At 37.7% G+C, this 57,183-nt stretch carries 51 protein-coding genes, 2 tRNA genes and 1 other annotated feature; of the genes, 38 read left to right on the top strand and 15 right to left on the bottom strand.

Annotation, left to right across the window (positions count from 1 at the left end):
• Window positions 1–209 precede the first annotated feature (209 nt).
• A tRNA-Gly gene (locus A3H37_07055) sits at window positions 210–281 on the bottom strand.
• Window positions 282–414: 133 nt separating this feature from the next.
• Between A3H37_07055 and A3H37_07050 the strand changes: the two genes are divergently transcribed.
• The 4 genes from A3H37_07050 (at window position 415) to A3H37_07035 (ending at window position 6,283) form a co-directional block, all read left to right on the top strand.
• Window positions 415–1,125 (top strand): hypothetical protein, encoded by a 711-nt coding sequence (locus A3H37_07050; protein OGL49427.1) that lies wholly within the window; start codon window positions 415–417, stop codon window positions 1,123–1,125.
• A 210-nt stretch (window positions 1,126–1,335) separates the two neighbouring features.
• On the top strand, window positions 1,336–2,901 hold the full coding sequence (locus A3H37_07045; protein ID OGL49426.1) for a hypothetical protein: 1,566 nt from the start codon (window positions 1,336–1,338) through the stop codon (window positions 2,899–2,901).
• 81 nt (window positions 2,902–2,982) lie between these two features.
• Window positions 2,983–3,939: a hypothetical protein gene (locus A3H37_07040; GenBank protein OGL49425.1), complete on the top strand. Its 957-nt coding sequence runs from the start codon at window positions 2,983–2,985 to the stop codon at window positions 3,937–3,939.
• A 22-nt stretch (window positions 3,940–3,961) separates the two neighbouring features.
• A complete protein-coding gene (locus A3H37_07035; protein OGL49424.1) occupies window positions 3,962–6,283 on the top strand; it encodes a hypothetical protein in 2,322 nt (773 codons plus the stop codon).
• A 29-nt stretch (window positions 6,284–6,312) separates the two neighbouring features.
• On the opposite strand, the gene A3H37_07030 is transcribed toward A3H37_07035, so the two are convergent.
• Window positions 6,313–6,909 carry a non-canonical purine NTP pyrophosphatase, RdgB/HAM1 family gene (locus A3H37_07030; protein OGL49423.1) on the bottom strand — a complete coding sequence of 199 codons (597 nt, stop codon included), beginning with the start codon at window positions 6,907–6,909 and terminating at the stop codon, window positions 6,313–6,315.
• A gap of 370 nt (window positions 6,910–7,279) precedes the next feature.
• Here A3H37_07030 and A3H37_07025 point away from each other — a divergent pair, with 370 nt between their 5' ends.
• The 9 genes from A3H37_07025 to A3H37_06985 all read left to right on the top strand — a co-directional run bounded on the left by A3H37_07025 (window position 7,280) and on the right by A3H37_06985 (window position 14,348).
• Window positions 7,280–8,011: a hypothetical protein gene (locus tag A3H37_07025; protein ID OGL49422.1), complete on the top strand. Its 732-nt coding sequence runs from the start codon at window positions 7,280–7,282 to the stop codon at window positions 8,009–8,011.
• A gap of 276 nt (window positions 8,012–8,287) precedes the next feature.
• Window positions 8,288–8,596, top strand: coding sequence for a hypothetical protein (locus A3H37_07020; protein ID OGL49421.1), 309 nt, complete (start codon window positions 8,288–8,290; stop codon window positions 8,594–8,596).
• 17 nt (window positions 8,597–8,613) lie between these two features.
• Entirely contained in the window at window positions 8,614–9,417 is an 804-nt protein-coding gene (locus tag A3H37_07015) for an adenylyltransferase (protein ID OGL49420.1), read from the top strand.
• On the top strand, window positions 9,414–10,145 hold the full coding sequence (locus A3H37_07010) for an ABC transporter (GenBank protein OGL49419.1): 732 nt from the start codon (window positions 9,414–9,416) through the stop codon (window positions 10,143–10,145). The genes A3H37_07015 and A3H37_07010 overlap by 4 nt, the downstream gene beginning before the upstream one ends.
• Before the next feature lie 5 nt (window positions 10,146–10,150).
• Entirely contained in the window at window positions 10,151–11,839 is a 1,689-nt protein-coding gene (locus A3H37_07005) for a hypothetical protein (protein ID OGL49418.1), read from the top strand.
• 74 nt (window positions 11,840–11,913) lie between these two features.
• Window positions 11,914–12,029: a binding site (SAM riboswitch class I), on the top strand.
• 67 nt (window positions 12,030–12,096) lie between these two features.
• Window positions 12,097–13,332, top strand: a complete 1,236-nt coding sequence (locus tag A3H37_07000) for a threonine synthase (protein ID OGL49429.1) — start codon at window positions 12,097–12,099, stop codon at window positions 13,330–13,332.
• A gap of 48 nt (window positions 13,333–13,380) precedes the next feature.
• Window positions 13,381–13,680, top strand: a complete 300-nt coding sequence (locus A3H37_06995; GenBank protein ID OGL49417.1) for a molybdopterin synthase sulfur carrier subunit — start codon at window positions 13,381–13,383, stop codon at window positions 13,678–13,680.
• The gene (locus tag A3H37_06990; protein ID OGL49416.1) at window positions 13,668–13,907 is read left to right on the top strand and encodes a FeS-binding protein; all 240 of its coding nucleotides are present in this window, start codon (window positions 13,668–13,670) and stop codon (window positions 13,905–13,907) included. Before A3H37_06995 ends, A3H37_06990 begins: the two co-directional genes overlap by 13 nt.
• 42 nt (window positions 13,908–13,949) lie before the next feature.
• Window positions 13,950–14,348, top strand: a complete 399-nt coding sequence (locus A3H37_06985; protein OGL49415.1) for a hypothetical protein — start codon at window positions 13,950–13,952, stop codon at window positions 14,346–14,348.
• A 28-nt stretch (window positions 14,349–14,376) separates the two neighbouring features.
• On the opposite strand, the gene A3H37_06980 is transcribed toward A3H37_06985, so the two are convergent.
• The gene (locus tag A3H37_06980) at window positions 14,377–14,751 is read right to left on the bottom strand and encodes a hypothetical protein (GenBank protein OGL49414.1); all 375 of its coding nucleotides are present in this window, start codon (window positions 14,749–14,751) and stop codon (window positions 14,377–14,379) included.
• Between the two features lie 250 nt (window positions 14,752–15,001).
• Here A3H37_06980 and A3H37_06975 point away from each other — a divergent pair, with 250 nt between their 5' ends.
• From A3H37_06975 to A3H37_06965, 3 genes are all read left to right on the top strand, one after another.
• Window positions 15,002–15,280, top strand: coding sequence for a toxin (locus A3H37_06975; protein ID OGL49413.1), 279 nt, complete (start codon window positions 15,002–15,004; stop codon window positions 15,278–15,280).
• The gene (locus tag A3H37_06970; protein OGL49412.1) at window positions 15,277–15,561 is read left to right on the top strand and encodes an antitoxin; all 285 of its coding nucleotides are present in this window, start codon (window positions 15,277–15,279) and stop codon (window positions 15,559–15,561) included. The genes A3H37_06975 and A3H37_06970 overlap by 4 nt, the downstream gene beginning before the upstream one ends.
• Before the next feature lie 76 nt (window positions 15,562–15,637).
• A complete protein-coding gene (locus A3H37_06965; protein ID OGL49411.1) occupies window positions 15,638–16,420 on the top strand; it encodes a hypothetical protein in 783 nt (260 codons plus the stop codon).
• Window positions 16,421–16,683: 263 nt separating this feature from the next.
• On the opposite strand, the gene A3H37_06960 is transcribed toward A3H37_06965, so the two are convergent.
• On the bottom strand, window positions 16,684–18,597 hold the full coding sequence (locus A3H37_06960) for a hypothetical protein (protein ID OGL49410.1): 1,914 nt from the start codon (window positions 18,595–18,597) through the stop codon (window positions 16,684–16,686).
• 356 nt (window positions 18,598–18,953) lie between these two features.
• On the opposite strand from A3H37_06960, the gene A3H37_06955 reads away from it, so the two are divergent.
• The 13 genes from A3H37_06955 (at window position 18,954) to A3H37_06895 (ending at window position 29,771) form a co-directional block, all read left to right on the top strand.
• Window positions 18,954–19,400, top strand: a complete 447-nt coding sequence (locus A3H37_06955; GenBank protein OGL49409.1) for a hypothetical protein — start codon at window positions 18,954–18,956, stop codon at window positions 19,398–19,400.
• A 5-nt stretch (window positions 19,401–19,405) separates the two neighbouring features.
• A complete protein-coding gene (locus tag A3H37_06950) occupies window positions 19,406–19,636 on the top strand; it encodes a hypothetical protein (GenBank protein ID OGL49408.1) in 231 nt (76 codons plus the stop codon).
• Between the two features lie 23 nt (window positions 19,637–19,659).
• Entirely contained in the window at window positions 19,660–19,854 is a 195-nt protein-coding gene (locus A3H37_06945; GenBank protein ID OGL49407.1) for a hypothetical protein, read from the top strand.
• 389 nt (window positions 19,855–20,243) lie between these two features.
• Window positions 20,244–20,723 (top strand): NADH dehydrogenase, encoded by a 480-nt coding sequence (locus A3H37_06940; GenBank protein ID OGL49406.1) that lies wholly within the window; start codon window positions 20,244–20,246, stop codon window positions 20,721–20,723.
• Window positions 20,713–22,392, top strand: a complete 1,680-nt coding sequence (locus tag A3H37_06935; GenBank protein ID OGL49405.1) for an NADH dehydrogenase (quinone) subunit D — start codon at window positions 20,713–20,715, stop codon at window positions 22,390–22,392. The genes A3H37_06940 and A3H37_06935 overlap by 11 nt, the downstream gene beginning before the upstream one ends.
• Window position 22,393: 1 nt before the next feature.
• Window positions 22,394–23,659, top strand: coding sequence for an NADH oxidoreductase (quinone) subunit F (locus A3H37_06930; GenBank protein OGL49428.1), 1,266 nt, complete (start codon window positions 22,394–22,396; stop codon window positions 23,657–23,659).
• A gap of 122 nt (window positions 23,660–23,781) precedes the next feature.
• Window positions 23,782–25,425 (top strand): hypothetical protein, encoded by a 1,644-nt coding sequence (locus A3H37_06925; protein ID OGL49404.1) that lies wholly within the window; start codon window positions 23,782–23,784, stop codon window positions 25,423–25,425.
• A 12-nt stretch (window positions 25,426–25,437) separates the two neighbouring features.
• Window positions 25,438–25,995 carry a hypothetical protein gene (locus tag A3H37_06920; GenBank protein OGL49403.1) on the top strand — a complete coding sequence of 186 codons (558 nt, stop codon included), beginning with the start codon at window positions 25,438–25,440 and terminating at the stop codon, window positions 25,993–25,995.
• Between the two features lie 131 nt (window positions 25,996–26,126).
• Window positions 26,127–26,675 (top strand): hypothetical protein, encoded by a 549-nt coding sequence (locus tag A3H37_06915; GenBank protein OGL49402.1) that lies wholly within the window; start codon window positions 26,127–26,129, stop codon window positions 26,673–26,675.
• Between the two features lie 285 nt (window positions 26,676–26,960).
• Window positions 26,961–27,251, top strand: a complete 291-nt coding sequence (locus A3H37_06910; protein OGL49401.1) for a hypothetical protein — start codon at window positions 26,961–26,963, stop codon at window positions 27,249–27,251.
• 355 nt (window positions 27,252–27,606) lie between these two features.
• A complete protein-coding gene (locus tag A3H37_06905) occupies window positions 27,607–27,936 on the top strand; it encodes a hypothetical protein (protein ID OGL49400.1) in 330 nt (109 codons plus the stop codon).
• A gap of 497 nt (window positions 27,937–28,433) precedes the next feature.
• The gene (locus A3H37_06900; GenBank protein ID OGL49399.1) at window positions 28,434–29,195 is read left to right on the top strand and encodes a hypothetical protein; all 762 of its coding nucleotides are present in this window, start codon (window positions 28,434–28,436) and stop codon (window positions 29,193–29,195) included.
• 15 nt (window positions 29,196–29,210) lie between these two features.
• The gene (locus A3H37_06895; protein OGL49398.1) at window positions 29,211–29,771 is read left to right on the top strand and encodes a hypothetical protein; all 561 of its coding nucleotides are present in this window, start codon (window positions 29,211–29,213) and stop codon (window positions 29,769–29,771) included.
• Between the two features lie 148 nt (window positions 29,772–29,919).
• Here A3H37_06895 and A3H37_06890 read toward each other — a convergent pair whose 3' ends face one another.
• Window positions 29,920–31,482 carry a hypothetical protein gene (locus tag A3H37_06890; GenBank protein ID OGL49397.1) on the bottom strand — a complete coding sequence of 521 codons (1,563 nt, stop codon included), beginning with the start codon at window positions 31,480–31,482 and terminating at the stop codon, window positions 29,920–29,922.
• Window positions 31,483–31,794: 312 nt separating this feature from the next.
• On the opposite strand from A3H37_06890, the gene A3H37_06885 reads away from it, so the two are divergent.
• Together A3H37_06885 and A3H37_06880 are read left to right on the top strand one after the other, a co-directional pair.
• Window positions 31,795–31,879: transfer RNA gene (locus A3H37_06885), tRNA-Leu, on the top strand.
• Window positions 31,880–32,113: 234 nt separating this feature from the next.
• Window positions 32,114–34,270: a hypothetical protein gene (locus A3H37_06880; GenBank protein ID OGL49396.1), complete on the top strand. Its 2,157-nt coding sequence runs from the start codon at window positions 32,114–32,116 to the stop codon at window positions 34,268–34,270.
• Window positions 34,271–34,372: 102 nt separating this feature from the next.
• Here A3H37_06880 and A3H37_06875 read toward each other — a convergent pair whose 3' ends face one another.
• Window positions 34,373–34,624 carry a hypothetical protein gene (locus A3H37_06875; protein ID OGL49395.1) on the bottom strand — a complete coding sequence of 84 codons (252 nt, stop codon included), beginning with the start codon at window positions 34,622–34,624 and terminating at the stop codon, window positions 34,373–34,375.
• A gap of 86 nt (window positions 34,625–34,710) precedes the next feature.
• On the opposite strand from A3H37_06875, the gene A3H37_06870 reads away from it, so the two are divergent.
• Window positions 34,711–37,089 (top strand): hypothetical protein, encoded by a 2,379-nt coding sequence (locus A3H37_06870; GenBank protein OGL49394.1) that lies wholly within the window; start codon window positions 34,711–34,713, stop codon window positions 37,087–37,089.
• Here the strand turns inward: A3H37_06870 and A3H37_06865 are convergent.
• The 8 genes from A3H37_06865 to A3H37_06830 form a co-directional block, all read right to left on the bottom strand.
• The gene (locus A3H37_06865; GenBank protein OGL49393.1) at window positions 37,054–40,713 is read right to left on the bottom strand and encodes a hypothetical protein; all 3,660 of its coding nucleotides are present in this window, start codon (window positions 40,711–40,713) and stop codon (window positions 37,054–37,056) included. The two genes, A3H37_06870 and A3H37_06865, sit on opposite strands and share 36 nt — an antisense overlap.
• A gap of 115 nt (window positions 40,714–40,828) precedes the next feature.
• Window positions 40,829–42,253 (bottom strand): hypothetical protein, encoded by a 1,425-nt coding sequence (locus tag A3H37_06860; GenBank protein ID OGL49392.1) that lies wholly within the window; start codon window positions 42,251–42,253, stop codon window positions 40,829–40,831.
• Between the two features lie 9 nt (window positions 42,254–42,262).
• On the bottom strand, window positions 42,263–42,976 hold the full coding sequence (locus A3H37_06855; GenBank protein ID OGL49391.1) for a hypothetical protein: 714 nt from the start codon (window positions 42,974–42,976) through the stop codon (window positions 42,263–42,265).
• A 96-nt stretch (window positions 42,977–43,072) separates the two neighbouring features.
• Window positions 43,073–45,127 (bottom strand): hypothetical protein, encoded by a 2,055-nt coding sequence (locus tag A3H37_06850; GenBank protein ID OGL49390.1) that lies wholly within the window; start codon window positions 45,125–45,127, stop codon window positions 43,073–43,075.
• Entirely contained in the window at window positions 45,115–46,155 is a 1,041-nt protein-coding gene (locus tag A3H37_06845) for a hypothetical protein (protein ID OGL49389.1), read from the bottom strand. The genes A3H37_06850 and A3H37_06845 overlap by 13 nt, the downstream gene beginning before the upstream one ends.
• Window positions 46,156–46,161: 6 nt before the next feature.
• Window positions 46,162–47,067 carry a hypothetical protein gene (locus tag A3H37_06840; GenBank protein OGL49388.1) on the bottom strand — a complete coding sequence of 302 codons (906 nt, stop codon included), beginning with the start codon at window positions 47,065–47,067 and terminating at the stop codon, window positions 46,162–46,164.
• On the bottom strand, window positions 47,064–47,909 hold the full coding sequence (locus A3H37_06835) for a pantoate--beta-alanine ligase (protein ID OGL49387.1): 846 nt from the start codon (window positions 47,907–47,909) through the stop codon (window positions 47,064–47,066). Before A3H37_06835 ends, A3H37_06840 begins: the two co-directional genes overlap by 4 nt.
• A gap of 92 nt (window positions 47,910–48,001) precedes the next feature.
• A complete protein-coding gene (locus tag A3H37_06830) occupies window positions 48,002–48,565 on the bottom strand; it encodes a CDP-diacylglycerol--glycerol-3-phosphate 3-phosphatidyltransferase (GenBank protein OGL49386.1) in 564 nt (187 codons plus the stop codon).
• Between the two features lie 162 nt (window positions 48,566–48,727).
• Here A3H37_06830 and A3H37_06825 point away from each other — a divergent pair, with 162 nt between their 5' ends.
• The 5 genes from A3H37_06825 to A3H37_06805 all read left to right on the top strand — a co-directional run bounded on the left by A3H37_06825 (window position 48,728) and on the right by A3H37_06805 (window position 53,866).
• Window positions 48,728–48,943, top strand: coding sequence for a hypothetical protein (locus A3H37_06825; GenBank protein OGL49385.1), 216 nt, complete (start codon window positions 48,728–48,730; stop codon window positions 48,941–48,943).
• A 77-nt stretch (window positions 48,944–49,020) separates the two neighbouring features.
• Window positions 49,021–50,169, top strand: a complete 1,149-nt coding sequence (locus A3H37_06820) for a sulfate adenylyltransferase (protein OGL49384.1) — start codon at window positions 49,021–49,023, stop codon at window positions 50,167–50,169.
• A 26-nt stretch (window positions 50,170–50,195) separates the two neighbouring features.
• Window positions 50,196–51,575: a phosphodiesterase gene (locus tag A3H37_06815; GenBank protein ID OGL49383.1), complete on the top strand. Its 1,380-nt coding sequence runs from the start codon at window positions 50,196–50,198 to the stop codon at window positions 51,573–51,575.
• A gap of 174 nt (window positions 51,576–51,749) precedes the next feature.
• On the top strand, window positions 51,750–52,349 hold the full coding sequence (locus A3H37_06810) for an adenylyl-sulfate kinase (GenBank protein OGL49382.1): 600 nt from the start codon (window positions 51,750–51,752) through the stop codon (window positions 52,347–52,349).
• 209 nt (window positions 52,350–52,558) lie between these two features.
• Window positions 52,559–53,866 (top strand): hypothetical protein, encoded by a 1,308-nt coding sequence (locus tag A3H37_06805; protein ID OGL49381.1) that lies wholly within the window; start codon window positions 52,559–52,561, stop codon window positions 53,864–53,866.
• 103 nt (window positions 53,867–53,969) lie between these two features.
• Here the strand turns inward: A3H37_06805 and A3H37_06800 are convergent, their stop codons facing one another.
• Complete coding sequence (locus A3H37_06800) at window positions 53,970–54,224, bottom strand: AbrB family transcriptional regulator (GenBank protein OGL49380.1); 255 nt, start codon at window positions 54,222–54,224, stop codon at window positions 53,970–53,972.
• Between the two features lie 609 nt (window positions 54,225–54,833).
• On the opposite strand from A3H37_06800, the gene A3H37_06795 reads away from it, so the two are divergent.
• A partial coding sequence (locus A3H37_06795; protein ID OGL49379.1) for a hypothetical protein occupies window positions 54,834–57,183 on the top strand: 2,350 nt, incomplete at its 3' end.

The raw sequence follows: 57,183 nt of genomic DNA, 5'->3' as shown, positions 1-57,183 counted from the left end.
TACTGTGATAGTAGTAACGGAGATAAAATCAAAATAGTTTTTTGGGAAAAAAATTTAGAAGAAGGGAAAATGGAGATATCTGTTAAACCGCTTGAAAGAGAAGAAGTAGAATCCTATCTCATTTGAAAATGCTCAGCGAGCGGATATATAAAAGCTTCAAATTAATTCTTGGCTAACGACTGTTCACTGACTACTATTCACTAATCAGAAGCGGGCGATGGGGATCGAACCCACGACGTCAAGCTTGGGAAGCTTGCATTCTACCGCTGAATTACGCCCGCATTTTGAATGAATTTTTCCTTCAATTGCGGGCAAAAGTCAAGAGTATTTTTTTTTACAGTTTATTTACAAAATTAAACTTTACTTTAAGCCAGATATGTTAATATGTATATAATTTAAAAGAGAGGTAATATCATGCCATTAGAAGCAAAATTAAGACTTAATGAAATAACAAAATCATATCTTGAAAAAAATTTTAATCTCATAGAAGACCCGCTTCCTGATGACCTGAAATACAAGAAAGTTGAAAAAGAGGGTAAAGTTACTGAGGCAAAACATTGCGAATATCACACTGATAAACTTTTCAAGGTGAAGTTCTCTGAGATAAACGCTGAAGACCGCATCTATATCCGCACATGTGTGATAGCCCCCAATGATGACTATGAATTTCCGATTTTTAGCTATGACAACAGCGAAGCCAGAAAATATATTTTCTTTATTTTTGATATGCATCCTCTGGCAAGAAATCCTGATTATATGAGGAAGTACATTGAGCCTCTTAAAAGTTTCCATGAGGAGTCTTTGAAAATTCCTTTTGTTGAAGGCGCAAAACAAACAATGGTTGACTGGGCAAAGGAATATGAATCAGGGGCAGGAGTATATTTAAGGTATTCAAAGGAATATGAGGAAAAAATTGAATCAATTTTCAAAAACTATCTAGAATTTTTTGTTAATACAGTTAAAGAGGCGAAGAAGATTTTATCTCCTGCTGTGAAAGAAGATATGATTAAATTTAAAAACACTTTTAGAAAGACTTATAAAGAAAAAGACCCGGGATTTGGTCCCATGAAGGCATTGTTTGGAGAGGAATGGGCGAAGAAATCCTTTGAGAATTTTCCCTTCTGATTAAACAGATTTTAGGAATATTACCTGAGTTAGCAATACTAATTCACTGTAATTTAGTTTTAAGCTCTGCAATCAAATAAGCCTGAAACCCTCAACAAAAAGCTTGACACTATCTCTTGCCTGAGGATAATAAAAGATAATAAGTTCAGCGCTTTAATTCAAAAATCTTTAATTCCAATTTGGTATAAATATTTTAGCTGGAGGTCAATGATGAAATTAAGAGGGAAAATAGAGAATTTAAAGGTTACATTAATTGTTTTGCTCTCATTTTCTTTCCTGGTTATTTTTTTATCAAATGCAAACAGCGCTAATGATTCTGAACTTTATTTTTCAAAAGGACTGCTTGCCTTTGATGAAGGCAGGTTTGACGAGGCGGCAATAGAATTTGAAAAAGCATTACAGATAGATTCTGAAAACCCAAACATTCTTTTCCAGCTTGGGAAAACATATAACAGATTAAAAAGTTTTGATGAGTCAGTAGAGCCTCTTGAAAAGGCATTGAAAATCAACCCGCAGATTAAAGGTATTAATTATGAATCAGGGGTTGCTTATTTTAATACAGGAGAGTTTGAGAAGGCTTTGAATGAGTTTGATATTACAATTGAAAAAGAACCTGAAAGAGGTGAGGGTTATTACTATAAGGCATTATCTCTTTTCCGTTTGGACAAATGGAACGATGCAATAACCTATCTACAAAAAGCCCTTGAATTGGTTCCTGAATACAAACTTTCCATCCATTATTATCTTGGAGTTTCATATTCAAGGGTTGAAGAAAATGAGAAAGCCCTGAAGGAGTTTGCAGAAGCCGAAAAACTGGGTGCAGGCTCAGATATTGGAGAATCAGCTAAAAAATTTGTTGATGCCATTACAAAACGGATTAATGCGAAAAAACGATGGAGTGTGAATGCATCTATAAGTTGGCAGTATGATGATAATGTGACCTTAAAGCCGTCTTCATTAGACAAGGCAAGAGATGAAGCAAAAAAAGGAATAACCCTTGGTAAAATTAAAGATAAAGGTGATTGGCGTGCAACCTTTAATCTTAGCGGGGAATATAAACTTGTTGATACAAAAGATTTCACATTTTCCGGAAGGTATAGTCTTTATCAGTCAGTGCACAGAAGGCTCAGGGCTTATAACATTACCGGAAACCAGATTGCTCCTACTGTTTCTTACAGAATAGCAGGGCCATTAAGAATAAACTTTTCTTATATTTTTGATTATTTTGAGCTTGACGAAGCAAGGTATTTGGAGTCTCACACCTTTTTCCCAAGCATTAATTTGGTCCTGTCAAAGTCAGCTTTATTGCAGGCGTTTTATCGTATTCAGGATAAGGATTATCTTCAGGACCCACATCACACACCTTCTGACAGAAGAGGTAGAAATTATGCCTTTGGGCTAAACCAGTATTACTTTTTTATGAGCAATAAGGGATATATTAAATTAAACTATGTAACAGAAAGAGAAGAAACAAGAGGCAGGGACTGGGACTATGTTGGCAACAGTCTCGGTACAGATATACAGATTCCGATGATTTTTGACACAAAAGTTCTTCTTGGTTTTAACTGGGATAAAAAAGATTATAACCATTTTAATTCAATTTTTGGTGACAGAAGGAAGGATCAGGAGTATGACTGGTCTGTTGAGGTTGCAAAAGACTTGGGAAAATATTATACTCTTTCAATAAGATTTAACAGAATTGTAAATGATTCAACGCTTGCTTTCTACAATTATGATAGAGAAGTTACCTCTTTTAATTTTACTGCAAGGTTTTAGGCAAAAATCTTTGCCTATGATTACAGCGATTTAAAAGAGATTACACAGATTACTGTAATTAGATTTGATAGGAGAATAAGAATGAGAACTAAAACAAAAATTGCGATAATGCTGGTTTTATTCTTGGTGGCAGTGTCACCGCTTTCTTACGCTGCAAAGGTTGCCGGGACTGTTATCTCAAAACAGGGGAAGGTGTTTGTTCTGCATGAAGGAGAGAATGAGTGGAAGGAGATTCTTCTAAGGGGCAAGGTATATGAAAAAGATACCATAGAGACAAAGGATAAATCAAAGGCAAAGATACTCTTTCTTGATGAAAGCCTTATGAACATTGGTGAAAACTCAAAGATGGAGATTACAGAGCAGAATTATGAGCCCGGGAAGAAAAGGGTTTCGCTGTACAATGTTTTTAGCGGTAAAGTCAGGGTCCTTGTTGGAAAAGTAAGCGGTGAGGAATCGAGGTTTGAGGTCAAAACTCCTACGGCTTTGGCTGCTGTCAGAGGCACAGAGTTTTTCGTCTGGGTTAAATCTGAAACATCAACGCAGGTTTTTGTTGTTGATGTTGAACCCGGCAAAGAGGTTGTGGTTGAAAACCTTCAGATACCCGGAGTGACAGTAACAGTATCAGAAAATTTTTCCACTTTAGTTGAGGCAGGTGCTCCTCCAAGCCAGCCAACACCTGCAACTGTAGAAGATATTAAACAACTTTTTCAGGATACTAATATTTCAGGTGGTACAGGTGGTGGAGGAACAGGCGGTGACACAGGTGGCGGTGGCACAGGTGGCGGTGACACAGGTGGCGGTGGCACAGGTGGTGATACAGGTGGCGGAACAGACGAGTTTACTGGAACTATCGATACTGGTACTGTTGGAGGGGATACAGGAGGAGGAACTCCTGGAGATATAGGAGGTATAACAGGTGATACCGGAGATACCAAGGGACAGGAAATTATAAGTACTCCTGCTGAAGGAGAAAACAAAGGGGAATCAACACCACCTGAAGTTCAAAAGCCAAAAGGGAAAATTATAATAAAGTTTTAACCAGAAATTTTAAGGAATAAAAATGAAAAAAACTTTCTCTTCTTTTCTGTCTTTTATAGCTGTTGCAGGAATACTGCTGAGTATTTTTAGCACAAAGATATATGCTGATGCGGACAAATCTCTTAGAGACAGTTCAAAAAACATTTCATTCCGGATAAACCCTGATAAGACTTCAATTAAGGTTGGGAAAAAGAAAAAGTTTTATGTGAAAGAGAAAAAAGATGGAAAGTTTGTCAGGGCTATAAATGGGTTGACATGGAGCGTGAATGGGATTCAAGGCGGGAATGATACATATGGGAATATTGATAAAAATGGTGTTTATTATGCTCCAAAAAGAGTTCCCTCTGTTAATCCTGTAAAAGTTTCTGTTAAAGGAGAAAATGGGAGCGCTGATTTTGCTTCAGTATTTGTCTATAAAAAGCTTAAGAAAGGGAAACTTGCTCTTAAAGCAAAATGGGTCAATAGAAATAAGATTGGGGTTTTTCAGAGCGAAAGCGGGATTCCTGAAGAAGTGAGAAACGTTAGAGGGACGGCAGTAAACAATTTAACAGATGAGAGTTATGGTCCTGTAACGGTTGATGTTAATGACAGGGTCTTGGAGTTTGGAAATGTCACGCTTGAAGGAAGTTATACTGTAACCCTTGAGGGGTTGGATTCATCGGGTAATGTGGTGTATCGTGGAGTACAAGAAGATGTAAAAGCAACAGCTCCCGGGGATAATTCTGAACCAGCGGTAATCTATATGACGGTTGTCGGAGGGGATGTTGAGGTTTCTGTTACTCCTGATTCAGCAGAAATGAACGCAGGGGAGTCAAAGGATTTTACAGCAACAGTTACAGGGGCTTTTATCACATCTGTAACATGGTCAATTGTTGGAGATGATGATTCTAAAGGAATAATTAACAGCAGCAGTGGGAAATATAAGGCACCAAACACCTTAGAAACAAAAACTGTTACCATTAAGGCAACAAGCGATGCAGACCCGACTAAATCTGCAACTGCCTCAATAATTATAATTCCCATTCCGACTACCACAACGACCACGACTACTACCACAACAACTTCGACTACTACAACTACAACGACAAGCACAACGACTACAACAGTTGCAACCTTTTTGATTTATGGAAAAGTAACTGACGTTCAGACACAGCAGTCAATATCTGACGCCACAGTAGGTGTAGAAGGAGTCGGAGATACATTGACAGATACAGATGGTGGATATAGCATTGCAGTCCCTGCAGGAAATTATAATGTCATTATCCAGAAACTGCAATATGACCCCTTTGCCTCAGATAATGTAGTTGTTTCTAATGACTCAGTTCTGCTTAATGCAGCCATTTCTCCAACAACACTGACAATCTCTGTTGGCAGTATCTCAGGCAGAGTTACTGATAGTGGCGGAAATCCAATTGAGGGAGCAACAGTTCAGATAAGTGGAGGGTTACAGACAAACGGAGTTTTTGCATCAACAATTACAAACAGTGACGGATCTTACACAATCGACTCAATTCCATTGAAAGATACAAATGGCGCTCAGATAACAAGCTATACTGCGAAGGCAGTAAAAAAAGGATATGGAATTTCTGAAATTTTACCTGTTGTTGCGGAAAATAAAAATACAGCTAATGTAGATTTTATTTTAAGTTCAGCTTCAACTTTCACCACGTACTTTGAAGATGATTTTGAAGAAGACACAGGATGGGTTGCTTATCCTGATTTAGGAGTTTTTTGGCATAGGGTGCAAAATGGCTCAGGAATAGTAAATACCCTTATTCCGGAGTTCGTAACATTGTCTCCTAATGATACTTCTAATGGAGCGATTCCTAATGCTTTTAGCGGACAATATTTATACTGGTTTGGAAGGGATATTGTTGGGAGTTATTTAGGTGTACAGGATGACACTGATTCAATAAAATCAGGAGGAACATCAACTATACCACATTCAGGTACTTTGACATCGCCTGAAATAGACCTTGCAAGTGCAATAAATCCTGTTTTGAGGTTCTGGTCGTGGTGGGAAATAGAGGGGGCTAATCCCAATGATACAGGATTTGATTTGATGACAGTTGAAATTTTAACAGATGGAGGGGAAACATTTGCTGAATTAATTAAATTGAATCCCTATTCTGACCCTGTGGTTGAAAACAGAAATGATAAACCCTATACTTCTGCAGGATTTTTTAAAGCCCCTGTATGGACTTTTTATGAAGCAAATCTTTCAGAATACGTTGGCCAGTATGTTATGCTGCGTTTTAGATTTGATACTGTTGATAGTATGTATAACGGATTCAGGGGATGGTTTATTGATAAGTTGAGTGTTGAAGAGATACCATTAGATTAGGTTGATTTTAATTCTTGCGTAAGTTTCTGTCATCTTTCAGACAGCATTCTTAAAATCTTTTCAGCCTTCTTTAATGCCTTTCCCCTGTGGCTGATTTTGTTTTTTAGGTTAACATCCATTTCTGCAAAGGTTTTGTTATATTTTGGGATAAGAAATATCGGGTCATAGCCAAAGCCGGATTTTCCTTTTAACTCTTTTGTTATAACTCCTCTGCAAATACTTTTTACAATATAAAATTTTCTGTCGGGCATTGCTACTGCAATAACACAGATAAATTTTGCTTTTCTTGAACTTACAGGAATATTTTTTAAAAGCTTAAGGATTTTCTGATTTCTTTCTTTATCTGAAATTTTTTTGCCACCAAATCTTGCAGAATGAACCCCTGGTTTTCCATCAAGAGCATCTATCTCAATTCCTGAATCATCAGCCAAAGCAATTGTTTCTGTCAATTCAGAAATTGTTCTGGCTTTCTTGAGTGCATTTTCTTTATATGTTTTAAATTGTTCTGGAATTTTTTTTATTTCCGGAAAGTCTTTCAGGGAGAGAAAATTTATTCCAAGATTTTTATAAAACTTTTTTATTTCTTTTGCTTTCCCTTGATTATTAGTAGCTATTATAATATACATATTTTCATATAATAGTAAGATTTTTATAAGCTGTTTCTTGAAATCAGATAAAACAATTTTATTTCTGAGTCAAGAGAAGAGAACAAGATGTCGGTTTTTTGAACAGAAGCAATATGGTATAACTTATTGAAAAAAAGATAGAAATGAGCTTTAAAAAAAGAATAGTAATCTTTTGTTCATTTTTTGGACATTTTTTTATGCAAATTGGAACAAATTGTGTTGACAAGCAGGCTATCAGATTTTATTTTAATTTAATATGAAGTAATTATTTGCCGAAAAAACAGATAGTTTTAAGGGAACTCCGGATTATGGATAGCTTTATAAATAAAATGGCACAAATTTTGCATAATATACTGGTGGGATGGTGTATATGAATAAAGTGTATAAAAATGTATTTAATTATTTAATATTGGCAATAATAGTATATTTGCTTGCCGGAAGTGTGGCTTCTGCTACCCCAACTGTATCTTTGGAGATAGAAGGCGGGTATTATGATAATGTAACAGAGACGTGGGTAACCAGTAGTTCAGAATTTACTTTGAAATTAATATTAACTGCCGGACCAAATGAAAATGCGCTTTATGGCCTTAATCTGGTTATTGCTGTACCTGGAAGCGAATCATCAATGAATAATGGTACTGTTTCTGTTGATGGTGGCGCTACTACAATTTCTTCATCAGCTTATAGCTGGGGCACTCCCCTATTCGATGAAGCCGATGTAGGAACATCACAATATCCATCTCATGATATTTTTCCTACATGGTTTGCTTTAGAAGAGATTAACAATGGAGGTTTAGTTTCTCTTCCACAAACTTTAACATTTGATATAGTTGTAGCAGGTTTTGATTGGGTCCATTTTGATGCCTACGGATTTTATGATGTAGCGACAGGGAAAAAGACTTCTACCACTATTAAAACCCATTCAGATTTTGTTCCTCCATCTCACGATGCTGAATATGTTGCTGAGGCAATGGCTGTTCCTGAACCATCAACTCTGTATCTTATGGCGTTGGGGATTTTAGCTCTAATTATTTACAGAAAAGAAACTTTTAAGAAAAAGCTTCAAGCAGTAAAAGCGCTTGTTTCCATCCGAAAAAAATAGTTCTTGCCAATTTTCTTTTTTAAAAATCCCTGAATTCAGATAAAAGAAATTTTAGCAACCTGTGAAAAGGTTAGATTGCTTCGCTTTGCTCGCAATGACAATGGATTAAGTTAATGACAATCTTTTAGATTTGCAGAAATAAAATCACCAGATTATTTCAAAAATATTCTGCAGCTTTTAAATTGACTTTTGCTTTGAGAGAGTTGATAATTTATTTCAAATGCACGGTTTAACCACTTCTTAAGAAAATAATTATACTGAAAAGGAGTCTGATAAATGGGGAATTCAAAAACTAAGGATGGAGGACCCGTCCAGATAAATATTCGCTGTGATGAGCATATTTCTCAGGGGGTTTATTCAAACTTTGCGAAGATAGCTCATACAGAAGATGAATTTACAATAGACTTCATTTATATTAACCCTGACCCTCCGTTTGGAAAATTACAATCCCGGATTATAACAAGCCCTGGTCATGCAAAGAGGTTTCTGATGGCTTTACAAGAGAATATCACAAAGTATGAAAATAATTTTGGAGAGATTAAAGTTCCCACGAAACCCCCCGGAGATATAGGGTATTTACAGTAAAGAAAAAATGAAATTTTATGGATTTTAGTGAAGAACAGATAGAGCGTTACAGCAGACAAATTATCCTTCCTGAAATCGGAGGCAAAGGACAGAAAAAGCTCCTTAATTCGAAGGTGCTTATAATAGGTGCCGGAGGGCTCGGTTCGCCATCTTCAATGTATCTTGCAGCAGCAGGCGTTGGAAAGATTGGAATTGCAGACAGTGATGTTGTTGACCTCAGCAATCTTCAGAGGCAGATTTTACATAAAACTGAAAATATTAACAGAAAGAAAGTTGATTCGGCGTTGGATACTTTAAAAGGGATTAATCCTGATATTGAAGTAGTTCCTTTAAATATCAGAATAGATTCAAAAAATATTATTGATATTATTGATGAGTATGATATCGTAGTTGATGGGAGCGACAATTTCCCTACTAAATTTTTGATAAATGATGCCTGTGTTATGAAAAAAAAACCTTTGAGCATTGCAGGCATATTGCGTTTTATGGGACAGATTCTCACCGTTGTCCCCGGAAAATCTGCCTGCTACCGCTGTGTATTTGAGAAACCGCCTGAACCCGGTTCTATACCTTCATGCCGTGAAGCCGGCGTAATCGGCGCTGTTGGAGGATTAGTGGGTATGATTCAGGCTACTGAGGTTATAAAGATGTTGCTTGGAATAGGAAAGTTAATTGACGGAATAATGATAGTTGAAACTATTGGAATGACATTGAGAAAGATTAAAATCCATCCCAATAAATCCTGCCCTGTATGCGGTGAAAACCCAACAATCACCGCACTTGAGGACTATGAATTGGTTTGTGAAAGGCGAGAGGATTGATTAGCCTTGACTGTCTCACAAAGTATTATGGAAATTTTCAAGCCTTAAAGAAAATCACCCTTAATATTTCAAAAGGGGAGTTTTTAGGGTTTTTAGGTCCTAACGGTGCAGGCAAAACAACAACAATTAAGATATTAACAGGGCTTGCAAAGCCATCAGATGGCAGAGTTACAATAGGTGGTTTTGATGTCGTCAGAGAACCATTAAAGACAAAAAGCATTGTTGGATATATTCCTGATAATCCATATCTGTATGAAAAATTAACAGGAAGGGAAATGCTGCGGCTTGTCGGAGTTATATATAAGATGAATAATGTTAATATTGAAAAAAAATCTGAGGGGTTTTTTGAGATGTTTGGGTTGTCTCAGTACGGAAATGAGCTTATTGAGAGTTATTCCCATGGAATGAAACAGAAACTGGCAATAAGCATGGCATTAATCCACGAACCAAGGGTCCTTGTTGTTGATGAACCGATGGTTGGTCTTGACCCTCAGGGGGCAAAAATAGTCAGGGAATTGTTCAGAGGGCTTAGCAGAAATGGAACAACCATATTCATGTCAACTCATATAATGGAGGAAGCAGAGAAGCTGTGCGACAGAATAGGAATCATAGCTAAAGGAGAATTGGTAGCTGGCGGAACAATTAAAGAGCTGTGGGAAAAATCAAACCAGAAAGATGGCAGGCTTGAAGAGATTTTTCTGGAGCTTACAGACACTGTCACAAGTTAAATTGTATGACTCGTTTAAATTTAATCCCTCTCTTATATATTAAGATATTATCAATAAAAAATAACCTTAAAACCCTTTCAAAAGAAGGGGTTTTTAAATTTTCTTTTCTGCTCATTGTTGCATTTCTGTTTCTTGTACTTGATTATTTCTTTTTTTACAGAGTTATAAAATATATTTTTTCTCTTGAAGATACAATAGGAAGTATTCTTATCTTACAACTGCTGAGAGTAATTTTCATTACTTTTCTCTCAATGCTTTTCTTCTCCAATATTATCGCTTCACTGTCTACATTATATATTTCATCAGATCTGGAACTTCTTATGAACTTGCCGGTTCCAAGCTATTCAGCTTTCATTTTTAAGTTCATTCAGACTCTTTTTAACAGTTCTTGGATGATAGCAATGTTCGGCTTCCCGATATTTCTTGCGCTTGGAAGAATATATGGAATGGAATTAAAATTTTATTTTATCCTTCTTTTTCTTTTTATCCCGTTTGCAATGCTTTCAGCAAACGCAGGAATTCTGATTACAATGTTTCTCGTCCGTCTTTTCCCTGTCAGGAAGACTTACCAGATTATGACATTTCTTGGGGGGATATTTGCCATAGGGCTTATATTTTTAATAAGATTTTCTGAGCCTGAAAAACTTTTGGGGAGGAAAGTTACAGATGACATGATAGTTTCGTTTTTAAAAAGCCTTGAGGTTCCGGACTACTGGTTTCTTCCAAGCACATGGGCAACTGAGGCAATCAGGTACTCTCTTGATGGAAGGTATATAGGAACATATAAAATGCTATGGCTTTTTTACGCCACCAGTATCATTACATTTGCTGTTGTGGTTTTCATAGCATCAAAAATCTATTTTCATGGAGTGATAAGATCCAGGGAATCAAACAGCTTCAGGCTGTTGCCTGATGGGTTAAAACAGAATGGAATAAAAGAAAAAGTTCTCAGAAAAAATAATTCAATACGGGGGAACTTTCTTGAAAAAGATATTAAATTGTTTTTAAGGGACCCAACCAAATGGTCTCAGATTTTCATGCTTCTTGGACTGGTAGTAATTTATTTTTTTAATATTTACAACCTGCCTCTTGATACATTTTTTTTGAAAAACCTTGTTTCCTTCATGAATCTCGGGCTTGCAGGGTTTGTGCTTTCTGCCCTTGCTGTTCGCTTTGTATATCCTGCAATAAGCCTTGAGGGACAATCAATGTGGATACTTATTTCAGGTCCTGTTGATTACAAAAGCTACATATGGGGGAAATTTTTTATATTTTTTGTCCCTTTATTGCTCATATCAGAGAGTCTTATTGTGATATCCAACCTTATCCTTGAGGTTGACAGTTACATGATGCTTCTTTCAGTAGTTACGATGTTTTTCATAACTCTGGCAATTGTTGGATTGGGTGTTGGTTTTAGCGCAATATATCCAAAGTTCAGGTTTGAAGACCCTGCACAGGTTTCAGCAAGTACAGGCGGAATCCTGTTTATGATAATAAGCCTGGTATATGTTGGTTTGACAATTGTTCTTGAGGCAGGTCCTGTATATTCATACTTTAATTACAAGGTTTTTTACAGAAATGTAGGAGGTATGTGGGTTTATTTTTCGTACCTTGGTATTGTTATTCTGAGCATAATAACTGCGTATTTTCCACTCAGGGCTGGGATGAAGCGTTTGGAGAAAATTGAAATATAGAAGAATTTACAATATTTTTGTATTGACAATTATTTGTTTTTTAATAGAATATAGAGACTAAGATTTTAGCATAGATCTTATCAAGAGTGGCTGAGGGAGCGGCCCGCTGAAGCCACAGCAACCGGTCCTGAAAAAAACAGGATGCTGGTGCTAATTCCGATCCCGAGAAGAATTCGGGAGAAGATAAGAGGAGTTTTTATTTAAAAATCCTCTTCATACCCTGAAGAGGTTTTTTTTTGGTTTATGAAGGAGTAAAAATGGATAAGGTAAAGGGATTGATATGCAGGGAATGCGGCAGTGAATATCCTGCAGACCCAATCCACGTGTGCGAATTCTGTTTCGGACCATTAGAGGTAAATTATAATTATGAGAATATAAAGAAGAAATTAACGAGAAAAGAAATTGAAAAGGGTCCAAAGAGCCTGTGGAGATACATAGACCTATTGCCAGTCAAGGGAGATGCTCTGGTTGGTTCCAACGCCGGATTTACCCCGATGGTAAAGGCAAAAAACCTTGGGAATAAACTCGGGCTTGATGAACTCTATTTAAAGAATGATACAGTAAACCATCCGACCCTTTCATTCAAGGACAGAGTGGTTGCAATAGCTCTGACAAAAGCTAAGGAGTTTGGTTTTGATACAGTTGCCTGCGCTTCAACCGGAAATCTTGCGAATTCTGTCGCTGCGCATGCTGCTGAGGCAGGGCTTAAATGCTATGTTTTTATCCCGGGAGATTTGGAAGCAGGAAAAGTACTTGGAAGCTTGGTCTACAATCCAACTCTTGTTGCGGTTAACGGGAACTATGATGATGTAAACCGGTTATGCAGTGAGATAGCAGGAGAGTACAGGTGGGCATTTGTAAATATAAATATAAGACCATATTATGCTGAAGGCTCAAAAACACTTGCCTATGAAACAGCAGAGCAGCTTGGCTGGAGAGCCCCTGACCAGGTTGTTGTTCCTGTTGCTTCTGGTTCTCTTCTTACAAAGATATGGAAGGGATTCAAGGAATTTCAGATGCTCGGGATAATAAAAGAACTTCATACAGTAGTCAATGGAGCGCAGGCATATGGATGCTCTCCTGTTGCTGCAGCATTTAAGGCAGGGACTGAATTCATAAAACCTGTCAAACCAAATACAATTGCAAAATCCATTGCAATCGGCAACCCTGCGGATGGGTACTATTCGCTTAAGGCGGTAAAGGAGAGCAAGGGAGTTTTTGAGACAGTAACTGATGATGAGGCGGTTGAGGGAATTAAGCTTCTTGCTGCAACAGAGGGAATATTTGCAGAAACAGCAGGAGGTGTAACTGTTGCAACCCTTAAAAAACTTGCAGAGGCGGGGAAGATAAAAAAGAGAGATATGACAGTTGCGTACATAACAGGTAATGGTCTTAAGACACAGGAAGCGGTTGTAAACTCTTTATCATCGCCTTTAAAAATAGAGCCGCATCTGAGTGATTTTCAGGAGAAGTTGAATAAGCTGGAAAGTTAGGTCATAGGTCATAGGTTATAAGTTATAAGTTAATTTTTAGGAGGATTTATGAGTGTTAAGGTTAGGATTCCAACTCCTTTAAGAAAACTTACAGGAGATAAATCTCTGGTTGAATGTGATGGGAAAAACATAGGTGAGTTGATTGAGGAGCTTGAAAAAAACTTCAAGGGAATAAAGCAGAGGCTGTGTGAGGAGGATGGAAACATCAGAAGATTTATTAACATATATCTTAATGATGAAGATATCCGTTTTATGGAAGGGAAGGATACCCAGCTTAAAGACGGTGATGAGGTATCCATTGTTCCGGCAATTGCAGGAGGCAGCAGGGGAATAAGATGTCTAACTTAAAAGTCAAATTAAGGTTTTCAGGGGATATAATAAAAGAGCCTGTCATATACCGCCTCTGTCACGAATTTAAAGTAATAACAAATATCCGCAGGGCTTTGATTGAGGAGAGGAGCGGATGGATTGACTTTGAGCTGACAGGTGAGATGGATGAGATAGAAAGAGCAATTGAATGGCTGGAAAAACTTGACATCAGAGTTGACCCGATTGAAGGGGACGTTGTTGAATAAAATCAAAAGTCAAAACCCTGAACCCTGAGCCCTTCCTGAAAAATGCTTGAAATTCCAAAAAAGATTTTTGAAGAAATGATTGAACATCTAAGGTCAGAATTTCCCTTTGAGGGATGCGGGGTTTTGGCAGGGAAGAGGAATAAGGTTGAAAAATTAATCAGGTTGACAAATACAAAAAAGAGCCCTACCGCTTATTTGGCTGACCCTTTTGAACAATTGAATATGCTCAAAGAGATTGAAAGGGAACAGATTGAAATGCTTGCTATTTATCATTCACACCCCAATAATGAAGCCTATCCATCAATGGAAGATATAGAAAAGGCATTTTACAATGAGCAACTTTATCTGATAGTTTCTTTTCTTGATAAAAAGAATCCTGTTGCCAGAATTTTTAGCATAGTAAACAGAGAAATTTCTGAAGAGAAATTTAAAGTTTTTTAAATCCAGATTTGATTATTGTAATTTCTTTTTACATTCCCGGCGGTCTAATAAGTTTTTCCTTTGGAGGTGTAACTGCTATGTAGTCCACAAGGCTCCCGTCCACAAACCAGAAAAACTTTTCCTCTTTTTCATACACCCACTCATAAACAGGCTTCTTATTTTCATTATCTGACCTTGCCTCAGGGAATATCAGTATGTAGGAAGGATTTCCGTTTTCAGAGAAAATTTTTTTCTGGTCAGGGCTTAGCTTTGACTCCTTTATTATAACCTTTTCCCATATATTAGGTTTTTTAAATGTTCCGGACTTTAGGTATCTGACACTATTAAAACAACCGGAAAAAAGAAAAAGGGAGAAACTTATAAGAATTAGAAAAGAAAATTTAATTGCTTTTGTTAAATTCATAAGAAATTTTTATTACATCAATGTCTGAAAAATAGCAATATTTTTTAAGTTTTGGAATAAGAGGGATAAACAGGCTGGTAATTAAAGGGGACAACCGTCCCATTTAATTCTTATTGTTAAGGCTATCCAAAACGCGCGGAAACCAAAATTGATAAGTGATAGTATTCATCAACCTTCCCCTTTCTTCATGTTAACAAACTCTGCCATGAAAAGCATTGACAAAAGGCAGACAATGTCGTAAATTTATAATGTGAAGGTTTTTCGATGGGATAATGAGAAGAATGAATGGTTAAAGGAAAACCGAGGAATTAGTTTTGAGCAAGTCGTTATTCTGATGGAACGTGAGGATGTTCTTGAAACAATTGAACACCCAAATCAAAATAAGTATTTGGGTCAAAAGATCGCAACAGTCAAGGTTGATGATTATGCCTACCTCGTTCCTTATGTTCAAGAAAGTGATGAAATATTCTTAAAAACCATTATCCCCAGCAGAAAAGCCACAAACAAATATGCGAGGGAACAAAAATGAAAAAAACGGTTTTAGGCGCTGAAGAAAAAGATATTTTAGAGTCTTACGAGCGCGGAGAATGGAGACCCATCAAAAATCCAAAGGCTGAGATTAAGAAGCTGCGGGAATATGCAAGGAATACACTGCAAAAAGACAAGAGAATAAATATTAGAATGTCGTCAAAGGATTTGAATCAAGTACAGGTTATCGCTGCTCAGGAGGGCATTCCTTACCAGACGCTGATATCCAGCATCATTCATAAATATGTATCAGGATATTTATTAGAGAAAAAGAGAGCTTAACAAAACACTCCGCAGGATGTGGAGAAACTACCGCCGCACCTGAGAGTTCAATCGTTAGGTTTACTCAATTAAGAAAATGAAGAAAACAGATATTGAACAAGTTAAGGAGATAATAGCCAACAGTGGCAATAACTTTCACTGTACGGTTTTAGACCGCCTGAAAGAAAAAGGATGGACTGTCTTAATAAGTCCTTATTATAATGATAACGTTTCTGACAAACCAAGAGAAATAGATTTAATTGCAGAAAAAGCGTTTGATATAAAAAGATCGGATGGGAAGTTAATTGGTACTGACACTGTAAATGTTAAATTATTTATTGAGTGTAAATATATCCCTCAAAAGATTGTATTATGGTTTCACGATAAAGATCGAGTAAAAGCCGAGCATTTAGTTTTAAAAATCACTCCGCTTCAAAAAAACAATATATACACAAAGGATCATCATTACCTAAGAGATGATAGCGTTGCAAAACTATTTGCTGATGAAAAAAAGCAAAAAACAGAAAATGAGATATTTTATAAAGCTCTAAATCAAAGTCTCAATTCAATGGTTTACTACAGAGGAAGCGAATCAATTATTCCTAAAAATAGAGAATCTATTAAATTCAAACTTGATTACCCAGTCATTATATGTAACGACTTTAATAACTTGTACAGAGTTGATATAGGCTCTAGTGATGAACCGGTTATTATTAATGATAATTTTCAATTAGAAGTAAACTATGCATATTTAGATTTATCCAAGAAGCACAGTAATGAATATTTTCTAATTGATATCGTATCCTACGGTAAAATAGATGCATTCTTGGAAGACTTACAGAAGGATGTAAATATTGTAATTTTTATCAAGGATTTTTAAAATTACACTTATCACTCACCGATTCACTGTGCCCTTAATACTTTAAACTTTTTAATATTGCTTCTTCCGTACCTTGTCATCACCCTGACTGAAACAGTTCTCCCTTTTTTACCTACAAACATATCAGGAACATCAACTGTTATGCTATCATTGTTCCATTCATAATAATCAGCTTCTGTATCGCCAAACATTACCACATTGGCATAATCCTCTTTCCCAAAGTTCTCTCCGCTGATTACAACCTCTGAACCAATTGCACCTGTCTAAATAGATAAACCTGTAATATGGGGAATAGGTTTTAAGAATTTGAAAGGTATCTGATTGCTCTCATTCCCCAAAGCTGTGGCAACTTTAACCTTGTAAATTCCCTGCTTTAATTCCCACGGCACAGAAACAACAATCTCATCATCATTCCAGCTTTCAACATCTGCCATTTTCTTTGTTCCAAGTCTTGCAAAATACACAATCCCTTCCTCACCACAGAAATCAATCCCGCTTATTGTTATCTCATCAGCATAAGTTCCTTTTGTCGGGCTGATTCCTGAAATCTCAGGACTTTTGTTAGAACAGGGGATTGTGGTGGTGGTGGTAGAGGATGTTGTCGTAGTTGTTGATGTTGACGTTGTTGTACCTGCATCTGTTGATGTCGTCGTAGTTGAAGTTGTTGTAGTTGTCGTAGTGGTGGTTGGTATTGAGCCGTATTCATAAGCTCCTAAATCAATAGCAATGCCTGCAATTCTTTGGTTCCCATCTTTATCGCTTTGCAATGAATTCAGAACTTTTGCAAGTAAGTTGCTATCCGTAGTAAATAGTCCTTTAAATATATCAGAGTTAGGGTCAAGTCCTTTATCAATAGCAACCGAACCAGCTCCTAACCTGAAATCAGAGTCTGTAAAGTTCAGGTTCCCTGCACTGGGCTGAATGTTGTCCTTTTTGATAATAACATAAGACGATTCATTTAAAAGATTCGTGTAATCAATATAGTTGTTATAGACATTACTATTTCCTCCAAAATAAATATCTGATGAATTATCCGCAAAAATATTATTTATAAAATTACCTTTACCATAAATACCACCACCGTGACCATTGTAGCTATAGTAGCCATTATCAGTATTTCCTGAGATGATTGAGTTTGTTACTGTTACACCACCATCGCCACCGCTGTAAATACCACCACCATAACCGTAATCGAAGGGATAGCTGCTATAAGCTCTATTTTCTGAGATGATTGAGTTTGTTACTGTTACGCCGCCACCGCTGTAAATACCACCACCATCATTGACGTTATAGCCACCGCCGAAACTTGCATCATTTCCTGAGATGATTGAGTTTGTTACTGTTACACCACCATCGCCACCGCCGTAAATACCACCACCGTCATCATAAGCTCTATTTTCTGAAATGATTGAGTTTGTTACTGTTACGCTGCCACCGCTGTAAATACCACCACCGTTACCATTGTCGATATAGTAGTCTTGAACAGTATTTCCTGAGATGATTGAGTTTGTTACTGTTACGCCGCCACCGCTGTAAATACCACCACCTTTACCATTGTAGCTTTTGTCGCCATTATTAGTATTTCCTGAGATGGTGGAGTTTGTTATTGTTACGCTGTTGCCGCCGTAAATACCGCTGCCGCCACTATTTTCTGAGATGATTGAGTTTGTTACTGTTACACTACCATCGCCACCGCTGTAAATACCGCTGCCGCCACTATTCCCTGAGATGGTGGAGTTTGTTACTGTTATGCTACTACTATAGCCACCGCTGTAAATACCACCACTACGGTAGCCAGAAGCCTTTCCATTTTTAACAGTAATGCTGTCGATTGTAAAAGTAGCAGCTTTTGTATTTATATAGTTAAGCACCTGATGTATATTCCCTCCATCAAGAATAACGTCATTATAGGTTAATCCATCTTTTGCCTTGATAGTAAGATTGTACGCTTCAGTGTCTGAAAACTTGAAAGTTCCTATGCCGTCATCTGTGGTTTTATAAGTTCCGGCATCTAAAATAATTGTGTCATCTTCTCCATTTACTGCAGCATTTTCAAGAGCCTGTCTGAATTCAGAAATGTTTTTTACATTAAATGTAGCCGCAAAACTATTACTAATAAAAAGTAAAACTAATATGATACCAACATACAGAACCAGAACGGATTTTACTTTACGCATGAAATGTCTCCTGCGCGAGATTAGAAAATAGAATACGCAAATTTAAAATATACCTATAAGCAAACAAGTCAAGATAAAAACACATAATAATTGTTGATAAATTAGATGAAATTAAAGGGGTTGTCGTACTATCTCAATAATTCGGTAACTTTTTGGAGCTTATCAAAAGGTGTTTCAGAGATTTCTGAAAAAGCTAGAATATTTAGAAATCTCTGGAATCAGAGTTCACCCTCTTCCACTTCCTTAAAACGACTTCCTTCTAACCCATCATCTTTTCTCCTTTACATTAAAAGATTTTTATTTATACTTACTGAACATTTATAATTGACATATATGATAGTTTATAAGCAAGGAGTATGAGGATTAGGAATTTGGTTTATCTTGATTACAATTGTTTTCAGCGCGGGTTTGATGACCCTCGTCAAATCAAGATTCAACTAGAAGCTTTAGCATGCGAAGAGATTTTTTCAAAAGCCGAAAAGAAAGAAATCGAGTTGGTGTGGTCTTTCATGCATGAAGATGAAAATATCCTATGTCCTTTTCTTGAACGAAAGATTGAAGTTTATCGCCTTTCGGCACTCTGTAAAATCAGAATATGCCCGGAAAAAGAAATATACAATCTTGCTAAAGATTTTCAGCATAAAGGAAAATTATCTGCAAAAGATGCTATACACTTGGCATGTGCCTATAATACAAAATGCAGTTTTTTTCTAACATGCGATGACGAACTGATAAGAAAAGCTAAAAGATTGAATCTTGATATAAAGGTTTTGAATCCAGTAGATTACATAAGGGAGGTTTAAAAAGAATGAAGACAAAAACAATGGATGACGCGGAAATTAAATTTAAGGGCATAGAAGCATTAAATAAAACACTTGGGACTACTGCTGCTTTCAGATTTCTTACCCTTCTTCATCGCGAACCTACTGATTATGTAGAAATATCCAGACGTCTTTATGAAGGACAGACAATAGAGGATATATTTAAAAGGGCTAAAAAGCTTTGGAAACAACAATACCCTGCCCACAACAGCAGATAACAAAGAGAAGAAGAGGGACGTTGTTGAAAAATCAAATGAGCAAAATTATGAAAGATAAAATGCTAAGCTCAATAAGAAAAATTAGAACAAAAGATTATTACCATGCCAAAAACTTATCTACTAATGAGTTGATCAAATATTATCATCAAAAAGCCAAAGAGTTTGACAAATTAATCGAAGAGCAAAAACCAAAACACAGGGTTAGAAAAGTTAGCTGACTCCAAAAGAGATGAAAAAAGATAACCGTTGTACTATCTCAATAATTTGGTAACTTTTGGAAGCTTATAAAAAGGCGTTTCACATTTTTTCTGCAGAATAGTTTCAATCAAAAAATTTCTCGAAGCTTTGCCTGCCATAGTAGGCAGGCGGAAGCAGGAATCCAGCCCTTCGACCTTTCGACTGGCTCAAGACTCAGGATGCGGGGTTAGAAAACCCCGCCTATCGACCTGTCTGCCGACAGGCAGGTAGGCGGGACATTCTTGTCCCGCTCTAATCTGTTTTCACACAAAACCATGGATTTTCCCGTATCAAGTATTGTTAAAGAAATATTAAAATTGATGATTTTTTTCTTGCAAAATTATTTCCAATAATCTAAGAGTGCGCCATCATGGGAATAGAAAGTAAAATTCCGGGGCAGTGGCTGACAACGAAACTCGACCTGCTTGTCAATTGGGCGAGAAAGAGTTCTTTATGGCCTTTTCCGTTTGCGACAGCATGCTGTGGAATTGAATTCATGGCTGTTGTTTCCTCTCATTACGACCTTGCCCGTTTTGGCGCTGAGGTTGTGAGATTTTCTCCAAGACAGGCAGATGTTTTAATAGTTGCCGGAACAATTAATGATAAAATAGCACCGGTCCTTAAGAAAATCTATGACCAGATGCCAGAGCCTAAATGGGTAATTGCCATGGGTGCATGCGCTACTTCAGGGGGTTTTTACAGGTCTTATCATGTTGTTCAGGGTATAGATGAGATAATTCCTGTAGATATATATGTTGCCGGATGCCCTCCTACACCTGAAAATCTGATTCACGGCATAATGATGCTTCAGAAAAAGATTGAGAAGGAATCTGTGAAAGATGTTAGATGATAAGATTACAGTAAGGATTTTAAAGGAAAATAATCCTGATTCAATAATAAAAGTTGATGACTATTTAGGTAACCTGTCAGTAACAGTAAAAAAAGGTTCTCTTATTCCTGTTTGTCAGACCCTCAGAGACAACAGCGAACTTGCCTATAATCTCCTTCTTGATGTCTGCGGTGTTGATTATTTAGGAAAAAGGGAAAAACGTTTTGAGGTTGTCTATCATTTATATTCAATTGATAAAAAACAGAGGGTAAGGCTCAAGGTTCCCCTTAGTGAAAAGGAGGCTGAGGTAGAGACAGTCAGCCGTCTGTGGAATAGCGCAAACTGGTTTGAAAGGGAAACCTATGAGATGTTTGGAATAAGGTTTAAAGGTCATCCTAATCTGACAAGGCTTTTAACACATGACCAGTTTCAGGGTTATCCGTTGAGAAAAGACTACGACCCTGCAAAAAGGCACAAGTGTACTGGTGTCAGGGAGTATCTTAGAGAAGAATTCAGGGAATTGAGCAAAGAGAGAACTGTTCTCAACATTGGTCCCTCCCATCCAACAATGCACGGAGTTTTAAGGCTACAGGTTCTTCTTGAGGGGGAGACAATTGTAGATGCAGAGGCAGAGATAGGATACCTTCACAGATGTTTTGAGAAGATGTGCGAGACCCATACCTATACAGGTGTTATTCCCTATACTGACCGTCTCAATTACTGCTCGTCTTTTTTAAACAATGTTGGATATGTAATGGCTGTTGAAAGATTCATGGGGATAGAAGTGCCAAAAAGGGCTCAGTACATAAGGGTAATTTTAAGTGAGTTTTCAAGGATAATTGACCACATGGTTTGCATTGGCGCAAACCTTGTTGATATCGGAGCACTTACAAATTTCTGGTATTTATTCAGACCAAGAGAAGAGGTTTACAGCCTGATAGAATCCTGCTGCGGCTCAAGGCTTACCACAAATTATACAAGAATCGGAGGGCTTTCAAATGATGTTCCTTCTGATTTCAGGGAGAGGGTTGAAAAACTTCTCAATGAACTGCCAAGGTTTATAGATGATGTTGACAGGCTCAACACAAAGAATCCAATATTCCAGAACAGGACAAGGGGTATTGGAGCAATATCAAGAGGGGATGCAATCTCCTGGGGTTTTACAGGACCGTGCCTGCGTGCAGCAGGGGTTCCCTATGATGTGCGTAAAGCCTATCCCTATTATGATTATGACAAGTTTGAATTTGATATCCCGACAGGGGCAAATGGAGATACTTTTGACAGGTATATGGTGAGGATGGAGGAAATGCGCCAGAGCTTGAGGATAATAAGACAGGCTATTGATAATCTTCCTGAAGGCTCTGTTCAGAGTGATGATAAGAGGGTTTCACTTCCAGCAAAAGAGCAGGTTTATACAAACATTGAAGCCCTGATGAACCATTTCAAGCTGGTAATGGAGGGAATCCTTCCTCAGGAAGGAGAAATATATTCCTATACAGAGGCTGCCAATGGCGAGCTTGGATATTATATAGTAAGCGATGGGAGTAAAAACCCTTACAGATTAAAGCTCAGGCCTCCCTGTTTTCCTCTTTACCAGGCTTTTCCTCATATGCTCAAGGGAGGAATGGTTTCAGATGCAATAGCAATCCTCGGGAGCTTGAATATAATTGCAGGAGAACTGGAAAGGTAAAATAATGGAAAAGATACTTTTAAAAAACACAGAAGTTCCTGAACAGTACCAACTTGAGACATACATGAAGAGTGGCGGATACCAGGCTATTCATAAGGCATTTAAGATGTCTCCGCTTGAACTTGTTGAGGAGGTTAAGAAATCAGGGCTTCGCGGAAGGGGGGGCGCAGGGTTCCCGACAGGGCTCAAATGGAGTTTCCTGCCAAAGGATACAAAAAGCCCAATCTATCTTGTCTGCAATGCTGATGAGGGTGAGCCGGGAACATTTAAAGACAGATATCTTATGGAGAAAGACCCTCATCTTTTTATTGAAGGGATAATAATCTCCAGTTTCGCAATCAAGGCTAAACAGGCTTTCATATATATCAGAGGTGAATTTGTTTTAAGCACAACAAGGCTTGAAAAGGCTATAGAAGAGGCTATAAAGGCTGGCTACCTTGGCAAAAATATTCTTGGAAGCGGTTATGACCTTGAGATTACAGTACACAGAGGAGCAGGCGCTTATGTCTGCGGAGAAGAAACATCTCTTCTTGAATCACTTGAAGGGAAAAGGGGTTATCCAAGACTGAAGCCCCCCTTTCCTGCGCTGGTTGGAGCATTTCAGTCGCCCACAATAATCAACAATGTTGAAACGATTTCAGCAGTTCCATGGATAGTTCTCAATGGTGGTGAGGCTTATGCAAAGATTGGCACTGAGAAGAGCAAGGGAACAAAGCTTTTCAGCATAAGCGGAAAGGTGAACAGACCCGGTGTTTACGAGGTTGACCTTGGTTTCCCGCTGGAAAAATTTATAGATGAATATGCAGGAGGGATTAAGGAAGGAAGAAAATTAAAAGCAGTAATACCCGGAGGTTCTTCGACTCCTGTTTTAAAAGCTTCTGATATTGAAGGATTGAATCTTGATTATGAGGCTGTTGCAAAGGCAGGGTCAATGCTGGGTTCAGGCGCTATAATTGTTTTTGACGAGACAGACTGCATGGTAAAAAGCATTTCTGTTCTTGCAGATTTTTATGCCCATGAGTCCTGCGGACAGTGCAGTCCCTGCAGGGAAGGTACTGCATGGATGGCAAGGATAATACATAGGATTCTTGATGGGAAAGGGAAAAAATCTGATGTGGATATGCTTCTTGATATCTGTGACAATATTATGGGCAAGACAGTCTGTCCTCTTGGTGATGCTGCCGCAATGCCTGTTGAAAGTTTTGTAAAAAGATTCAGGAATGAGTTTGAATACCATATAAGAGAGAAAAGGTGTAATTTAAGCTAATGGCAAATGTCAAAGCCCAAAGGTCAAATGAAATCCAAAACTCAAATCACTAAAACTTTTGGTATTTAGATTTTGACATTCATTTGACATTTGGAATTTGGATTTTTGTAAAGATTATAACTATGCCAAAACTAACAATAGACGGAAGAGAGATAGAAGTAGAGCAGGGGACAAGTATTCTTCAGGTTGCTGAGAGGCTGGGAATATTTATTCCTCATTTCTGTTACCATAAGGATTTAAGCTGGGCTGGAAACTGCAGGATGTGTCAGGTAGAGGTTGAGAAGGCTCCAAAGCTTGTAATCTCCTGTGCGACCGTTGCTGCTGAAGGGATGGTAGTCCACACAAAGAGTGAAAAGGTGAAGAAGGCTATCAGGGGTGTTATGGAGTTTCTTCTTCTTAACCATCCGATTGACTGCCCTATATGCGACCAGGCAGGTGAATGTTTCCTTCAGGATTATTACATGAGCTTTGCGCTCCACGACAGCAGGATTGAAATAAATGACAAGCTAAAAAAAAGAAAGAAGATTGACCTTGGCAATAATATTGTTCTTGATACAGAGAGATGTGTTCTTTGTTCAAGGTGCATCCGTTTTTGCGAGGAGGTAACCGGGACAAGGGAACTGCAGTTTGTAAAAAGAGGAAGCAAAACAGAAATTACCACTTTTTTTGACAAACCTATAGATAATCCATATTCAGGAAATCTTTTTGAAATATGCCCTGTTGGTGCTCTAACAAGCAGGAATTTCAGGTTCAAATGCAGGGTATGGTTTTTAAAAAAGATAGAATCGGTCTGTCCTGTATGCAGTACAGGCTGCAATATTTTTATATGCAGTACTAACAAGAGTATGGGTTCCTATCCTGCAGGAGGAGTTGATGACCAGATTGTTCACAGGTTTTTATCGCGCTACAATCCTTCAGTAAACAGAAGCTGGCTATGCGATGAAGGGAGATTTTCATATAAATCCATAAATGCCTCTAACAGGTTGGGGAATGCCTTGAGGAAGGCAGGGGATGATTTGCAAACACTTGAATATGGCGAATCACTCACGATGCTCCACGGGAATCTGAAGAGCATCAAAGAGAAATATGGTCCTGAAAGCATAGTTGCTGTTGCCTCTCCGCAGAGGACAAATGAAGACATATTCTTATTCAGAAAGTATTTCAAGGAAGTGATAAAGACCCCAAACATTCTGCTTGGCGAGACATCTGGCAGGGAAAGCGCTTTACAGATGGAGGATAGTCTTTTAAGGAGAAAAGACAAGAATCCAAATACAAGGGGTGCAATCGAAATCGGGGTCCGGGAGATTGCAGATTCAGAAAAGTTGCTGGATATTATAAATCAGGGGAAAATAAAAGCCCTGTATCTTATGAATTCAGGAATAATAGCAGGAAGGAACGGGAATGAAAGAATAAAGGAGGCTTTGAAAAAAGTTGAGTTTGCAGTAACCCATGCAACCCACATGGAAGAGGGATTGAAATATTTTAACCTCATCCTTCCGGTATCAACATTTGCCGAGAGGGAAGGGACATTTACAAATTATTCAGGAACAGTTCAGAAGCTCAACAAAGCCTTAAACCCTTCCGCTGATTCAAAAGGTGACTGGGAGATAATAGCAGAGCTTATGAAAAGAATGGATTATCCTTTAAAAACTTTAAAATCAGAGGATGTTTTTTGTATGTTATCAGAGGAAGTTTTTTCGTTTAAAGGCATGACTTACGGCAACATAGGTGATTCAGGGATGGTATTAAAAAGTCAGGAGTTTTAAGGATAGAATTTTATGGAAAAAAGAATTTCAGAAGAAAAAGCCCATGTGACAGCAATTCTTAAAGGGTTGATTCTGACCATCACATCGCTTCTCAGAAATATTTTTCTCGGTGATAAACCGACCATTCAGTATCCTGAAGAAAAAAGACAATATTCAGAACGCCTCAGGGGTGTGCATATATTAAACAAAAGGGAGGATGGAAGTCCAAAATGTGTTGCCTGTTATATGTGCGCCACTGTTTGTCCTGCAGAGTGTATTACTATTGAGGCAGGTGAGTCTTCTGACAAGTCAATTGAGAAATACCCTGTAAGGTTTGAAATCGATATGCTCAGATGTGTGTTTTGCGGGTTGTGTGTTGATGCCTGCCCTGAAGAGGCAATAATAATGAGCAAGGAATATGAATGTTCATTCTATTCAATATCTGATTCAGTTTATAAAAAAGAATTTTTGATGAACCGTCCCTCTCTTGAGAAAGGAGAGCTTGGCTACCGTCCAGAAATTAACCCAAACCTCAGGGGAAAGGGTGGGAAATTCCTGCCCTTTTCATTTTTCTCTAAAAATAAAAGTTAAATAAGAAACAGAGGACAGACTCCAGGATTGCCTGCCTGTCCGGTAGGCAGGCTTCAGTCGCTTTGCTCCCCGCAATGACATCACGATACAGCTTCTTTCTGCTGTCCTATTATGCATAAGAGGATTAGTAATTGAAAAATTCATCTCTCAAAGACCTTATAATTAAAAAAATAGAGACAGAGGGAGCCATTACATTTGCTGACTTTATGGAGATGGCTCTCTATTATCCCGAACTTGGATACTACACGAAAAAAAGAGAACCTGCCGCAATACCTGATTATTACACAAGCTGTGAGCTTCACCCGGTTTTCGGGCAGGCGATGGCGAACCAGATTAGCAGGACTGCTGATTTTATTAAAAACAGAAAATTTACAGTTTTAGAAATAGGCTCTGGGAAAGGCATACTTGCGAAGGATATATTGAAGCATTTAAAAATGGAGAATGAAGATTTATACAGCAGACTTGAATTTATTGTGATTGAGAGAAATGAAAGGTTGCTTATTGATGTTGGGAATGCTTTGGCTGAGCATGGCGAAAAGGTTATGCTTGCTTCAGGTTTAAAGAAGCTTGAGGGTAATGGGATTGAAGGGTGCGTAATTTCAAATGAACTGATTGACAGCTTTCCTGTCCACAGGATAAGAAAAGAAAAAGGAGAATTGAAGGAAATATATGTTTCATGAGACGGAACTAAATTTATAGAGGGGTCCGGAGAAATCTCAAAAGAGGAGATTAAAGAATATATCAAACGCTACGGGATAGAGCTCAGGGAAGGTTGTCAGGCAGAAATTAATTTAAAGATATCTGACTGGTTAAAGGAAGTTTCAAATATTCTAAAAAGAGGATTTCTTATAACCATTGACTATGGAGATTTAGCTGATAAACTCTACTCAGGGATTTTTCCTGACGGGACACTGCGCTGTTACAGGAAGCATAAGGTTGACAACAATCCCTATGAGGATATTGGTATGAAGGACATAACTTCGCATGTGAATTTTTCTGATCTTGATTATCATGGTTCCATCAACGGATTTCGGCCTGCAGATTTTATTACACAGAGGGATTTTCTCCTAAGAGGCGGGATTCTTGATTACGTTTCAAAGTTTGCAGTGGGGAAAGAGGCTTTTACTGCCGGATATTTTTCTGAGCTTGAAGCAATCAAGAATTTGCTTTTACCAGACGGGATGGGTGAGATATTTAAGGTTTTAATCCAGCACAAAGGAGTAATTGTTTCTAAAAAGGTTTTGGGATTGAAATAAGATTGAAATTAGAAAAGAGTTCAAAGATATTCTTTGAACTTATCCAACATAACAAAATTTGCCAGTTGTCATAAATTTCGGCACTCATTTGCAACCCATTTGTTAGAAGATGGTTACGATATCAGAACTGTCCAGGGGCTTCTTGGGCACAGTGATGTAAAGACAACGATGTTATACACCCACGTGTTGAACCGAGGGGGTAAAGGTGTCATTAGTCCAGTTGATAGGTTCTGAACGATTTGTACCAGTAAGTCTGTTTCGTAAAAATAGGCTTAGATTGCAGAAATTGCAGTGTTTGTAAAAATATTTAGGCAGTCTAATATATGTTTGGCGCATTAACCTATTGGGAAATCAAATGAATGCATTGACTAGAAAACATTGGCCACTGTTTAGCATCATGGGTGTGTACTGGGTAACGGTGATAGTGCTGGTAATCCTTTCAACCAATTTGAATGAAGGTCACCTGATTTACCCTCTTGATGATACATATATCCATATGTCTATAGCAAAGAACGTCGTCCTTCACCATGTTTTTGGGGTGACAAGATATGAGTTTACATCTTCTACTTCATCACCACTTTGGACGTTCCTACTTGCCATCACATATCTGGCGTTTGGAGTAAACGAGAGATCGCCACTAATCCTTAACTTGTTATTCGGTACACTTGCAATTCTAATAATGTAGTTGCTAGTGGTGTTACCGTTTCGCTGTATGCTGTTGATCCGTCAGTAAGCGATGAGTTGATACAAAACCTTAGGCAATTCGCAATAGAATTGCCTGTAGATGTCAAGCAGTATGGGAAGTATACGGAAAAATGACATTAGTGGCGCGCCTAACATCGTGTTGCAGTTGACGTTGCTGCGCTGCACAACGCGGCTGAACACGAACGTTAGTCCTATTCTGAAAACTTAAAAAAACTGCCACTCTTTTTTTAAAGTATCAACATAGTTATCCACTGAAATGCCTTGCTTCTATAAAAAAGGTTAAGATTTTTTTCATTGCTTCTTGGACTAAGCTCAGCTATTTAATTTTTTAAATCTTTAGGAAGGAATTAAATTGTTCAATTTCCACAAAGAGCCGTGGCATACACCCCGGGGCGCCTTAATAAGAGAAGTGGTTTTCGGGGATGCCTGGATTTTAATAGAGTTTTAAGTTTTTATCAAACTTTAACAGGATAGAGTTTGGATATGAAGCTCACCATCTTTTTCTATAGCCTGCTTGCAGGGATTGGCGGGATAATTGGAATGTCCATTCTCATAATCAGCGAGAAATGGGCAAGAAAGAATTCAATCAAACTAATCTCTCTGTCAGTAGGCATTTTCCTTGGCTTGATTTTCCTGCATTTTCTTCCGGAGGCAATTGCTCTGAATCATAATGCCCTGTGGTTTACGCTAGGAGGATTTTTGCTTTTTTATCTCCTTGAGTCAGTTATGCTGGTCCATTCACATACTGATGAGGAGGAAACAGGGAAGAGACACCATAGCTTCGGCACTTTGGCTGTTATTGGCCTTTCTCTCCATTCAGCCTTTGACGGGCTTTCAATCGGAGTTGGTTTTGAAGTGAGCGATGGATTGGGTTATCTTGCTACTTTTGGTGTTCTTGCCCATAAAATACCTGACGGGATTGCAATTGCAAGCATTCTTTTCTTTGCAAAGGAGCTTAGAAAAACAGTGATTAACTATAGCATTCTTATCTCTTTAATAACACCCATTGCAACATTGTTTACGATTCTTTGGGTAAAGAACGTATCCATTGAAACTGTTGGAGCGCTTCTGGCATTTTCATCAGGATTTTTTACCTACATTGCAGCTTCAGACCTCATCCCTCAGACTCACAGGGAAAGAAGTTTTCAGAATTTTTTATATATTATCATAGGAATTGGTATTATGTTTTTAGCAAAGGGGTTGTTTGACGGAAAGATTATCCAAAAATTTCTTGGTTAAGGAGTTTGGCAGACTATGAAACGCAGCAGTCGGATTATAAACAAAAATGATACCGCTCTTGTTATTGTAGATGTACAGGAGAAGTTTTATCCGTATGTGGAAAATAAGGATGAGATTAAAAATAAAATTATTAAACTCTTAAAGACAGCAAAACTATTCTCTATCCCTGTGGTTATAACAGAACATTATCCTAAAGGGCTCGGGAAAACTATAGATGAGATTGCAAATGTTATTAAGGAAATCCCAATAATTGAAAAGGTAACATTCAGTTGCTGCGGTTCAGGTGATTTTGGATTTTCCATGAAATCAATAGGGAAAAAAGAGATAATTGTCTGCGGTATTGAAACTCATATATGTGTAGCCCAAACAGTTTTTGATTTGCTTGAGAACGGGTTCAAGATTTTTGTGATGGCAGATGGTGTAAGCTCAAGAAACAGTGTTGACCACGATATCGCAATAGAAAGAATGAAAACAGAAGGCGCTGTTATATCCACAACTGAAGCAATAATGTATGAGTTGATGGAAAATGCAGGCACTCCATTATTTAAAAAATTCCTAAAGTTAGTAAAGGATTAAGTTGAGGGAAGAAGCTCAAATGTCAAAGCTCAAAGTTCAAATGAAATTCAAAACCCAAATGCCTGAAACCTTTGATATTTGGATTTTGACATTCAATTGACATTTGGATTTTGTCATTTGAACTTGTAACTTATCTGTCTGTGACAACCTATACCAGCTTCGACTCTCTTCCTTCCCAGTATTGCTCTCTCAAAGCGCGTTTCAGGATCTTTCCGGTTGAAGTCCTTGGTAGCGCAGCAACAAAGTCCACAGAAGTCGGCTTTTTATATGAGGCAAGATTCTGTTTGCAGAACTCGATTATTTCTTCATGGGTTGCTGTCTTGCCTTCTTTTAAAACAATAACAGCTTTTACGGTTTCACCCCATTTATCATCAGGGATTCCTATGACACAGGCATCAAGAATTGACGGATGGGTATAGAGGACCTCCTCAATTTCTCTTGGATAGACATTTTTGCCTCCGCTTATAATCATATCCTTTTGTCTGTCAGTGATATATATGTTTCCTTCATCATCAACCCTTGCAAGGTCTCCTGTGTGAAACCATCCGCCTCGAAAGGATTCCTTTGTTGTATCAGGGTCTTTCCAGTAACCCTTCATCACAGTGTTTCCCCTTAGAACGATTTCACCTACATCATCGCTTCCGGGTTTGACATCATTCATGTTTTCATCAACCACTCTTGCGCTTGACCCTGTCATTGCCTTTCCGATTGATGCGAGTCTTCTCTGCTGTTTTTCATCTCCGTCAACATGGACTTCTTCAGGCTGGAGAACTGTTATGGTAGCGCATACCTCAGTCAACCCATAGATAGACTGAAATACATTACCAAAAATTTTGGCAGCCTTTCTCCATAATTGCACCGGAAGAGGAGAACCAGCAAAAGGTATTACTTTAAGACTTGAATAGTCATATTTGCCGGCATCAGGGTGATTGGATATCAGGTTAATCATTGTTGGGACAAGAAGGGTATAATTAACTTTTTCACTTTGAATGGTTTTAAGCAACAGCTCAGGATCAAAATTTATAAAGATATGTGTGCATCCCCTTATCAGAGCCGGAATGGCAGAGCCTCCCCAGCCTCCTATGAAGTAAAGCGGAAGGGCTGTGAGGGCAACATAATCCGGCTGAAGCCTGAACTCCCATCCTGCGCACAGGGCTTCTGCGATATTATTTGCGTGGGTGAGCATTGCGCCTTTTGATTGTCCTGTTGTTCCGCTTGTGTACGGAAGAAGAAATATATCATCCGGGCTTACCGGAACTTCAGGGTCTTTTGAGGAATTTGATTTTACCATCTCCTCATGGTCAAGGAAAAATCCGTGCTTCTCTCCTATGCCTATTATGTGCTCAACTTCCTTTAATTCAAAGCGTATGTCATTTATCAAAGTCGCCTTGCTGGCATCTACAAAGAGCGTTTTGATTTTTGCATTATTTATGATATAGGCAAGTTCTCTTCCAACAAAAGCCATGTTAAGAGGTACAAGACGAAGTCCTGCTTTTGCAACTCCAAAAGCAGTTTCAAGCCATTGAGAACAGTTAGGGGCTAAAAGACCAACACCTTCCTGCTTTTTCATTCCAAGTTTCAGCAATGCATTTGCGAGACTATTTGTCCTTCTGTCTGTCTCGCTCCAGGTAAATTTCTTTCCGCCTGATATGATACCGGTTTTATTTGGGTAATTTCTCGCGTTGTTTCTTACAATGTCTCCTACTACCATTTCTTCTCCTAAAAAAATTAAATTTTAATTTCCTTCATGTATTTTGCTATGATTTACTACTCTCATTGACCCGAGAATATCCTCGGACAGGCGGGACGCCTGATTATTTTCATTCCTCTTTGTGAGCCTTTGGCTCATGATGATTCCAGCCACTATTTCTGTGAGGGTAAACTCCAGATGGAATCTATTTTTCTATAGAAAGGTCTTCTTAATCATATTAGATATTTTTTGTAAAGGGGATATTTAGAGTAATTTAAAATAGTTTGACTTGAACTCTGTTTTAATATAATTAATTCCCTGAAAAAACTTTATGCCGGAGTGGTGAAATTGGTAGACGCACGGGACTCAAAATCCCGCGGGGCTTAGCTCCATGGGGGTTCGATTCCCCCCTCCGGCAATTAAGAATAGAAATAGAGCGAGGAATGTAATGATAATCTTTTCTGCTGCGTTATTGTTTTGACGAATTCTGTTATAAAACAAACAAATCTTTATCCCTTTTATTTAAACTATCTGAAAGAATTATAATAAGTATTTGAAATATTGGATTGTTATTTTTTTTATTTAAAAACCTTTTATTATGGCATGACAATTGCTTAAAATATTAGGCGAAAGAATAATATAAGGAAAAAAGATGACTCTAATATTATTTATCTCTATAATTTTGCATGTTTTTCTTGGAACCTTTGTCTATTTTAAGGATAGGAAGGCTCTTCCGAATAAGATTTTTGGCCTCTGGATGTTAGCTACTGTGCTTGTAGGCATAAGCACCTTTTGTCAGGGAACTGCAAAAACCGCTGAAACTGCTGCAATGGCTAACCCTGCAATACTTGGATTTGCTTTTATTTTTACATCTGTTTTAATACTGCTGGTAAGTTCTATCTATTATCCGCGTTTTATCAGCACACCAAAATATGTTGTTCCTTTCATGGTATTTGCCATTGTTTTTCCCCTTTTACCTTTAATAGATTATTGTGCAGGAACTAACCTTATAACAAAAGGCGTTGCTGTAGAGGATTCTGCTTATGTTATAATAATAGGTGAATATCGTTTTGTAATCCTTACCTTTCATGCTGTCAGCATGATTTTAATGATATTCTTGCTTTCAATGGGGTTTAAAAATGGCAGTGCATCAAAAAGGAAGCAGATTGTAATGATTTCCATTGCATATCTTATTACTTTTATGACACTTAGTGTTACACATAGTATTTCAAACCAATTGATGAGAAGAATTTTTGTGGATTCTGCAACCTTGACTTTGACATTATGCTTCACCTATTTCATAATAAAACACAGGATGTTCTCTCCAATTGAAGCCGGGCTTGGACAGGCAATAAGGAATATGAGAGACGGCTTGATTGTTCTTGATAAGTCTGGGAGAATACTGAAATTTAATCAGGCTTCACAAAATATTTTTGGCTTCACGAAAGATGTCTTAAATAAAGATATATTTGATTTTTTTAGTTGTTACCAGGGATTAAGCGAGGGGATTAAAGCAGAAGAGACAGAGTTTGATTATATAATTACCAATCCTTCTTCTGTGTCAGGGAGTTCAGGTTCGGAAAATACAAAGGCTGTTAATGTTTCAAAAACAAGGGTGCTGAATGATAACAATGAATACTGCGGTTCATTAATTATTGCAAAGGATATTACAAAAAGAAAACGTATGGAAAAAGAGATAGTAGAAAAGAAGGAATTTTTGGAAAAGGTTATAGAAACTTCAGCAGATGGAATAGTAATAACTCATAAAGGCGGAATAATTATAAATGTAAATAAAGCCATTAAAAAACTTGTAGAACGCGAGGATGGAGAATTAATAGGGGAACATATTGGCATATTAAATCCTGAAGGAAACCAAGAAAGTCTTATTGAGCAATTATATAAGACTGGATATATATCAAATTACGAGTGTAAGCTTAAAACTAAAAGCGGGAACTATATTCCTGTAGAAGGAAGTTACAGCCTTTTATATGATAAAAACGGAGAGGTAATTGGTTCTGTATGTATGATGAGGGATATCAGGCAGAGAAAAGAGCTTGAATCACAAATTCTTCAGACAAACAAGCTCGCAGCAATCGGTGAGCTTGCAGCAGGAGTTGCACATGAGCTTAATAACCCTCTTGCAGGAATACTCGGGTATTCACAGCTTATAAACCAGAAAATAGAAAAAAAGGGTATAGAAAATATAGCAAAAGAGGATATTATGAAAATAGTAGATTACCATAAATGTATTGAGAAGGAATCAATCCGCTGCAAAACAATAGTGCAAAACCTTTTAAAATTTTCAAGAAAATCAAAAGTGGAGTTTGGGTTTGTTGACATCAATACAGTGCTGGATGAAGCAGTTACTTTTACAGAGCATCAGCTTCAACTTTGCAATGTTAAGCTGATTAAAAACCTTGATGAAGGTGTGCCTGAGATTTATGGAAATAGCGCACAACTGCAGCAGGTTTTTACAAATATGATAATAAATGCCAAGAAAGCTATGTCAGAAGGTGGCACACTTTCTATCTCTTCAAAATATATTAACGGGAATGGCTCCGGGGTAGATATGGTAAAGATAGAATTCTCTGATACTGGTTGCGGTATTGCTCCTGAACATCTCGGGAAAATATTTGACCCGTTTTTCACCACAAGAAAAATAGGCGAGGGTACAGGATTGGGCCTTTCCATCAGTTATGGTATTGTTAAAGAACATCATGGGGATATTAAGGTTGAAAGTGAGCATAACAAAGGAACAGTCTTTACAATTTGTCTTCCTGCCGAACAAAAGAATACCTCTGCCTCTTAAGAACATATTGCTGCATAAGCATATTCCAGCGGAAGTGATATAAAAACCAACAGACTGGCTACATTTCATGTAGCCTTGTGGTAAAAATAACATTAATGGCTGTCATTCCCGCCTGCCGGCAGGCAGGCAGGCGGAAGCTGGAATCCAGACGTCGTCCCAACAAAAACGGGGAACTATTAAAATGAACTGGATTTCCATTTTTACTGGAAACACTGATTCCGCATCAAGTGCCTGCCTACCGCAGGCAGGCGGAATGACAGACCTGTTCCCGAACAGTTTTGGAAGTTGATACCTCGCAGATCTGCTCCGCATGGTTAATGGATTAGGCGGTTTTTTCCGCTTAAAGAATTCCAAAGGCGCTTCTTAAAAGGCTTGATTACAGTTGAAGTTTAAATTAGTATAGTCCTGAAGAAAAGCTCTTCTCAATAACAAAAGAAATTATGACTAATAGGTTGGCAAATATTTTCCAGACAGCAATTTTAATCTGTGTTGTTTTAGCAGTAATAGGGGTCCCTCTTGTTTTTCATCCTGACCTTATTGACCGCCATCCAATTCCAAAAGCCACTGTTTTCAAAATCCTCGCGCTTGTGGCATTGAACCTGTGGGCATTCAGGATAATTACAGAAAAGAAATTTATCTTCAGAAAAAGTGGCTTGGATTTGCCAATTATACTATATTTAATTAGCTGTTTTCTCTCCTTTAAAAATGCTCTGAACATCTCCGCTTTTGAAAATTCGATTATAAATACAATTTTTTTCCTCTCTTTTTATTACCTTGTGCTCAACAACATAAAAAAAGAATGGGTTGAAATTGTTCTGTCATTTTCTGCAATCGCGGCAATAGGGATTTCAAGCATAGGTATTTACCAGCATATCACTGCTATAAGTTTTAATCTTAATACAACTGTAACCTCTACGCTTGGACACAGCAACTTTTTAGCACAATACCTGATTGCAGTACTCCCTCTGTGCCTGTCTCTTTTTATAAAAAGCTCTAAAACAGAAGAAGCAGTTTTTTGGGGAGGCGGTTTCCTGATTGTTTTTTCCTGCCTGATTCTTACATTTGTGAGGGGTGGTTGGTTAGGTTTTTTGGTTTCATCTGTAGTTTTCTTTTTACTATACAATCTTAACATAAAAGAAAAAAAGAAAAAAGCTTTTTCTGTTAAAGAAAAAAGGATAGCGATAGTTTTTATAATCGTTCTTGTCATTGGAGGAATACTCTTATCATCAAAGTCATATATTTTTAAAACAATTTTTATAAGCTCAGAAAAATCTATTGAAACAATAAACCCTGATGCAGGTAAAAATACGGAATTCGAATATAAGATTTTAACTGCTCTTTTGCGACTTGAAATGTGGAAGAGCGCTGTTGAGATGATAAAGAAATATCCGGTGTTTGGAGTGGGGCTTGGCAATTACTCAGTTCAGTCACCAAAATTCAGAACAACAAATGAGCTAAAAGTTAACAAGGACCTTCCCTTTTGGGCACATAATGATTATCTCCAGATTGCATCTGAAACAGGAATCCTCGGAATTTCTGCTTTTCTTTTCCTGTTGGCAACTTTTTTCTATAAAGCAATAAAGTCTCTCAGGCTTATGGAAAAAAATTTGATGATTGTCGCAATCGGACTCATTTCAAGTCTGCCTGCCACTTTGACACATAGCTTTTTCAGTTTCAACCTTTATCAGATAGTTCCAACAATGCTGTTATGGCTTTGCATGGGGCTGGTTATGGCTTCCCGGGATGGTGAGGAGTTCAGGTTTGAGTTTTCATATCCTGAAATCATCAAAAAATACGGGGAAGTCCCGTTAAAAATAATTGCAGGTATCGCTGTTTTTGTCCTTTTCTCCATCGGATATATTGATTCACTGAAACCGCTGATGGCAGATATTTATTATAGCAGAGCTGAAAGGTCCTCAATGAGAGAGCAATGGGAGGAATCAGTGCCTTTGCTGGAAAAAGCAAATGAACTTGAGCCTGCCAATCCAAAGTATAGATATGCTTTTGCCCTGAGTTTCTACAAAACAGGCAAATTCAGGGAATCCATTGAGAATGGAAAAATAGCCCATAGACTCAACCCTTATGTGGCTGATGTTAACCGTATTTTATGTTTTTCCCATAATGAAATCGGAAATGAATATGCTAAAGATGGGGAAACGGATTCAGCTATAAAAGAGTATGATGAGGTTATCAGGCTTATTGATGAGAGAAAGAAACTCAAACTAAGGCCTTATGAGGTTTCCTTTCTGGAAAGAGAAATGGCTAATGTCTATTACAACAGGGGAAATATCTTTTACAGAAAGAAACAGTACAGAAAAGCATTTTATGATTATCAGAACACATTGAGAATAATTCCGCTTCATCCCTATGCAGTAAAAGCCGTTGAGAAGATTAAATCGCTCAGCGAAACAAATCCTGAAGTAGCCTCTAATATCGCACCTCTGATGAAAGGTGTAAATTATTCCCTCTATATTGCCCATAATGCGGTTTGGAGGGAGATTTTTTCAAAAGAGATAATGGATTCGTCTTTAAAAGAACTTGATATTGTTATAGAACTTCTTATGGAGAGAAAGACTTTTAAACTGACCCCTGCTGAAATAACTGCTACTGACAGGGAACTTGCTGATGCGTACTATAATCGGGGAAATGTTTTCCTGAAAAAGAAATCATATAATGAAGCCATGTCTGATTATCAGGAAGCCCTGAAAATCATTCCGAATCACCCTGAGGCTACCGAAGGCTGTAAAAAAATTAAAGAAAGACAGAAAGCGTCTCTATCATGGTTAATAGTAATAAGCGCCCAGCACTACACTGGCTAATCTGATATCTCTGGAAAAATTGCTTTCATTTTCTGAAGAGTCAAAGGCTGTCAGCTTGTAGATTGCCTCATAGAACGATGATACAAGTGTATCATCGTTAAAAGAAGTTGAGCTTGATTCTCCGACCTTTCTGAAAGTTTTTTCATAGCCTGCATCAAAACGGGCCTGTCTGTAGATATTGTAACCTGAAACATCATCTGATGTGCTTGCAGTCCATGTCAGGGAAACTTGTGGAATTGTGGAACTATCATCATCGTCAATAACAGTGCCTATTAGTTTGGTTGGAGCATTAATTTCTGTTTTAGAGTTATCAATTCTGAAAACATCTGAATAGCCTGCTCCTCCTTTAAAAAGACTTCCCCCGATTTTCTGATATGGTGTGACCCTAATCTGGTAATATCCAGATAAAGCACCTATTGAAGATTTGCTGTTCCATGAAAAACTGTTATTTCCGGGCGACATACTTTTCTTTTTTATTATTTTTGTCCAGCCTTGATCTAAATCAGGAATTGCATTTGCTTTTCTGTATTCAATGGTTATATCTGATGAATCTCCTTCCGTATCCTTCAAATTATATGTGATATTAATGATTCCCTTTTCACCTTCAACCTTGACTCCTTTAATATCTTCTTCTACATTTTTTTCATCAATTATTAATGGAAGCGAGTTGGCTATTTTATAAGGTGCATAGACCTGAAATATGGAGAACTCTTTGACTTTTGCATAAATCAATCCATTATCTTCATCAATTCTGTCAATTGTCAGCGGAGGTTTCCACGCAGACCCATGAAACTCGTATAGTTTAAGTTTGCTTAGCTTTATATTAAGTTTATCTACAACTTCCTTTGAATACGGGATTTTTATTGTTACAGGATTTTTAAATTTTCTTGTAGGTAATCCGCCAACAATAGGAAGACCTGAATTCAATGAGTCTGAGATGTCAAAACTGATTTGCAAACTCAGAGCTATGCCTGCTATTGGAGCCCCAATAATACTAGCATTCGGTACTGTTGTTATTGTGAACTGGGGTGGTTCTAAAAGCTGTACAAGCTTTATAGTCTTGACAGATTTTGTTACATTGCTTTTATATAAAGCTCCTTTACGGTACACATCATATGCAGTTGCTCCGCTTACTTTATCCCAAGTTAATTTAACCTGAGGATTAGTGCTGCTGCCGCTGCAGTCGGATTCAGCTGTAAAGGTGGTAAAAGCCTCTGGTATAGTGGCTGTACAAGTGGATAATGCTGTTTCAGTAACAGTATTAGAGTCTGTTTCTCCAGAAGAATTTATGGCTTTAACATAGTATGTGTATGGAGTTCCTGCTACGATGTTAGAATTTATAAACTGTGTTCCTGTTATGTTACTTTTGTAGAGTTCATCATTACGGTAAATATTATAGTAAGCAGCTCCTTCAGATGCTTTCCATTCTAATTTAATCTGGGGATTTTTTCCATTGCAGCTTGAAGTAGAATCAATAGTAAATGATTCAGGAGCATCCTTACATAAGTCAGAAGCGGTTTCTGAAACCGGAGCAGAATCAGTTGTATCAGAACAATTAACAGATTTAACAAGGTAAGTATATTCTGTTCCAGCTTTTACAAATTTGTCTGTAAACTCTTTAGCTGTTAATTCATCTTTATAAAGCTTGCCATCACGGTAAACATCATAAGTTGTAGCCGTATCTTCGTAAGTAATTATATCGAAATTATATGTTGTTGAAGCTGCCAATGACTTAAATCCCAATGAAGCAATATTGGTGAGATCAGCTTTTGTTTCATTATTGTTATTATTAGGTGATGATAAGCTAATCGTATGTTGAAGAAAAGTGTCGGGTGTTGAAGCTGTGGTAATGTTCCAATAACTTTCATTTCCTGCGTTATCACGAAGGAAAAATTTAATAGGAGAGGAAGCAGCACTACATCTTGTATAAAAACTCATAGTATAAGTAGTGGTACTAAAGCTTAAGCTAAAAGACTTGCTGATCTCTCCGTTTCCGGTTGCATCAACTACACATCCAAGAGAAGCAGTTCCTTCTTTTATGTTAGTTGTATCCGAAGAAATTGTTACAGATGTTCCTGACCATCCTGTTGTAGCATCCATTGTATCAATATCAGCTTCCCATTCCAGTTTTATCTGCGGACTGGTGCCATTGCATCCAGCAGTTGTTGCTTTGAGAGTAGGTGCTTCAAGGGCGTCTACCTTTGCAGACGCTGTCGCAGTATCTGATGTGGCTGAACCACTGCAGTTGATTGCTTTAATGAAATAGGTATATGTGCTACCAGCTTTTAGTTTGCTGTCAGTAAACTCGGTGTCTGTTACTTTCTTTTTATAGACTTTGTTATTACGGTAGATATCATAAGAGGTTGCATTGGTTGAAGATTCCCAAACAAGTTCTATTTGAATCTTATCGTTTCCCTTCTTATCTTTCCCGTTGCATGAAGGGGTAGCAGTGAGAGCAGTGAGGGCAAAAGCTCCAGGCGCTGATACTGTTGCTGTTACTGACACAGGGTCTGAATCAATTGTGTCATTCTTTCTCTTTGCTCTTATAAAATAAGTGTATTCTGTATCAGCAGTTACTTTTGTGTCAGTAAACGTTGTATTTTCGATTTTGCTTTTATATAATTTATCATTACGATAAATGTCATAAGAAGTAGCATTGTTGTCTGTTTTCCAGACAAGTTCTATCTGAGGATTTTTGCCTGATTTTCCACACGCGGCTTTAGCAGTTGTGATAGTGAATGAGCAGCTATCAGTTAAACTGAAATCAACAGAACCTGATGGAGTTGACTCATTTGCGTTTCTGGCTTTTACAAAATATGTGTAAGATTTCCCAATCTTAACATCAGTATCTGTGAACTCGTTTGTGTCTTCTGTGAAGTCCGTAAGATTTGTGTTTAAAATGATCTTATCTCCCAAACTTCCGTCTACCAAGAAAGAGAGATAACTATCTTTATTTCCGTCATTTGCCTGGACTATAAGGACTGCAGAGTTCAGATCTCTGCTCTGGTTAAAGCTTGGGTCCGGATTTGATGGAACTATTACACGAGGCTCTCCACCGTTTTGGGAACTCTGATAAAGTTCATTTACTGCTGTTTTGAATGATTCGTTAGATGAGACTCTTCGCAAATCATTTTTCATATCGCTTGTCATAATCCCTGAGAAGATTAAATTTTTACTCTTATTGATATATGTTATTTTTCCTTCGACTGATTCCGGAAACTTTAACCCTTCAGGCAATTTTTCAAGACTTGCAACTCCAACAAACTCAATTGTTCCACCGAACCATTGTTTTGTTATATATGGCGAGTTGCTGTCTCTGTAGGCATTGGCAGGTATTATTAAGCCTGCTCCATAAATTGAGTTTTGAGGATCTACTACTTCAATGGTTCCGCCAAGAGCATTTAATCTGAATTGGGCATCTCCGTCTATATTGAGTGATAAAGGCTGGATGACTTTTTCTTCTGGATTGCTTGCTTTTTTTGATTTGCTTGATGAGTAATTTTCCGCAAGGTTTGCTTTTCCTCCACTTCCATCATTAGATGAGCAGGAAGAAATCAATAGGGCAGAAGCTAAGATAATAATTAGAGCAGGAATTGAAGATAAAAAAAATAATTTTTTTTGCATAGTAAATCCTTTATATAAATCAATATAAGATTATGTTAGAAATATTTTAATATTTCGAGAAGTTAACTTACAAGAGAGATATTTGTCAAGCTTTTTTTAACTATCCTTTTTTAAACTATTTTATCTGTTTAATCCCGATTCCAAAGGCTATTTTTGAGATTGTCCAGAGTATTATTTTCAGGTCTGTTAGCAGAGACCAGTTGTCAATGTAGTAGAGGTCAAGCTTCATCCACTGGGAAAAATCCATTTCTCTTTTTCTTGATATCTGCCAGAAACATGTCATGCCGGGCTTCATAGACAGTCTCCTTCTCTGCCATCCTTCGTATTTTTCCACTTCTTCAGGAAGAGGAGGCCTTGGTCCAACAAGGCTCATATCGCCTTTTAAAACATTTATAAGCTGCGGCAATTCATCAGTGTTTGTTGCCCTCAGGAACCTGCCTGTCTTTGTAACTCTCGGGTCATTTTTTGATTTGAACACAGGTCCATTTCTTTCATTCAGGTGCAGAATTCCCGGGAGTTTCTCCTCAGCGCCAACTATCATTGACCTGAACTTGTAGAGAATGAATTTTCTTCCTGCAAGCCCGACCCTTACCTGCCTGAAGAAAACAGGTCCCGGATTTGTCAGCTTTATAAGGATTGAGACAATAAGGAAAATGGGCGAGAGGGAAATTAAGAGAATTGAAGACAGAACGCGGTCAGCTATGTTTTTCAAAAGCAGTTCGGAATTCATCTGTGGAGTTGTTGAGAATGTGAGAAGATGTATGCCGTGAAATTCCTCAAATTCCGGTTTGGCAATTATTCTTGGATAAAAATCTGCAAGAAGCCTTGTTTTTACCCCCTCCTCCTCGCACAGCGCGAGTTTATCTTCAAGTTCAGGAAGCCATTCCTTTGGAACACAGAATATCACTTCATCAACCACATTTTTATGAAGAATGCTCAAAAGGTCACTGGCGCTTCCCAATATTTTCATTTCCTTCTCTTCGATTTCTTCTTCTTCTTTTATTTTTAAAAAACCGAGAATGTTTAGCCCCCATTTCTTATGGTTTTCAATTATTCTGGCAAGCGCTTTTGACTCTTTTCCTGTTCCAACAATTATTATGTGGCGTGGATTAAAGCCAATGCTTTTAAGCCTTGAGAAGACAAGGTGAACTATAGTTTTCAGGGCAAACAGGGATAGTGAGCTTAAAAAGACGAATGAGACTATAAAAGTACGGCTGAAGTATTTTTTCTGGAATAAGAATATTATTGCTCCGAGAATCAGTATTCCGAGAAATGAAATTCTCAATATCTTCTTTGAAAAGATATATGGGGATTCAATGTGAAAACTTCCAAAAATTTTCTGGTTTTTAAGCAGAGCTATCCAGACCGGAAGGATTATAATTATTATCCAAAGATACGCTCCCAGAGGGAGAATTTCACCTGAGACTCTGTTGAGCAAAAAATTTCTCAGATAATATGAAACGAAAAATGAAGCAATGATAACAATTAAATCAAAAAGTTGCAGTGTACGGCTTATAAGCCAGTTTTCTTGTTTTAGCATAATTTTCTTTTATAAATATATTTTCTTCTTATCAATGATATGTCTTAAAATCAAATAGAAAAATTTCATATCTTTTACAAGATACCGCTTCCATAATCGCCCTGGTTCTGAAACCAGCCTGAAAAGCCACTCAAGCCCGTTTTTCTGCATCCATTCCGGAGCTCTTTGAATGTTTCCTGATATGAAATCAATGGCTGCTCCAACTCCGATACAGCAGAGGGGCAGGTTGAAACTATCCAAGTTATTGAAAATCCATTTTTCCTGTAAAGGTGTTCCGAACGCGACTACAAGTATATCAGGTTTTTTGTCCCGTATTGTTTCAATGACTCTGGAATTTTCAGCTCCTTCCTTGTTAAAGTATCCGTGGCTATATCCTGCGATTTTTAATCCTTTATACCTGTTTTGCAAAACCCGGGCAGCTTTTTCTGCCACTCCTTCCCTGCCGCCTAATAAAAATATTCTGTAGTCCTTTTTTGCAGACATTTCGCAAATTTTCGGGAGAAGGTCAGGTCCTGAAATTTTTTCTTTTAAAGGAGTACCAAGAAGCCTGCTTGTCCATACAAGAAGCATTCCATCAGGCAAGACAAGAGTGGATTTTCTGTAAATTCCATCAAGTTCCTTGTCAGAGCTTGCTATGCATACACAGTCAACACTGAGGTGGAATAGTGTTGAAGGAGTTTTGTTTTCTATTGAACCTTGAATCAGAGAAAGGGACTCCTCCATTGTTATATTATCAAAATTAACTCCACAAATATTTACTTTATTGCTCAAAGGTTGCCATGTAAAAATTTTTATAGATAATAAATAAAATACGATATCTTATTTAAGTTGTTTTTCATAATTTAAAAGCTTTTCATACTCATTCTTTATCTTCAGCGAAACATCATTTATATTAAAACTTTCTTCTATTTTTTTTCTGTTTTTCTCACCCATTTCTTTTCTCAGTTTTTCACTGTCAAGAAGGCTGACAATTGAGTTTTTTAATGCGGTAATGTCCCCCGGTTCAATTAAAAAGCCGTTTTCTCCTTCGGTTATGATTTCAGGGATCCCTCCGACTCTTGTGCTGATAACAGGAAGACCATACGCCATTGCTTCAAGAATTGCCATTGGCAGTCCTTCATTGTAGGATGGCAGGACCAGCATGTCAGATTCTTTCAGAAACGCTGATTTTTCATTTTCTTCTGCCCAACCAGCGCAGATAACCTGAGTTTCAATTCCCTTGTCCTTGCATATCTTTTGAACCTTTTCTATTTCTCCATTTCCAACAAAAAGAAATTTTGTCTCCGGTGTCTTATCAAGAATACTTTTTGCAGCTTCAATAAGGTCATATATTCCCTTTCTTTTTTCAAGTTTTCCGAGAAACAGAACAGTTTTAAAATAGTTTTTCTGTTTCTCTCTTTTATCAGGAAGGGGAATTGGCAGTGCCGGAGGTATTATTGAAATGTCATTTCTTCCGGAAATCCGCCCAAAAACATTTTTCCAGAAACAGGAGAGAACAAGGATTCTGTCAGCAGACTTCAGAATTTTCTCTATGTAGCGTTTTGAGACAACAGGGGATTTTTGATAAAAGTCATCAAAATCAAAAGCGTGACAATGAAGGACTGTTTTTATTCTGAATAAACGGGCGATGAAAGCAAATACCGATTTTCTGTAAAAAGATGGACCTGATGAAAAATGGATGTGTATTATTGAAGGGGGATTTTGAAAAAGAATCAAGAAAAATTTAAAAACTGCTTCAACTGCAATAAAAAACTTTTGAATTTTAGTCCCGTCAATATGAGTTGGAAGATATTTAAGATTAAAACTTTCAGCCAGAATTGAATTGAAATATTTAGGAACAAGGCGGGATATTCCTCCCTTTACTCTGAAATCAGGTCCAAGCATCAGAATCTGCGGTTTTTGATTTAAGATATTATCCTTTAAGAATTTTTTTTCTGTTTTGATAATTTTCCAGAACCCTTTTATTTTTCCATAAAGCAGTGGATCATTTTCGTTGCCAAAAAAGGCAAGAATCCATAAGGGGATTATTCTTGAAATTGCTCCTGTTTTTTTTATGCAGATGAAAAAGCCGAGTTTTTTTCCTTTATAGCGATGCGCAAAAGAAAGGCAGGCGCTTTTATAAAATTCAAATGTCATTTTTGCAATCCATTTGCTGGAAATTTTTTCACCTGACGGGAAGGCTGTTTGCCTGTGGAGATGAATTATTTCCGTATCAGGAGAAAATATTATCCTGTACCCTTTCTCCTTTATTCTGTAGCAGAGTTCTTCATCCCCTGTGGATGACATCTCGTCAAGATAGCCAACCTCGTCAAGGATTGATTTTTTTGTGAGGATGCAGGAACCCATTATCCAGTCAACTTCTCTGGTTATGCTATGGTCAAAGTATGTCATCGGGTGTCTTGAAAACAGAGGGCTTTTGGGAAAAATTCTGTTCAAAAAAAACTCTTCAGCAAAGGTTGAGAAAAGTGTTCTGAAATGATAACAGGATGGCTGAAGTTTTTTGCCGGGGTAAACGAGTCTGCATCCCAGCGCGCCGATTGTCCGGTCCTTTTTAATAACATCAAGCATTATATTCAGGGAATCTTCTTTGAGAAAACAGTCATTGTTAAGAAGAAGAATGAAATCTCCGTTTGAGACCGCAATTCCCTGATTTGTAGCTTTGCAAAACCCGAGATTATCTTCATTTTCTATGAGTTTAACCGCTGGAAAATATTCCTTTACCATTTCACTGATGCTGTCTTTGGAACCGTTGTCAACGACAATGACTTCAAAAGGAAAATTTGTTTTGGAGGAATAGATGGCGTTCAGACATCCTTGAAGAATTTCCATGTTATTATAGTTGGGGATTACAATTGATAAATTTATAGCTGACAATTTTTCTGCGCCTCTTCAAAATTTTTCTGAAGGTGAAATAAAAGGATGTTTTTATAAATCTCTTTTAAGAGCCTATTTTGTGTTTTCTTTATATATGAAAATCCCACTAAATCCCCCTTTGGTAAAGGGGGACTAAGAGGGATTGATTTGAATAATTTTAATAATCCAACCATAGCTGAAACTGACAGCTTATTTCTTATAATATATTTTATTAACCTATGACGCGGGATAAATCCTTTTTCAGCTTTTACAAAACCGAAATTTTTAGCAAACTCAGGCCATTTTTTCAAAAGAATAAAAAGCGATTTTCCGCTTGTTTCCATACGGCTCATTGCAGATTCTATGGTTGGAATGTGGTTGTGAAAGGCTATGGCGTTTTTATTGAAGATTATTTTCAGCCCTTCTTTTCCCAGTCTGTAGCCAAACTCAATATCTTCCCATGCAGCATATTTGAAGTTTTCATCAAGCAAAAGATTCTTTTTATCCAAAAATTCTTTTTTTAAAGAGATGTTAGAGGTATAAAAATAATTGTAATTAAGTTCTTCTCCATGGGTTACATTTCCATAAAGAAACTGTCCCCAGTTTTCCATAAAATGAAGAAACGGAGTAGATTGGAACTCTGATGGCCATGTAACATAACCCAAACATGCAAAATTTTCTCCTTGAAATTTTTCCTTATGAAAAAGCAGATGTTCCTCAAGGAGATTCTTAGAAGCTATGATATCATCGCCTAAAAATATTAGAATTCTTCCTCTTGCTTGCCTGATTCCTAAGTTTCTTGCACTGCCCGGTCCATTTTTTTTCTGATGGAAATACCTTAAATTTGGGAATCTGATTTCCTTAAAGTTATTTGTCCCTTCCCGGGATATGAATGTTTTATAAGCGTCATCTGTAGAGCCGTCATCTATTACAATGACTTCATAGCTTGAAGGGTCAAGGGTTTGTTCCTTTAAAGCTGAGATGCACTGAAGTAAAATATCCCAGCGATTAAAAGTAGGAATTATTACGCTTATCTGCAAGGGTATCATATTTTTTTATTCTTTCAAGTTTTCCCAAAGAGCCCTGAAAGTTGCCTTGAGTTCAATCCCTGAGGCCTTCAGGCTGAGAAGAGCCAAAGAAGGGTTTTTTTTATTTATTAAATCGTAGATGATATTTTTTATGGAAGCGAATAATATGATTTTCATATAATTGGCAAAAGCCGGATTTCTGTTTTTTCTTTTTGCTTTGTAACCCCAGAAATACCAACGAAAGAGCATTTCTCTGAGGGAATCAAAATCATCATCGCGTCTATGGTAAACTATTGCATCAGGGGTATATACGAGTTTTAATCCGAGATTATTTATTTTAATGCCAATATCAACATCCTCACCGTTTGTTTTGTAAATCTTGTCAAACCCTCCTATAATCCTGAGAACTTCTATTCTGTATGATGAGCATAATCCCCATAACATACTAACTCCGTCAATGAACTTTTCACCAAACCCCTGAGATGCGTGAAGGCTTCTCCATTGGTTGTAAATATTATTTGCCTCATTTTTTCTTGAAAATCCCCCCATCCCCCATTTGTTTTCTATCCCTCTTCCCCCGACTCCGGCTATATCATCTGATGAATACTGGCTAAGAAGAGATTCTAAAAGCTTTGGGTGAGCTATTATATCTGCATCTAAGTAGACAATGATATCCCCTGAGGCATTCTTTAAAGCTGTGTTGCGGCTTTCAGCAAGCCCGAGATTTGAGAGGTGTCTGATTAACTTTACCTCCTGAAAATTTCCTGCAATTTCAGCAGAGCAATCTGTTGAGCCGTCATCAACCACTAAAATCTCATCAGGCTTTCTTGACTGCTTGAGGATAGAGACAATATTATCTGAAAGATATTTTTCTCCGTTGAAACAGGGAATTGCAACAGTTACTGAAAAGTTATCCATAGGGGGGATGTTCATCTTTTTACAAGGCGGTTGTCTATTAACCTTGCCTTGCCAATTTTTACAGCCAAGGCAATGAGGACATCACTGCTTATCTTGTCAAGGTTTTCCAATGTATGGGGATTACAGATGTTAATATAGTCAATCTTTCCTGTCTTTTCTGAAAGAATCATTTTTTTTAAAACAGAAATTATTTTCTCAGGATTTTTTTCGCCTTTCTTTACCATGTTTTCTCCTTTTTCAAGTGCCCTGAAAAGGATGTTTGCTTTTTTTCTCTGAATGTTGCCAAGGTATTTATTTCTTGAACTCATTGCCAGCCCGTCTTCTTCTCTGATAATTGGCATATTAACTATCCTGACGTCAAGGTCAAGGTCAGAGACCATTCTCTTTATTATTATCAGCTGCTGATAGTCTTTTTCTCCAAAATATGCCTTTTCAGGTTTTACTATATTAAGGAGTTTTAATACGGCTGTTGCAACACCGGCAAAATGGCCGGGTCTGGAAATCCCGCAAAGATGGTTTGAGAGTTTCGGGACATTTACGTAGGACTGGAAACCTTCAGAATACATCTCTTTCTGTTCCGGAAGAAACACAATATCAACTCCTGCTTTTTTGCATTTTAAAAGGTCTGAATCTGTCTTTCTCGGATAAGCCTTAAAATCTTCTCCCCGCCCGAACTGTATTGGATTAACAAAGATACTTACCACAACTTTGTCACAGTCCTTTTTTGCCTCGCTGATAAGGCTCATGTGCCCTTTGTGAAGAAACCCCATTGTGGGAACAAAGCCGATGGTGTTATGAGATTTTTTAATCCCGTCAACAGTTTTTTTTATCTGTTTTTTTGATTTTATTACTTTCATAATATAACTCGCAGTTTGCTGAAACAGTCCATTTTTGACCGTCATTGCGAGCGAAGCGAAGCAATCCGGATGTTGTCTCCAAAAAACTTAACTCATGTCCCAATATTCTGGTCAATTTTTTCCCAGAAACATCTGAAGTATTCAAATCCGGATATTACTGCAAATACCATAGCGAGGGATATTACTATCAGTCCGCACTCCCTGAAATAGAAAAAATTCTTTTTCCCTCCGGAAAGAATCAGAATGAGAATGCCTACGACTTCTATAATAGTCTTATATTTTGCCAGGTTACTTGCAGAGATAACGAACCCTTGTGTTGCTGCAATAGCTCTGAGTCCTGAAACACAGAAATCCCTTCCGATTATTATAACCACTATCCATGCTGCCCAGACAGGAATACGTCTTAATGCGACAAGGGAAATTAATGCAGCAGAAGTCAATAACTTATCAGCAATTGGGTCCAGAAGCTTTCCAAGAGTTGTTATCTGATTTTTATTCCTTGCAATATAGCCGTCTATTACATCCGTAAGGGATGCAAGAAGAAAAATAACAGCAGCAATAATATGCATGGATAATTTTGGAGAATACAGAAGGAAAAAGACCACAAGAGGAATCAAGAAGATTCTTGAAAGAGTTATTTTATTGGGTAAGTTCATTTGTTTTCAAAGCCTACTTTTACTTATTTTATTAAAGATTATTTGTCAGATTTGGTTTTGTCAAGAGAGAAGATTTTTTTAATTTGTTGTTGACAAAATCCGATTATGTTACTACATTAGCACTCTGATAAGAGTATTAATGTAGTCTTAATGGAGTCCAATATGGTAAAAAAGGTTACAATAAAGATTCCTGAGGTGATTTATAAGAGGATTAAAAGCCTTATTGAAGGTTCTGGATTTAATTCTCCTACTGATTTCATAGTTTATGTTTTAAGAGACCTTGTAGGCGAGAAGGAAATCAACAAGGATAAGGAAGAACTAACTCCAGATGAACTTCAGGCGATAAAGAGAAGGCTTAAGAATTTAGGATACCTATAAATTCAACTTATAACTTATAACTGAAAGCTGATGGCTGACAGCTGACAGCTTAAAACTCAAAGCTTGGAGAATGAAAAATGATTAAACCCCACGGTGGAAGACTGGTAAACAGAATTGTTGAAGAAAAGGAACATGACATACTTGAGGACAAGGCTTCCGGTATGCCAAAAATCGTTTTGAACAGCAGGGAAATAAGCGACTTTGAGATGATTGCAACCGGTGCAATGAGCCCCCTTGAAGGCTTCATGACAAAGAATGATTATATAAACGTACTTGACCTGAAAAGACTTGGCAATGGCCTTCCGTGGACAATTCCAGTAAATCTTTCAGTCAAAAATGGAAAAGGAGAAGATTACAAAGAGGGTTCAGATATAGCAATGTACGATTCTGACCAAAATCTTCTTGGAATTCTTCATCTTGAAGAGAAATATGAAGTTGATAAAGAACATGAAGCTGAAGCGGTGTTGCTGACAAATGACAAGGCACATCCCGGAGTTCAGTATTTAGATTCAATTGGCACTGTTTATCTTGGTGGCATGATAACCCTTCTGCACAGGCCAAAACATACAAAATTTTTAAACCATCGCCTTGACCCTAAGGAAACGAGGGTCCTTTTTAAGGCAAAGGGATGGGAGAGAGTAGCTGCTTTCCAGACAAGAAACCCTATTCACAGGGCACATGAATACCTGCAGAAATGTGCTCTTGAAATAGTTGACGGACTCCTGATTCATCCCCTTGTTGGTGATACAAAGGGAGATGATATTTCTGCTGATGTAAGGATGAAATGCTACGAGGTTCTTCTTTCTAACTATTATCCTTCAACACGGGTTGCTATTTCAGTTTTTCCTGCTGCAATGAGATATGCAGGACCAAGGGAAGCTATTTTCCATGCCCTTGTCAGAAAAAATTACGGATGCACCCATTTCATAGTGGGGAGAGACCATGCAGGCGTTGGCAATTATTACGGGACCTATGATGCGCATTATATATTCAGGGAATTTGATCCTGCTGAAATTGATATAACACCGATGTTTTTCGACCACAGCTTTTTCTGCAAAACCTGCAACAACATGGCATCAACAAAGACCTGTCCGCACGGTAAAGAGTCTCACATGATTTTAAGCGGAACAAAAGTAAGGGAAATGCTTGCTAAAGGAGAGATACCTCCTCCTGAGTTTACAAGACCTGAAGTTGCAAAGATTCTGATTGACAGCATGAAGAAATAACAGAGGATAAAACAGGAGATGAATAGATGAAAAAACTTTTAGTGATTGGGCTTGATTGCGCCACACCCGAACTTCTTTTTGATATGTGGCTTGATTCTCTGCCAAATATCAAAAAAATTGCTGAATCAGGAATCTATGGAAAGCTCAGGTCTACAATTCCTCCAATTACAGTTCCCGCATGGACAGCAATGATGACTTCTTATGACCCGGGAATGCTCGGGTTTTACGGGTTTAGAAACAGAAAGAGTTATGGATATGAAGATTTATATTTTGCAAATGCCAACTATGTAAAGGCAAAAACTGTCTGGAACCACCTCTCAAGAAACAGGTTAAAATCTTTGATTATTGGGGTCCCGCAGACTTATCCTCCAAAGCCTTTAAACGGCGCCATAGTGGGATGTTTTTTAACACCCAATAAAGATGTGCAGTATACATATCCAGATGATTTGAAATATGAACTGGATAAAGCCGCTGACGGAAATTACATAATTGATGTTGAGGATTTCAGGACCAATGAGAAAGAAAAACTCCTTGAGTCTATATATATTATGACAGAACGCCGCTTCAAGGCATTCAGACATCTCTACAAGAAAGATTCCTATGACTTTGCAATGGTTGTTGAAATGGGAATAGACAGAATTCATCATGGATTTTGGAGATTTTCTGATAAAAAACACAGACTTTATCAACCCGGCAACCCTTTTGAGAATGCAATTTTTGATTATTACAAGGCAATTGACAGTGAAATTGGAAGAACCCTTGAACTTATAGATAAGGATACATCTGTCCTTATTGTTTCAGACCACGGCGCAAAGACAATGCATGGCGCAATCTGTATCAATGAGTGGCTTATAAAAAACGGTTATCTGGCTCTCAAGGAAGAACCAAAAAAACAGACCTCATTAAAAATGAACATGATTGACTGGAGCAGAACAAAAGCGTGGGGAGAAGGCGGTTATTATTCGAGAATATTCTTCAATGTAAAGGGAAGAGAACCTGAAGGAATTATACCTCAGGAGGATTATGAAAAATTCCGCAATGAGATAAAAGCAAAACTTGAAGCGATGACTGATGAGAAGGGAAACCGCATAGATACGATAGCACACAGGCCTGAGGATATATATAAAGAATGCAACAATGTTCCTCCTGACCTCGTAGTATATCTTGGAAATCTGGACTGGCGGTCAGCAGGTTCAGTTGGAATGGGTTCAATCTACAGCTATGAAAATGACACAGGTCCTGATGATGCCAACCATGCCCAGGAAGGAATCATCATTTGGAATCTGCCAAAGAAAGATTTCAGGGAGATAAAGGAGGTTTACTCTATCTATGATATAGCTCCCTCAATACTCCAGTTTTTCGGAATAACAGTTCCCAAAGAAATGATTGGGAAGACAATGATTTAACTAACATATAACATATGACTAATAATATATAACATATAACTTATGAGGGATTGTTGCAGCAAGTGGATAATTACGAGAGAAAATGAAGAAGAAGTTATTAGTCATTAATCATATGTTATTAGTTATTGGTTAATTTTATTGGTTATTAGTTAATTTTAAAGGAGGAATGAATTAATGAAAGGTTTTACTTTATGGTTCACAGGCTTATCAGGTTCAGGCAAATCAACCCTTTCAACGAGGGTTGAAGAGATTCTTCTTGAAAGAGGTATGAGGGTTGAGATTCTTGACGGTGATGTGGTGAGGACTAACCTTAGCAAGGGATTGGGATTTTCAAAAGAGGACAGGGATACAAACATAAAACGCATAGGCTTTGTCTGCCATCTTCTTACACGCAACGATGTAGTGGCAATATCAGCAGCTATCTCTCCTTACAGAGATATAAGGGATTACAACAGGAAGCTCATAGGGAGGTTTGTTGAGGTTTATTGCAAATGTCCAATACCTGTTCTGGCAGAAAGAGATGTAAAGGGTCTATATAAAAAAGCATTGAAAGGCGAGCTTGCGAATTTTACAGGGGTTTCGGACCCGTACGAAGAGCCGCTTAATCCTGAAATACTTATTGAGACAGATAAGGAAAAAGAAGATGAAAGCGTTGCAAAGATATTAAGAACCCTTGAACTGATGAATTATATTCCAAATTCAGGAGAGAGCGAATATAGCACAGATGAGGAAGAAAAGATAAAGGCAAGGCTGAAAGACCTTGGTTATATATAATATAAAATGTCAAATGACAAAGTTCAAAGTTCAAAGCTGTTTTAAGAGTAGAAGTTCTGAAGAGCTGAAACAAGAAATTATATATGTCATCTTTTTGTAGAAACAGACCTTCAGGTCTGTTGTTAACAGGTCTAAAGACCTGTTTCTACATTTTTAAAAAATAATTATTTCTTGAAATTCATTCATTTGAAATTTGGATTTAAATAAAAATGGCATTTTTCAAGCGAAAGAAAAAAAAGCGCGTCTGTGTTGTAGGAATTGACGGAGTTCCATACTCGCTTCTCAGGCGTTTTGTCAGAGATGGAACAATGCCTGCTTTTGCAGATATTGCAGCTAAAGGCAGTCTTAGCAAGATGAAAGTAACCCTGCCTGAGATTTCTTCTGTGAGCTGGTCAAGTTTCATGACTGGCGCTAATCCGGGAACACACGGGATTTTTGGATTTGTTGACCTCAAGGAAAACTCCTATAAGATGACCTTTCCTTCCTTTAAGGACTTAAGGGCGCCAACCTTCTGGGATAAGCTGGGAGAAAAAGGCAAAAAGTGCATTGTGATAAACCAGCCATCAACATATCCTGCAAAAGCAATCAATGGTGTTCTTGTTTCAGGCTTTGTAGCAATTGACATGGCTAAGGCAGTCACTCCTGTATCATATGTAGAAAAATTAAAGGGCATTGGATATCAGATTGACATAGACACTCAAAGGGCAAGGGAAGACCACCATTTCCTTTTCAGGGAGCTTGACAGAACCACAAGAGCAAGGGAAAAGGCTGTTGAGTTTTTCTGGGAAAAGGAGGAATGGGATTATTTTCAGGTTGTGATAACAGGAACTGACAGGCTCCACCACTTCCTGTGGGATTCTTTGCTTGACGAAGGGCATCCTTATCATCATCAGTTCATTGATTACTACAGGAAGATAGACTCATTTATAAAGAAAGTTTACGACCGTTTTGAAAAAGAAACCGGAGGAGACCCGTCGCAGGGCGAGTTCTTTATGCTCTCAGACCATGGTTTCACACTGATTAAAAAAGAGGTCTATCTCAACAGGTGGCTTGAGGAGCAGGGATACCTTGAATTTACCTCCCCTAATCCGGAATCAGTTGAACAGATTTCAGAAAAAACAAAAGCCTTTGTCCTTGACCCGAGCAGAATCTATATCAATATAAAAGGCAAATATCCTAAGGGTTCTGTTGATAAGGCAGAAGCAGAGGGTTTGAAAAATGAGATAAAAGCAAGGCTTGAAGGACTTAAGTTTGAGGGAGAAAAAATTATCGAGAAGGTTTTTTTAAGGGACGAGGTTTATTCCGGACCTTTTGTTGGACAGGGACCTGACCTTGTTGTCCTATCAAAACCGGGTTTTGACCTCAAGGGTTCAGTTGCAAAGAAAGAAGTTTTCGGGAAAACAAAACTTGCAGGAATGCACACATGGGATGATGCTTTTTTCTGGTCACGTGAAAAACCCAAAGACGACCTCAATATCACGGATTTGGCAGAGATAATACTGAAGAAGTTTGAGTAACAAAGAAAGACTTTTCAGAAATCTCTTAAAAAATCTGAAGCCTTAACAATTCTTACAGATTTGAATTTTTCTAAAAAGCAGTGCGGATATTAGTATATTGGTATCAAGAACTATCCTTTTTAGCGTTTTTTTTTCTTGCCCATTCCACTGCCCTGGTTACGTCTTCTTCAGCAATACCAAGTTTTTCTATTTTCTCTCTGATGCCTTCAAGTGTCATATACGCAGGGATTATTTTGACTGGTATTAGAATTATCTTTTTATCCTTTACTGATACATCAAAGTATTTAGTATCAGGAAATGTTTTAGCAATTTCTTTTGGCAGTGTAATTTGATTTTTTGATGTTTTCTTTGCAAGCATATTTCCTTGCCTCCTTACAATCTTACAGTAAGAATATATCATTTTATGGCTGCATGTCAAGGTAGAAATCAAAGAAGAAACTTAATGGAATACTAATTGATGTGGGGATAAATAGCTTTCTGAAAGAGTATCAAAAAATTTTTTTATCCTAACTTATTTAGTCCTTTGGAAGACATTATTATGAATTTTAAAAACTTCCGTTTCCTTTTCTTCCCTTTACTAAGCGATATTTTTTAACAATTCCCATTTTCCCCTGTAAGCTTTATTTGTCAGTAAAGTGCAAGGTTTCAACAACGTCCCCCTTCTCTTCTGAATATTGTCATTGCTGACAGTATGGCATAAATAATTTCCAAAAATGACAAAAGTTGATTTCTATGTCTGATAAAAAAATAATAAAAATGATATAGAATTAATTTAAAATCAATTAGTTATAGCAAGTTGAGTAAAAACTTCTTTTTTTGGCATAAAATTTGCATATTCATAAAAGTGAATGAAAAAAGTGAGTTTGGCTTTTTTAAATTTATTGGATTAAGGAGGTGAAAAAATAGATAGAAAAGGTCGTTTCAATATTTAAAATTTAGATTAAATAATAAGGAGGTAGAAAATTAAATGGAAAAAGTTATTTCAATATTAAAAAGAAAAGAGGTTTCTTTTTTCGTAGCCCTTCTTTTCGTTCTTTCTGCAGTGTTTTTTTCCGCAGAAGAAGCTAATGCCCAGATAAAATATACGCTTGTAGTCAAAATCCAAGGGGATATAAAGGAAGGTGTTGCAGTTGAATTGAGTGGTAGTAAGTTGTCAACACCTCTGACAAAAACTACTCCTGTGAGTGGTATTGTTAAATTCCTGAAGCTTGCTAAAGGGACTTACACTGTAACACCAACAAAAGAAGGCTATACCTTTGCCCCTGAGACAAAGGAGATTATTTTTAAGAGAAAAAAAATATTAACTGCTACCTTTACTGCAACTGAAGTTCCAGTCCTTGAAAAGATAGGTATGGATAACTGTGTTACATGTCATAAATCAAGCACTCCGGAAGTATATGTGAATTGGCTTAAAGGACCGCATGGAAATTTCAACTACTTTGATACCAGCTTTAAAAACAATGGCTACAGTGATTTCCTTACGCCTGCAAGCTTTACATATCCGACTGATTACACAAAGTTCATAGGGTTTCCTGATGAAGCGAAAATTGAGGAAGAGCTTCAGGCTGAAGAGTTTGCCGGTAAAACCGCAGATTACTGCCTTGCCTGTCATGGACCATTTTCCACTGACAATGAAAAGGTTGCAGGACTTTCGCTTGTCAATTCTTCGGGTGAGATTGATTCCGCAAATTCTACGCAGGTAGCAAGGCCTGTAATTGGATGTGAGATGTGCCATGGTGCTGGAAGCCTGCACAAAGGGTCTCCTGGTTCCGTAGAAATACCTTATAAAGACCCTTCAGCTTCACAATGCGGACAGTGCCATAACAAAAACTTTCCTGAAGGTCATCTTACATATCATCCTGCTGGTGCAGGTGGAGCAGGTGATCCTGGTGTTTATGAAGCCTATTTAGCTTCTCCACATGCAAAATCCTTAGAGGATGATGTCTATGCAAGTGCTGAGAAAAAAGAGGTAAAGGCATTGTGTGCCAAGTGCCATACAGATGAGGGTGCAAGACAGTATAAGGATACAGATGGAGACTATACTGCTCTTGTTACCGCACTTGATGGAGCAGCAAATCTTACTGATTTTAGTGCTGTCCAGTGCAGGACATGCCATGATGCCCATAACACGGAAGAATTGTTAGAGCCAGCAACTGCTGCCACAGAAACAGCAAAGGCAAGATCATCCCAGTTCAACACCTGTACTAACTGCCATCAACTGCTTGATTCAAGTGATGCCAAGATTACTGCATATCATGATTCAACAGCAAACACCACTTATGGTAGTGATGTAAGGGTGATAACTGATACCCATTTCGACGATCCATCTACAACTGCTCTTGAGGGCTATAATATAGATAAGGATAGTGAAACTGCGTGTTTAAACTGTCATAATCAACACAGTGGCAACCTTACAATCAACGAACAATGGGTAGAATCTCCGCATGGTGATAAAGGCGGTGAGGCATGGAGCCATTATGACTGGAAGGCAACGAATCGTCAGTCATGCCAGAAGTGCCACACTGCTACTGGTTTTGCCAACTATGTTGCTGACCCTGCTACATATAACGCAGCCAACAACGACTTCTCTCATCTAACAGGGTCTCAGAATGAGGTTCTTTACTGCAATGCCTGCCATACAAACAGCGCATTTGAAAGAAGGACACTCAGCAGTGTTACATTCCCGTCAGGGTTAACTGCTGACCTTGGCGATGACAGCAACCTCTGCATGGTATGCCATGGAGGACGGGCATCTAAAAAGGATGTGGATACTTCCATAACAAGTAAAGGTGAAGATGGTCATATCAGCAGTTTCTCGAATATCCACTATCTCCCGGTTGCAGCAATTCTGTTTGGCACTGATGTACAGGGCGGATATGAGTATTCAGGCAAAAAGTATGCTGGTCTTGCAAACAAGTTTGCTAACCACGAAGGAAATCTTAATACCTGTGTGAAATGTCACATGAGAGGCGAGGATGACCATAAATTTGAACCTGAACTCAGTGATTGCTCAAAATGCCACACAGGCATTAGCGATTTTGAGGATATAAGGCCAATTCTTACTCCAGATTATGATGGCGATGGTGATACAGAGGAAGGTCTTATAGGAGAAATAGAAACTCTGGAAGAAAAACTTCTTGCAGAGATTAAGAAATATACAAATGATATTGGCCGTTTTGGTATTACCTATGATGCAAGTGCCCATCCATACTGGTTCAAGGATACTGATAAAGATGGGATAAAAGACAGTGCTGTGAATGGTACTATAGATCCAGGCGAAACTACAGATACTGTTAACTATACTGACTTTAATGGTA

Source organism: Candidatus Schekmanbacteria bacterium RIFCSPLOWO2_02_FULL_38_14 (genome assembly GCA_001790855.1).
In the GTDB taxonomy this organism is placed as follows: domain Bacteria; phylum Schekmanbacteria; class GWA2-38-11; order GWA2-38-11; family GWA2-38-11; genus 2-02-FULL-38-14-A.
This window is presented reverse-complemented; position numbering and strand designations above follow the sequence as displayed.

What these genes read in the sequence shown, in the direction of transcription:
- A3H37_06920 (OGL49403.1), top strand. Translation starts at nt 25,438, where the DNA reads ATGGAAAAAAGAATTTCAGAAGAAAAAGCCCATGTGACAGCAATTCTT.
- A3H37_06855 (OGL49391.1), bottom strand. Translation starts at nt 42,976, where the DNA reads ATGGAGGAGTCCCTTTCTCTGATTCAAGGTTCAATAGAAAACAAAACT.
- A3H37_07025 (OGL49422.1), top strand. Translation starts at nt 7,280, where the DNA reads ATGAATAAAGTGTATAAAAATGTATTTAATTATTTAATATTGGCAATA.
- A3H37_07030 (OGL49423.1), bottom strand. Translation starts at nt 6,909, where the DNA reads ATGTATATTATAATAGCTACTAATAATCAAGGGAAAGCAAAAGAAATA.
- A3H37_06895 (OGL49398.1), top strand. Translation starts at nt 29,211, where the DNA reads ATGAAACGCAGCAGTCGGATTATAAACAAAAATGATACCGCTCTTGTT.
- A3H37_06955 (OGL49409.1), top strand. Translation starts at nt 18,954, where the DNA reads ATGAGGATTAGGAATTTGGTTTATCTTGATTACAATTGTTTTCAGCGC.
- A3H37_06960 (OGL49410.1), bottom strand. Translation starts at nt 18,597, where the DNA reads ATGCGTAAAGTAAAATCCGTTCTGGTTCTGTATGTTGGTATCATATTA.
- A3H37_06935 (OGL49405.1), top strand. Translation starts at nt 20,713, where the DNA reads ATGTTAGATGATAAGATTACAGTAAGGATTTTAAAGGAAAATAATCCT.
- A3H37_06805 (OGL49381.1), top strand. Translation starts at nt 52,559, where the DNA reads ATGGCATTTTTCAAGCGAAAGAAAAAAAAGCGCGTCTGTGTTGTAGGA.
- A3H37_06865 (OGL49393.1), bottom strand. Translation starts at nt 40,713, where the DNA reads ATGCAAAAAAAATTATTTTTTTTATCTTCAATTCCTGCTCTAATTATT.
- A3H37_06940 (OGL49406.1), top strand. Translation starts at nt 20,244, where the DNA reads ATGGGAATAGAAAGTAAAATTCCGGGGCAGTGGCTGACAACGAAACTC.
- A3H37_06950 (OGL49408.1), top strand. Translation starts at nt 19,406, where the DNA reads ATGAAGACAAAAACAATGGATGACGCGGAAATTAAATTTAAGGGCATA.
- A3H37_07040 (OGL49425.1), top strand. Translation starts at nt 2,983, where the DNA reads ATGAGAACTAAAACAAAAATTGCGATAATGCTGGTTTTATTCTTGGTG.
- A3H37_06840 (OGL49388.1), bottom strand. Translation starts at nt 47,067, where the DNA reads ATGAACATCCCCCCTATGGATAACTTTTCAGTAACTGTTGCAATTCCC.
- A3H37_06980 (OGL49414.1), bottom strand. Translation starts at nt 14,751, where the DNA reads ATGAATTTAACAAAAGCAATTAAATTTTCTTTTCTAATTCTTATAAGT.
- A3H37_07005 (OGL49418.1), top strand. Translation starts at nt 10,151, where the DNA reads ATGACTCGTTTAAATTTAATCCCTCTCTTATATATTAAGATATTATCA.
- A3H37_06835 (OGL49387.1), bottom strand. Translation starts at nt 47,909, where the DNA reads ATGAAAGTAATAAAATCAAAAAAACAGATAAAAAAAACTGTTGACGGG.
- A3H37_06985 (OGL49415.1), top strand. Translation starts at nt 13,950, where the DNA reads ATGCTTGAAATTCCAAAAAAGATTTTTGAAGAAATGATTGAACATCTA.
- A3H37_06870 (OGL49394.1), top strand. Translation starts at nt 34,711, where the DNA reads ATGACTAATAGGTTGGCAAATATTTTCCAGACAGCAATTTTAATCTGT.
- A3H37_06845 (OGL49389.1), bottom strand. Translation starts at nt 46,155, where the DNA reads ATGATACCCTTGCAGATAAGCGTAATAATTCCTACTTTTAATCGCTGG.
- A3H37_06990 (OGL49416.1), top strand. Translation starts at nt 13,668, where the DNA reads ATGTCTAACTTAAAAGTCAAATTAAGGTTTTCAGGGGATATAATAAAA.
- A3H37_06800 (OGL49380.1), bottom strand. Translation starts at nt 54,224, where the DNA reads ATGCTTGCAAAGAAAACATCAAAAAATCAAATTACACTGCCAAAAGAA.
- A3H37_06905 (OGL49400.1), top strand. Translation starts at nt 27,607, where the DNA reads ATGAATGCATTGACTAGAAAACATTGGCCACTGTTTAGCATCATGGGT.
- A3H37_06880 (OGL49396.1), top strand. Translation starts at nt 32,114, where the DNA reads ATGACTCTAATATTATTTATCTCTATAATTTTGCATGTTTTTCTTGGA.
- A3H37_07050 (OGL49427.1), top strand. Translation starts at nt 415, where the DNA reads ATGCCATTAGAAGCAAAATTAAGACTTAATGAAATAACAAAATCATAT.
- A3H37_06890 (OGL49397.1), bottom strand. Translation starts at nt 31,482, where the DNA reads ATGGTAGTAGGAGACATTGTAAGAAACAACGCGAGAAATTACCCAAAT.
- A3H37_06820 (OGL49384.1), top strand. Translation starts at nt 49,021, where the DNA reads ATGATTAAACCCCACGGTGGAAGACTGGTAAACAGAATTGTTGAAGAA.
- A3H37_06995 (OGL49417.1), top strand. Translation starts at nt 13,381, where the DNA reads ATGAGTGTTAAGGTTAGGATTCCAACTCCTTTAAGAAAACTTACAGGA.
- A3H37_06830 (OGL49386.1), bottom strand. Translation starts at nt 48,565, where the DNA reads ATGAACTTACCCAATAAAATAACTCTTTCAAGAATCTTCTTGATTCCT.
- A3H37_07035 (OGL49424.1), top strand. Translation starts at nt 3,962, where the DNA reads ATGAAAAAAACTTTCTCTTCTTTTCTGTCTTTTATAGCTGTTGCAGGA.
- A3H37_06910 (OGL49401.1), top strand. Translation starts at nt 26,961, where the DNA reads ATGAAGGACATAACTTCGCATGTGAATTTTTCTGATCTTGATTATCAT.
- A3H37_06860 (OGL49392.1), bottom strand. Translation starts at nt 42,253, where the DNA reads ATGCTAAAACAAGAAAACTGGCTTATAAGCCGTACACTGCAACTTTTT.
- A3H37_07020 (OGL49421.1), top strand. Translation starts at nt 8,288, where the DNA reads ATGGGGAATTCAAAAACTAAGGATGGAGGACCCGTCCAGATAAATATT.
- A3H37_07000 (OGL49429.1), top strand. Translation starts at nt 12,097, where the DNA reads ATGGATAAGGTAAAGGGATTGATATGCAGGGAATGCGGCAGTGAATAT.
- A3H37_06825 (OGL49385.1), top strand. Translation starts at nt 48,728, where the DNA reads ATGGTAAAAAAGGTTACAATAAAGATTCCTGAGGTGATTTATAAGAGG.
- A3H37_06810 (OGL49382.1), top strand. Translation starts at nt 51,750, where the DNA reads ATGAAAGGTTTTACTTTATGGTTCACAGGCTTATCAGGTTCAGGCAAA.
- A3H37_06925 (OGL49404.1), top strand. Translation starts at nt 23,782, where the DNA reads ATGCCAAAACTAACAATAGACGGAAGAGAGATAGAAGTAGAGCAGGGG.
- A3H37_06815 (OGL49383.1), top strand. Translation starts at nt 50,196, where the DNA reads ATGAAAAAACTTTTAGTGATTGGGCTTGATTGCGCCACACCCGAACTT.
- A3H37_07015 (OGL49420.1), top strand. Translation starts at nt 8,614, where the DNA reads ATGGATTTTAGTGAAGAACAGATAGAGCGTTACAGCAGACAAATTATC.
- A3H37_07045 (OGL49426.1), top strand. Translation starts at nt 1,336, where the DNA reads ATGAAATTAAGAGGGAAAATAGAGAATTTAAAGGTTACATTAATTGTT.
- A3H37_06965 (OGL49411.1), top strand. Translation starts at nt 15,638, where the DNA reads ATGAAGAAAACAGATATTGAACAAGTTAAGGAGATAATAGCCAACAGT.
- A3H37_06970 (OGL49412.1), top strand. Translation starts at nt 15,277, where the DNA reads ATGAAAAAAACGGTTTTAGGCGCTGAAGAAAAAGATATTTTAGAGTCT.